This window comes from Sinorhizobium fredii, assembly GCF_002944405.1.
Lineage (GTDB): Bacteria > Pseudomonadota > Alphaproteobacteria > Rhizobiales > Rhizobiaceae > Sinorhizobium > Sinorhizobium fredii_C.
The window spans coordinates 3,372,652-3,427,928 of the sequence record NZ_CP024307.1 but is presented as its reverse complement, the minus strand read 5'-3'; the positions used below and the strand labels follow the sequence as shown (position 1 = coordinate 3,427,928).

Annotated in this window: 55 protein-coding genes, 1 other RNA gene and 1 pseudogene (1 of these 57 running past the window's edge); 30 read left to right on the top strand and 27 right to left on the bottom strand. The window is 62.3% G+C overall.

Annotated elements, in window-relative coordinates; genetic code table 11:
- Both NXT3_RS16850 and NXT3_RS16845 read left to right on the top strand, forming a co-directional pair.
- Window positions 1-254 carry the 3' end of a peptidoglycan -binding protein gene (locus NXT3_RS16850; RefSeq protein WP_037420192.1) on the top strand. The gene continues 778 nt to the left of window position 1, outside the view, so the window shows 254 of its 1,032 coding nt (coding positions 779-1,032); the start codon falls outside the window, past its left edge; it ends in the stop codon at window positions 252-254.
- A gap of 79 nt (window positions 255-333) precedes the next feature.
- Window positions 334-1,983, top strand: coding sequence for an FAD-binding dehydrogenase (locus tag NXT3_RS16845; RefSeq protein ID WP_083854101.1), 1,650 nt, complete (start codon window positions 334-336; stop codon window positions 1,981-1,983).
- A 197-nt stretch (window positions 1,984-2,180) separates the two neighbouring features.
- Here the strand turns inward: NXT3_RS16845 and NXT3_RS16840 are convergent, their stop codons facing one another.
- The gene (locus NXT3_RS16840) at window positions 2,181-3,173 is read right to left on the bottom strand and encodes a Bug family tripartite tricarboxylate transporter substrate binding protein (protein ID WP_104839728.1); all 993 of its coding nucleotides are present in this window, start codon (window positions 3,171-3,173) and stop codon (window positions 2,181-2,183) included.
- Between the two features lie 135 nt (window positions 3,174-3,308).
- Entirely contained in the window at window positions 3,309-5,108 is a 1,800-nt protein-coding gene (locus tag NXT3_RS16835; RefSeq protein ID WP_104839727.1) for an ABC transporter transmembrane domain-containing protein, read from the bottom strand.
- Between the two features lie 198 nt (window positions 5,109-5,306).
- On the opposite strand from NXT3_RS16835, the gene rpmE reads away from it, so the two are divergent.
- Window positions 5,307-5,528 (top strand): 50S ribosomal protein L31, encoded by a 222-nt coding sequence (rpmE, locus tag NXT3_RS16830; RefSeq protein WP_012709319.1) that lies wholly within the window; start codon window positions 5,307-5,309, stop codon window positions 5,526-5,528.
- A 565-nt stretch (window positions 5,529-6,093) separates the two neighbouring features.
- Here the strand turns inward: rpmE and NXT3_RS16825 are convergent.
- The 3 genes from NXT3_RS16825 to NXT3_RS16815 form a co-directional block, all read right to left on the bottom strand.
- Window positions 6,094-6,612, bottom strand: a complete 519-nt coding sequence (locus tag NXT3_RS16825) for a protease adaptor protein RcdA (RefSeq protein ID WP_037420109.1) — start codon at window positions 6,610-6,612, stop codon at window positions 6,094-6,096.
- 349 nt (window positions 6,613-6,961) lie between these two features.
- Complete coding sequence (locus NXT3_RS16820; protein WP_037420106.1) at window positions 6,962-7,150, bottom strand: DUF1192 domain-containing protein; 189 nt, start codon at window positions 7,148-7,150, stop codon at window positions 6,962-6,964.
- Window positions 7,137-8,438, bottom strand: coding sequence for an MFS transporter (locus NXT3_RS16815; protein WP_097526659.1), 1,302 nt, complete (start codon window positions 8,436-8,438; stop codon window positions 7,137-7,139). The genes NXT3_RS16820 and NXT3_RS16815 overlap by 14 nt, the downstream gene beginning before the upstream one ends.
- A 179-nt stretch (window positions 8,439-8,617) precedes the next feature.
- Between NXT3_RS16815 and NXT3_RS16810 the strand changes: the two genes are divergently transcribed.
- Window positions 8,618-8,773 carry a hypothetical protein gene (locus tag NXT3_RS16810; protein WP_083854097.1) on the top strand — a complete coding sequence of 52 codons (156 nt, stop codon included), beginning with the start codon at window positions 8,618-8,620 and terminating at the stop codon, window positions 8,771-8,773.
- 176 nt (window positions 8,774-8,949) lie between these two features.
- Window positions 8,950-10,842 (top strand): adenylate/guanylate cyclase domain-containing protein, encoded by a 1,893-nt coding sequence (locus tag NXT3_RS16805; RefSeq protein ID WP_234819791.1) that lies wholly within the window; start codon window positions 8,950-8,952, stop codon window positions 10,840-10,842.
- A 119-nt stretch (window positions 10,843-10,961) separates the two neighbouring features.
- Here NXT3_RS16805 and NXT3_RS16800 read toward each other — a convergent pair whose 3' ends face one another.
- From NXT3_RS16800 to NXT3_RS16770, 8 genes are all read right to left on the bottom strand, one after another.
- Window positions 10,962-11,879 carry a PhzF family protein gene (locus NXT3_RS16800; protein ID WP_037420100.1) on the bottom strand — a complete coding sequence of 306 codons (918 nt, stop codon included), beginning with the start codon at window positions 11,877-11,879 and terminating at the stop codon, window positions 10,962-10,964.
- Between the two features lie 313 nt (window positions 11,880-12,192).
- Window positions 12,193-12,390, bottom strand: a complete 198-nt coding sequence (locus NXT3_RS16795; protein WP_104839726.1) for a hypothetical protein — start codon at window positions 12,388-12,390, stop codon at window positions 12,193-12,195.
- A 7-nt stretch (window positions 12,391-12,397) separates the two neighbouring features.
- Window positions 12,398-12,745: a hypothetical protein gene (locus NXT3_RS16790; RefSeq protein ID WP_104839725.1), complete on the bottom strand. Its 348-nt coding sequence runs from the start codon at window positions 12,743-12,745 to the stop codon at window positions 12,398-12,400.
- Complete coding sequence (locus tag NXT3_RS31700; protein WP_158665348.1) at window positions 12,745-12,888, bottom strand: hypothetical protein; 144 nt, start codon at window positions 12,886-12,888, stop codon at window positions 12,745-12,747. Before NXT3_RS31700 ends, NXT3_RS16790 begins: the two co-directional genes overlap by 1 nt.
- 13 nt (window positions 12,889-12,901) lie before the next feature.
- Entirely contained in the window at window positions 12,902-13,396 is a 495-nt protein-coding gene (locus tag NXT3_RS16785; RefSeq protein WP_104839724.1) for a hypothetical protein, read from the bottom strand.
- A 5-nt stretch (window positions 13,397-13,401) separates the two neighbouring features.
- The gene (locus tag NXT3_RS16780; protein WP_158665347.1) at window positions 13,402-13,686 is read right to left on the bottom strand and encodes a hypothetical protein; all 285 of its coding nucleotides are present in this window, start codon (window positions 13,684-13,686) and stop codon (window positions 13,402-13,404) included.
- Window positions 13,673-14,569 (bottom strand): helix-turn-helix domain-containing protein, encoded by an 897-nt coding sequence (locus tag NXT3_RS16775; protein WP_104839722.1) that lies wholly within the window; start codon window positions 14,567-14,569, stop codon window positions 13,673-13,675. The genes NXT3_RS16780 and NXT3_RS16775 overlap by 14 nt, the downstream gene beginning before the upstream one ends.
- Window positions 14,566-15,363, bottom strand: coding sequence for a hypothetical protein (locus tag NXT3_RS16770; protein WP_158665346.1), 798 nt, complete (start codon window positions 15,361-15,363; stop codon window positions 14,566-14,568). The genes NXT3_RS16775 and NXT3_RS16770 overlap by 4 nt, the downstream gene beginning before the upstream one ends.
- A gap of 592 nt (window positions 15,364-15,955) precedes the next feature.
- Here NXT3_RS16770 and NXT3_RS31695 point away from each other — a divergent pair.
- From NXT3_RS31695 to NXT3_RS32945, 5 genes are all read left to right on the top strand, one after another.
- Window positions 15,956-16,438, top strand: a complete 483-nt coding sequence (locus NXT3_RS31695; protein ID WP_158665345.1) for a hypothetical protein — start codon at window positions 15,956-15,958, stop codon at window positions 16,436-16,438.
- Entirely contained in the window at window positions 16,435-16,578 is a 144-nt protein-coding gene (locus tag NXT3_RS31690; RefSeq protein ID WP_158665344.1) for a hypothetical protein, read from the top strand. The genes NXT3_RS31695 and NXT3_RS31690 overlap by 4 nt, the downstream gene beginning before the upstream one ends.
- Window positions 16,579-16,608: 30 nt before the next feature.
- The gene (locus NXT3_RS16760; RefSeq protein WP_104839719.1) at window positions 16,609-17,040 is read left to right on the top strand and encodes a hypothetical protein; all 432 of its coding nucleotides are present in this window, start codon (window positions 16,609-16,611) and stop codon (window positions 17,038-17,040) included.
- A gap of 379 nt (window positions 17,041-17,419) precedes the next feature.
- Entirely contained in the window at window positions 17,420-19,447 is a 2,028-nt protein-coding gene (locus tag NXT3_RS16755) for a DEAD/DEAH box helicase family protein (RefSeq protein ID WP_104839718.1), read from the top strand.
- 562 nt (window positions 19,448-20,009) lie between these two features.
- Window positions 20,010-20,135: a hypothetical protein gene (locus tag NXT3_RS32945; RefSeq protein ID WP_272939856.1), complete on the top strand. Its 126-nt coding sequence runs from the start codon at window positions 20,010-20,012 to the stop codon at window positions 20,133-20,135.
- Window positions 20,136-20,687: 552 nt separating this feature from the next.
- Here NXT3_RS32945 and NXT3_RS31685 read toward each other — a convergent pair.
- From NXT3_RS31685 to tkt, 7 genes are all read right to left on the bottom strand, one after another.
- The gene (locus NXT3_RS31685) at window positions 20,688-20,864 is read right to left on the bottom strand and encodes a hypothetical protein (RefSeq protein WP_158665343.1); all 177 of its coding nucleotides are present in this window, start codon (window positions 20,862-20,864) and stop codon (window positions 20,688-20,690) included.
- Between the two features lie 9 nt (window positions 20,865-20,873).
- Window positions 20,874-22,238 carry a site-specific integrase gene (locus tag NXT3_RS16750; RefSeq protein WP_104839717.1) on the bottom strand — a complete coding sequence of 455 codons (1,365 nt, stop codon included), beginning with the start codon at window positions 22,236-22,238 and terminating at the stop codon, window positions 20,874-20,876.
- A 303-nt stretch (window positions 22,239-22,541) separates the two neighbouring features.
- Window positions 22,542-23,567: a class I fructose-bisphosphate aldolase gene (locus tag NXT3_RS16745; protein ID WP_097526658.1), complete on the bottom strand. Its 1,026-nt coding sequence runs from the start codon at window positions 23,565-23,567 to the stop codon at window positions 22,542-22,544.
- Between the two features lie 345 nt (window positions 23,568-23,912).
- Window positions 23,913-25,112 (bottom strand): phosphoglycerate kinase, encoded by a 1,200-nt coding sequence (locus tag NXT3_RS16740; protein ID WP_037420094.1) that lies wholly within the window; start codon window positions 25,110-25,112, stop codon window positions 23,913-23,915.
- A complete protein-coding gene (locus tag NXT3_RS16735) occupies window positions 25,112-25,702 on the bottom strand; it encodes a putative glycolipid-binding domain-containing protein (protein ID WP_037420091.1) in 591 nt (196 codons plus the stop codon). The genes NXT3_RS16740 and NXT3_RS16735 overlap by 1 nt, the downstream gene beginning before the upstream one ends.
- Window positions 25,703-25,706: 4 nt before the next feature.
- The gene (gene gap, locus NXT3_RS16730; protein WP_097526656.1) at window positions 25,707-26,717 is read right to left on the bottom strand and encodes a type I glyceraldehyde-3-phosphate dehydrogenase; all 1,011 of its coding nucleotides are present in this window, start codon (window positions 26,715-26,717) and stop codon (window positions 25,707-25,709) included.
- Between the two features lie 72 nt (window positions 26,718-26,789).
- Complete coding sequence (gene tkt / locus NXT3_RS16725) at window positions 26,790-28,766, bottom strand: transketolase (protein ID WP_104839716.1); 1,977 nt, start codon at window positions 28,764-28,766, stop codon at window positions 26,790-26,792.
- A 415-nt stretch (window positions 28,767-29,181) separates the two neighbouring features.
- Between tkt and NXT3_RS16720 the strand changes: the two genes are divergently transcribed.
- The 3 genes from NXT3_RS16720 (at window position 29,182) to ssrS (ending at window position 30,094) form a co-directional block, all read left to right on the top strand.
- The gene (locus NXT3_RS16720; RefSeq protein ID WP_012709307.1) at window positions 29,182-29,451 is read left to right on the top strand and encodes a DUF4164 domain-containing protein; all 270 of its coding nucleotides are present in this window, start codon (window positions 29,182-29,184) and stop codon (window positions 29,449-29,451) included.
- A 12-nt stretch (window positions 29,452-29,463) separates the two neighbouring features.
- Window positions 29,464-29,841: a cell division protein ZapA gene (locus NXT3_RS16715; protein ID WP_037420080.1), complete on the top strand. Its 378-nt coding sequence runs from the start codon at window positions 29,464-29,466 to the stop codon at window positions 29,839-29,841.
- Between the two features lie 93 nt (window positions 29,842-29,934).
- A non-coding RNA gene (gene ssrS, locus NXT3_RS33260) (6S RNA) lies at window positions 29,935-30,094 on the top strand.
- A gap of 9 nt (window positions 30,095-30,103) precedes the next feature.
- On the opposite strand, the gene NXT3_RS16710 is transcribed toward ssrS, so the two are convergent.
- Window positions 30,104-31,003: a LysR family transcriptional regulator gene (locus NXT3_RS16710; RefSeq protein WP_104839715.1), complete on the bottom strand. Its 900-nt coding sequence runs from the start codon at window positions 31,001-31,003 to the stop codon at window positions 30,104-30,106.
- Here NXT3_RS16710 and NXT3_RS16705 point away from each other — a divergent pair.
- Window positions 30,993-31,301, top strand: a complete 309-nt coding sequence (locus NXT3_RS16705; protein WP_158665342.1) for a hypothetical protein — start codon at window positions 30,993-30,995, stop codon at window positions 31,299-31,301. The two genes, NXT3_RS16710 and NXT3_RS16705, sit on opposite strands and share 11 nt — an antisense overlap.
- Here the strand turns inward: NXT3_RS16705 and NXT3_RS16700 are convergent.
- Complete coding sequence (locus tag NXT3_RS16700; protein ID WP_037420072.1) at window positions 31,296-31,505, bottom strand: helix-turn-helix domain-containing protein; 210 nt, start codon at window positions 31,503-31,505, stop codon at window positions 31,296-31,298. The genes NXT3_RS16705 and NXT3_RS16700 overlap by 6 nt on opposite strands.
- A 269-nt stretch (window positions 31,506-31,774) precedes the next feature.
- Between NXT3_RS16700 and NXT3_RS32045 the strand changes: the two genes are divergently transcribed.
- From NXT3_RS32045 to NXT3_RS16675, 6 genes are all read left to right on the top strand, one after another.
- A complete protein-coding gene (locus NXT3_RS32045) occupies window positions 31,775-32,356 on the top strand; it encodes a 5-formyltetrahydrofolate cyclo-ligase (RefSeq protein ID WP_176536632.1) in 582 nt (193 codons plus the stop codon).
- Between the two features lie 6 nt (window positions 32,357-32,362).
- A complete protein-coding gene (locus tag NXT3_RS32040) occupies window positions 32,363-33,187 on the top strand; it encodes a TIGR00282 family metallophosphoesterase (protein WP_199773305.1) in 825 nt (274 codons plus the stop codon).
- A gap of 341 nt (window positions 33,188-33,528) precedes the next feature.
- Window positions 33,529-34,686: an efflux RND transporter periplasmic adaptor subunit gene (locus NXT3_RS16690; RefSeq protein WP_037388998.1), complete on the top strand. Its 1,158-nt coding sequence runs from the start codon at window positions 33,529-33,531 to the stop codon at window positions 34,684-34,686.
- The gene (locus NXT3_RS16685; protein WP_104839714.1) at window positions 34,683-37,859 is read left to right on the top strand and encodes an efflux RND transporter permease subunit; all 3,177 of its coding nucleotides are present in this window, start codon (window positions 34,683-34,685) and stop codon (window positions 37,857-37,859) included. The genes NXT3_RS16690 and NXT3_RS16685 overlap by 4 nt, the downstream gene beginning before the upstream one ends.
- Window positions 37,860-37,969: 110 nt before the next feature.
- The gene (locus NXT3_RS16680; RefSeq protein WP_104839713.1) at window positions 37,970-38,809 is read left to right on the top strand and encodes an MBL fold metallo-hydrolase; all 840 of its coding nucleotides are present in this window, start codon (window positions 37,970-37,972) and stop codon (window positions 38,807-38,809) included.
- A gap of 126 nt (window positions 38,810-38,935) precedes the next feature.
- The gene (locus NXT3_RS16675) at window positions 38,936-39,682 is read left to right on the top strand and encodes a YebC/PmpR family DNA-binding transcriptional regulator (protein ID WP_037420167.1); all 747 of its coding nucleotides are present in this window, start codon (window positions 38,936-38,938) and stop codon (window positions 39,680-39,682) included.
- 242 nt (window positions 39,683-39,924) lie between these two features.
- Here NXT3_RS16675 and NXT3_RS16670 read toward each other — a convergent pair whose 3' ends face one another.
- A complete protein-coding gene (locus tag NXT3_RS16670) occupies window positions 39,925-40,926 on the bottom strand; it encodes an LLM class flavin-dependent oxidoreductase (RefSeq protein ID WP_104839712.1) in 1,002 nt (333 codons plus the stop codon).
- A 169-nt stretch (window positions 40,927-41,095) separates the two neighbouring features.
- On the opposite strand from NXT3_RS16670, the gene ruvC reads away from it, so the two are divergent.
- From ruvC to NXT3_RS16645, 5 genes are all read left to right on the top strand, one after another.
- Complete coding sequence (gene ruvC / locus NXT3_RS16665) at window positions 41,096-41,608, top strand: crossover junction endodeoxyribonuclease RuvC (protein ID WP_037420052.1); 513 nt, start codon at window positions 41,096-41,098, stop codon at window positions 41,606-41,608.
- A 250-nt stretch (window positions 41,609-41,858) separates the two neighbouring features.
- Entirely contained in the window at window positions 41,859-42,476 is a 618-nt protein-coding gene (gene ruvA, locus NXT3_RS16660; RefSeq protein WP_104839711.1) for a Holliday junction branch migration protein RuvA, read from the top strand.
- Between the two features lie 147 nt (window positions 42,477-42,623).
- Window positions 42,624-43,664 (top strand): Holliday junction branch migration DNA helicase RuvB, encoded by a 1,041-nt coding sequence (ruvB, locus tag NXT3_RS16655; RefSeq protein ID WP_104839710.1) that lies wholly within the window; start codon window positions 42,624-42,626, stop codon window positions 43,662-43,664.
- 1 nt (window position 43,665) lies between these two features.
- Entirely contained in the window at window positions 43,666-44,568 is a 903-nt protein-coding gene (locus NXT3_RS16650) for a metallophosphoesterase (protein ID WP_037420042.1), read from the top strand.
- A gap of 181 nt (window positions 44,569-44,749) precedes the next feature.
- Window positions 44,750-45,649, top strand: coding sequence for a metallophosphoesterase (locus NXT3_RS16645; RefSeq protein WP_037420039.1), 900 nt, complete (start codon window positions 44,750-44,752; stop codon window positions 45,647-45,649).
- A gap of 316 nt (window positions 45,650-45,965) precedes the next feature.
- Here the strand turns inward: NXT3_RS16645 and NXT3_RS16640 are convergent, their stop codons facing one another.
- Genes NXT3_RS16640 through NXT3_RS16630 form a run of 3 tightly spaced genes read right to left on the bottom strand, consistent with a single transcriptional unit; the run spans window position 45,966 to window position 48,948 of the window.
- A complete protein-coding gene (locus NXT3_RS16640; protein WP_097526645.1) occupies window positions 45,966-46,856 on the bottom strand; it encodes an NAD-dependent epimerase/dehydratase family protein in 891 nt (296 codons plus the stop codon).
- Window positions 46,853-47,731, bottom strand: a complete 879-nt coding sequence (locus tag NXT3_RS16635) for a glycosyltransferase (RefSeq protein WP_104839709.1) — start codon at window positions 47,729-47,731, stop codon at window positions 46,853-46,855. The genes NXT3_RS16640 and NXT3_RS16635 overlap by 4 nt, the downstream gene beginning before the upstream one ends.
- Window positions 47,728-48,948 (bottom strand): NAD-dependent epimerase/dehydratase family protein, encoded by a 1,221-nt coding sequence (locus tag NXT3_RS16630; RefSeq protein ID WP_037420031.1) that lies wholly within the window; start codon window positions 48,946-48,948, stop codon window positions 47,728-47,730. The genes NXT3_RS16635 and NXT3_RS16630 overlap by 4 nt, the downstream gene beginning before the upstream one ends.
- A gap of 126 nt (window positions 48,949-49,074) precedes the next feature.
- On the opposite strand from NXT3_RS16630, the gene ybgC reads away from it, so the two are divergent.
- Window positions 49,075-49,539, top strand: coding sequence for a tol-pal system-associated acyl-CoA thioesterase (gene ybgC / locus NXT3_RS16625; RefSeq protein ID WP_037420028.1), 465 nt, complete (start codon window positions 49,075-49,077; stop codon window positions 49,537-49,539).
- Here the strand turns inward: ybgC and ligD are convergent.
- Window positions 49,536-51,279: pseudogene (gene ligD / locus NXT3_RS16620) on the bottom strand (non-homologous end-joining DNA ligase). The gene ybgC and the pseudogene ligD sit on opposite strands and share 4 nt — an antisense overlap.
- A 314-nt stretch (window positions 51,280-51,593) precedes the next feature.
- On the opposite strand from ligD, the gene tolQ reads away from it, so the two are divergent.
- The 4 genes from tolQ to tolB all read left to right on the top strand — a co-directional run bounded on the left by tolQ (window position 51,594) and on the right by tolB (window position 55,261).
- On the top strand, window positions 51,594-52,313 hold the full coding sequence (gene tolQ / locus NXT3_RS16615; protein WP_037420024.1) for a protein TolQ: 720 nt from the start codon (window positions 51,594-51,596) through the stop codon (window positions 52,311-52,313).
- Window positions 52,314-52,340: 27 nt separating this feature from the next.
- Window positions 52,341-52,793 (top strand): protein TolR, encoded by a 453-nt coding sequence (gene tolR, locus NXT3_RS16610; RefSeq protein ID WP_012709285.1) that lies wholly within the window; start codon window positions 52,341-52,343, stop codon window positions 52,791-52,793.
- A 9-nt stretch (window positions 52,794-52,802) separates the two neighbouring features.
- Complete coding sequence (locus tag NXT3_RS16605; RefSeq protein ID WP_097526644.1) at window positions 52,803-53,873, top strand: cell envelope integrity protein TolA; 1,071 nt, start codon at window positions 52,803-52,805, stop codon at window positions 53,871-53,873.
- 80 nt (window positions 53,874-53,953) lie between these two features.
- Window positions 53,954-55,261, top strand: coding sequence for a Tol-Pal system beta propeller repeat protein TolB (tolB, locus tag NXT3_RS16600; RefSeq protein WP_097526643.1), 1,308 nt, complete (start codon window positions 53,954-53,956; stop codon window positions 55,259-55,261).
- Window positions 55,262-55,277: the final 16 nt, after the last annotated feature.

Sequence of the window (55,277 nt, the reverse complement as noted above, 5' to 3'; positions counted from 1 at the left end):
AGATCAACTGGGTGCTGCGCGTCGACGGCCATACGGACAACGTGCAGCTCTCCGGCACCGGCCGCTTTGCCGACAATTGGGAACTGTCTTCGGCGCGCGCCACTTCGGTCGTCAAGTTCCTGATCTCCAAGGGCGTGCCGGCCGACCGCTTAGTGGCGGCCGGATTTGGCGAATACCAGCCGATTGCGGCCGGGGAAAGCCTGGAGGCGCGGGCGCAAAATCGGCGTATCGAGCTCAAGCTGACCGAAAAATAGACGAGCGGCCCCCGCTTGAATTGACCTTGACGTATGCGTAAGAGTTGCTGGTCGAGGGATGTTGGGGGAGAGCGCCTTGATGGATTGCGATGTGCTGGTCATCGGTGCCGGCCTTGCCGGGCTCGTGGCGGCGTCCGAGGCGGCGGCGCTTGGTCGCAAGGTCATCGTTCTCGACCAGGAAGGCGAGCAGAATCTCGGCGGCCAGGCCTTCTGGTCGCTTGGCGGCCTCTTCTTCGTTGACAGTCTAGAGCAGCGGCGCATGGGCATTCGCGACAGTCATGAACTCGCCGCCCAGGACTGGATGGGATCGTCGCAGTTCGACCGGCCCGAGGATCACTGGCCGCGCCTGTGGGCCGAGGCCTATCTCGATTTTGCCGCCGGCGAGAAGCGACGCTGGCTGCATGCGCTCGGGCTGCGCTGGTTTCCGGTGGTCGGATGGGCCGAACGCGGCGGTGGTCTTGCGCATGGCCACGGCAATTCGGTGCCGCGCTTCCACATTACCTGGGGCACCGGCCCGGCGGTGCTCGAACCCTTCATCCGGCTGACGCGGCAGGCGGAGAGCCGGGGCCTTGTCCGTTTCCGCTTCCGCCACCGGGTCGACGAACTCGTAACGACGGACGGTGCCGTGACCGGCGCGCGCGGGGCAATCCTCAAGGCGGATCCGGTCGGCCGCGGCGAGCGCAGCTCGCGCGATGAGATCGGCGATTTCGAGATCTCCGCCGGCGCGGTGGTCGTCAGTTCGGGCGGCATCGGCGGCAATCATGAGCTGGTGCGCCGCAACTGGCCGCGCAAGCGGCTCGGCCAGCCGCCAGCCTCCATGGTCAGCGGCGTGCCGCACCACGTCGACGGCCGGATGCTGGACATCGCGGCTAAGGCGCGCGGCTCCGTCATCAATGCCGACCGCATGTGGCACTATACCGAGGGCCTCAGGAACTTCGACCCGATCTGGCCGGACCACGGCATCCGCGTCCTGCCGGGCCCGTCCTCCTTCTGGTGCGATGCCGATGGCAACCGTTTTTCGGCGCCGGCCATGCCCGGTTTCGATACGCTCGGGACATTGGCCGCGATCCGGCAGAGCGGCCATGACTATAGCTGGTTCATCCTGACGCGCGCGATCATCAAGAAGGAGTTCGCCCTTTCCGGGTCCGAGCAGAACCCGGATCTGACCGGCAAGAGCATAGCGCTTCTGCTGAAGCGGCTCGGCGCAAAGCCGACCGGCCCGGTGCAGGCCTTCATGGACAAGGGCGAGGACTTTGTCGTCAAGGACCGGCTCGAAGATCTTGTCGAGGGGATGAACAGGTTGACGGGCGATAACCGGCTCTCGGCGAGCCACCTCAAGGCGCAGATCGAGGCACGCGACCGGGAGATCGACAATTCGTTTTCCAAGGACGCGCAGGTTACCGCCATCCGCGGCGCGCGTGCCTATCGCGGCGACCGGCTGCTCCGCACCGCCAGGCCGCATCGTCTCCTGGACCCGAAGGCAGGCCCGCTGATCGCCGTGCGATTGCACATCCTGACCCGCAAGACACTCGGCGGTCTGCAGACCAACCTTGCCGGCCAAGTGCTGGAGCTTTCCGGCGATCCGGTGCCGGGCCTTTATGCGGCCGGCGAAGTCGCTGGCTTCGGAGGCGGCGGCATGCATGGCTACAACGCCCTCGAGGGCACTTTCCTGGGTGGCTGCATCTTTTCCGGCCGTGCCGCGGGGCGGGGCGCGGGCGGGGACGTTTGATCAAAGAATCTTATCATCGCTTGTAATGCCCCTCACCCTAACCCTCTCCCCGTTTTGACGGGGAGAGGGGACTTGCGTGCCTACTGCCGGCCGCTTCCTCAGGCGATGGGTTGGAAGGCGCCGCCGCGAGTCTCCTTCGCCCCGTAAGCGGGGAGAAGGTGCCGGCAGGTGGATGAGGGGCAAACACCGGTCTCTCGTCAATCCATCTGGATGTTTGCGTCGCGCACGACCGGTGTCCACTTCGCAAGCTCCGCCTTCACATGGGCGCCGAGTTCCTCGGGCGTCGAGCCGACGATCTTGGCGCTGAATTCCTCCATGCGCTTCTGGACCCCCGGATCGGCAAGCGCCTTCTTGGCCGACTCGTTCAGGCGCGCGATCGCCGGCTGCGGCGTATTGGCCGGGGCGAAGAGCGCATTCCAGGTATAGGTCTCGTAGCCGGGGATGCCGGATTCGGCGATGGTAGGCACGTCCGGGAAGGAGGGGGCGCGTTCCGCCGTAGTCACCGCCAGTGCCCGGAGCGTTCCGGCCTTGATGTGGCTGGACGAGGAGGGCAGGTTGTCGAACATGATCGGCACCTGGTTGCCGATGACATCGTTCAGCGCCGGGCCGGAGCCCTTGTAGGGGATGTGCTGCATCTCGACGCCGGCCATCGACTTGAAGAGCTCGCCGGATAGATGCAGCGGCGTGCCGTTGCCGGAGGACGCGTAGCTGTACTGGTCAGGCGATGCCTTGAGCAGCGCCAGCAATTCCTGCACCGATTTGGCCGGCAGCTCCGGATTGACGACCAGCACGTTCGGAACGACGACCAGCAGCGAGATCGGCGCGAAGTCCTTCTCCGGATCGTAGGGCTTCGTCTTCAGGATCAGCGGGTTCAAGGCGTGGGTTGCGACCGTCGCCATCAGGATCGTGTAGCCGTCCGGATCGGCACGGGCGACATTGGACGCCCCGAGATTGCCGCCGGCGCCGGCGACGTTCTGGACGATCACCTGCTGGCCGAGATCCTCGGACATCTTCTGGGCGATGATCCGGGCCACGACGTCGGTGGAACCGCCGGCGGCGAAGGGGACCACGAGCGTAATCGTCCGGTCCGGAAAACTCTGCGCCTGCACCGGGCCGCCCAAGGTCATGGCGGAAAGCGTGGCGATGCCGAAGGCAAGGGCGGCGCGGCGGGTCATGCTTAGAAATGGCATTACGGATATCCTCCCAATCTCGTCGAAGGCGCTGCCGGCAAAAGCCGGCCCCCTTACAATAGGGCTGCGCTTGCCGCGGGCAATGGCGGATCGAGAAACAATCACATCCGAGGGCCGCGTGGTTAACGCCCGGTCTCAGGCCTGGGATGCGACAAACAATCCTTGCGCCCCGTGATCGAATTGAAGCCGCGCGAGCTTGGCATAGAGCCCGGCCTGGCGGATCAGCGATGCGTGGGTGCCTTCCTCGACGATACGGCCGTGATCCATGACCAGGATTCGGTCCGCCTTCAGCACCGTCGCCAGCCGATGCGCGATGACGAGCGTGGTGCGCTCCCGCATCAGCCCGTCGAGTGCCTTCTGCACCAGCGTCTCGCTCTCAGCGTCGAGGGCCGACGTCGCTTCGTCGAGAAGCAGGATCGGAGCGGCCTTGATGATCGCCCGGGCAATGGCGATACGCTGGCGCTGGCCGCCGGAAAGCGTCACGCCACGCTCGCCGACCAGCGTGTCATAGCCGCGGTCGAGCCTTGCGATGAACTCGTCGGCCTGCGCCGCGACGGCGGCCGCCTGTACCGCCTCGCGGCTCGCCGTAGTGCCGAAGGCGATGTTGTCATGCACCGAGGCGGCGAAGATCGTCACGTCCTGCGGCACGATGGCGATCCGTTCGCGCAGGTCTTTCGGGTCGACGCTGCGGATGTCCATGCCGTCAACCAGCACGGTTCCCTTGATCGGGTCGTAATAGCGCAGCAGCATCGAGAACAGGGTACTCTTGCCGGCGCCGGAGGGGCCGACGATGGCAACGGTCTCGCCCGGCTCCACCGCGAGGCTCAGGCCTTTGAGGCTCTTGTAGTCGGGCCGCGCCGGATAGGCGAAGTGCACGTCGTCGAAGGCGATCGCCCCCTTCGCCGGCACGGGCATTGGGGCGGGGTGCTCGGGCGCGCGGATCTGCGGAACTTCGCTCAGGAGCTCGTTCAGGCGCTCGGCGGCCCCTGCGGCCTGCGAGATCTCGCCCCAGACTTCCGAGAGCGCTCCGAGGCTGCCGGCGGCAAAGACGGAATAGAGTAGAAACTGGCTGAGCGTGCCAGCCGAAAGCGTGCCGTCCAGCACGTCGCGGGCTCCGAACCAGAGCACCGCAACGACGCTGCCGAACACCATGGTGATGGCAAAGGCGGTGAGCGCCGAGCGGGCTCGGATCGCCGCACGGGCGGCGCCATAGGCCTCCTCCACGGCGGCGCCGAAGCGGTTATTGGCGCTCGCCTCGCCATTGAAGGCCTGTAGCGTGCGGGTGGCGGCGATCGCTTCGCCGGCATAGGCGGAGGCAGCGGCGAGCGTGTCCTGCGCCTGACGGGCGCGGCGCCGGACGGAACGGCCGAAGCCGACGAGCGGGAAGACGATGAGCGGAATGGCGGCGATCACCAGGCTCGACAGCTTCGGGCTGGTATAGACCATCATGCCGATCGCGCCCAGACAGAGGATCAAGTTGCGCAGCGCAACGGATGCCGTGGCGCCGACCGCCGACTTGATCTGCGTCGTGTCCGCGGTCAGCCGCGAGACGATCTCGCCGGACTGGTTGACGTCGAAGAAGGAGGCGGAAAGGCCCGTGACCCGGGCGAAGACGTCGCGCCGGAGATCGGCGACGATGCGCTCTCCCAGCGAAATGACGAAGTAGTAGCGGGCGGCGCTCGCCAGCGCCAACACGATCGCCAGCACCATCAACATGGTGAAATAGGTGTTGATGAAGGCGGAATCGGAATTGGAGAAGCCGTGATCGATCATCCGGCGGACCGCCAGCGGCAGCGTCAGCGTCGTCACCGCGGCGATCGTCAGCGAGATGGCGGCGCCGATCGCAAAGTGGCGATAGCGCCTGACATAGGGCAGCACGGCTGCAAGCGGCCGGACGGACTTGCGCTCTCGTACTAGGTTCTCTTGTCTTGGCACGTGACCCCCGATCGCCTGCCACGGAGGGTCGATTAGTCTTCCGCGCGGCACTTGTTATCCCGCAGACCTTCATGTATAGGCACGGCATCGAATTGAAGAAGCCGTGGCCGAGAGCGGTCCGCGGCTCCATTTACGTGTTCGGTCCCAAAGTCGCAATGCCTTGCGACAATTGGACCCTGGAACTCTAGGAAGATTGTTATGAAGGCAGGCATCCATCCCGAATACCACACGATCAAGGTGGTCATGACCGACGGCACCGAATACGAAACCCGCTCGACCTGGGGTTCGGAAGGCGCAACCATGCACCTCGAAATCGACTCGAAGTCGCACCCGGCCTGGACCGGCGGCAACCAGCAGCTCGTCGACCGCGGCGGCCGCGTCTCGAAGTTCAAGAAGCGCTTCGAGGGCCTCGGCCTCTGATCGCTCGCGATATCGCGTTTCTGGAGCCCGGCAATGCCGGGCTTTTTTGTTGGCTGTTGTTGCCTTCTGGACGAAAGAGTCAGATGCAGGCTTTACGCAGGCGATCCTCTCGCTCGGCGGCTTGTGCATGGATTCTCGGCAAGCCCGAGAATGACGAAGAAGAAGGGGGCCGTTTTCGTCGGAGACGAGCGAAGGTTGACAGCACCTGTCGCTTACCCTCGTCTCAACTTAAGACCGAGCGTTGTCAAGGGGGTCCTCCTCGGGCTTGACCCGGGTAAAACCCGAGGATGACGGGAGAGTGAACCGCTGTCGAAAAAGGGGAGCGCACCTGCCGGCATCATACACCGCTTGATTTGCACTGAGCATTACCCAGAAGCGTCATCCTCGGGCTTGCCGCGAGGATTCACACACACGCACTCCTTTGCGTGCTGGCTCGGACAGGCAAGTGCGTGAGAAGAGAATGCAAGGACCATGCAAGACAGACCGCTGGGAAATTCGCGTGCCGCACGCACGAAAAACCCGGCGCGTGGCCGGGCCTCGAACTCTGCCGTGATTACCGTCGACGTCAGTTGCCGCCAAACGCTGTCTGCAAGAGCTTGATCTGTGCCTTGACGCCGTTCTGGTTGTCTGGGACGAAGGTCGTGGCCTCCTGCGGCCGGTAGATCTCGCGGTCGAGCAGGGCGACGCGGTTCTGCAGGCGAAGCGAGCGTTCGATCAGGTCGCGGAAGCTGTCGGGCAGATCGTTCCAGCCGGGCGCGCTGCGGTCGACATTGAAGCTGTCGAGGCGAACTTTGCTTTTTTCCGACAGGACCTGTTCGCGGCTCATCTCGCCATTGTTGACAGCGCGCTGTAGGAGGAGCCAGGAGGCCATCTGCATCAGCCGCGTCGTCAGCCGCATCGACTCGGCGGCGTAAAGCACCGAGGCCATACGCGGCAACACCTTGGAGGCAGCACGGCCAGGACCATCGAGGTAGCTCGCCGTTTCCTCGACGAGGCCCATCCCTTCGGCATAGAGCGCCTTGAACTGCGCCGAGGACGCAGCGTGTCCTGCGAAACTGACGGTATTCAATCCTCTCTCGGACATGGCCTGTTTTTCCCTGGTTCAAAACGCATCACGGTCAGGTAACGAAGTGGCTTTGGGAAAAGTTTCCTTGAGGCCCCTCTATGCTCGAAGAATGATCTGATACCGCATTCCGCGCAAGGGTATTCTTAAGAAAGGGTTAATCTCCACAATTCTTTGAAAACAGCTGTCGCGAAACAAAAAAAGAGCCGCGCGGGGCGGCTCTCAAGGTAAAACAGGGAGAAATCAGACCCATTCGCCAATCGGTGAAAATGTCTGAGTCCGGAAGACCGGATGACGGTAGAATTACAGAAAATGCCTAATATCCCGTTAAGCGGCCGTCCGCCGGCGCTCTCTGAGGCTTGTCTAGCTCTCAGCGGAAGAGGCCTTCGGCGGCCGATCGGCTCGCCGATTTTCGGGTGCGCTCCGCCTCCAGCCGGGCGATTTCCTCCGACAGCAGCGCAATGCGCGCGGTGAGTTCGTCGACGGAGAGCTGCGAAAGGTCGCTGCCGATCTCATGCGCGGTCTTCTTCTTCGGCTGATCGTCGTCAAACAGGCTCATCGGCTCTCTCCTCCGCTTCGGGATCGTCGACGGTGTCTCCCCGCGTCTCCTCGAAGGGTGCCGCGCGCGGAGAGAGCTGCAGGCTTTCCGGCGTCGTCGGTGCACCGGCATTGACCGGCGAGAAGGTCTCGCGCTCGGCGACGGGCACGGGTGCGCGCCGGCGGCTGCGGACGATCGCATAGGCCGTGATCAGCATATGCGCACAGGCGGTGATCATGAAGAGGCCATAGGGGCCCGTCGCAGTCATCACCGGGCCGCCGATCGTCGGGCCGATGATCGTGCCGATGCCGTAGAGCAGAAGCAGGCCGCCGGAGACCTTGACGAAATCCTCCGGTGTGGCGAAGTCGTTGGCGTGCGAGACGGCGATCGGATAGAGCGCGTTTGCCGCGGCCCCGTAGACGGCAATCAGCGTCAGCACGATCCAGACTTGGCCCGGCTCGATCAGGAAGAGCATGAGCCCGGCAAGCGCCCCCACACCGGCCAGAACGGCGAGCACATAGCGGCGGTCGACGCGGTCGGAAATTCGGCCGGCGGGCAACTGCATGACCGCCCCGGAGAAGATCGCGACGCTCATCATCGCCGCGACGGTGCTGTCGGAAAGACCCGCCTGGCGGCCGAAGACGGCGCCGAGCGTGCCGAAGGCCCCGTTGGCGATGCCGATCAAGAGGATGCCGAGGAAGGACACCGGCGAATTGCGGTAAAGGCCGCGAAGGTCGAGCCGCACCTGCTTGAGCGGCGTCGGCGAGGCGGCCTTGGACAAGAGCGTCGGCAACATCGCGACGCAGTAGAGAATGCCGCAGATCATGAAGAAGAATGTGGTCGTCGTCTCGCCGAAGGGGATCATCATCTGCCCGCCGACGACGCCGAAGAGGGTGATGGCGATATAGAGGGAGAAGATTACGCCGCGGCTTTCATTGGTGGCGCGCTCGTTCAGCCAGCTTTCGATGATCATCGACGTGCCGGCGGTCGAGAAGCCGGTCAGCGCGCGCAGGACCAGCCACCAGATGGGGTCGATCATTATGCCGGTCAAAAGGGAAACGATGGCAATCAGCGCCGTGAAGACACTGAAGGCCCGAACGTGCCCAATGCGCTTCACGACATTCGGGGCGAAGAAGCAGCCGAGCACGAAGCCCGAAGCCCAGGACGTGCCGATCAGGCCGAGAATCGTGGTCGGGTATCCTTCCGCCGTGCCGCGCACCGGCAGGAGCAGACCCAGCAGACCGTTTCCTAGAAAGAGGAACAGAGTGCCGAGCAACAGCGCGGCGACGGGGAGCAGGTTGTTTCTCATTGTTCCATCCGAAATCGTTCTGCGACCGGCAATTCGCGGCGGCATGTGGTGCCGTTCAACTGGAATCGCTGCCGCCGGTCATTGCAAATCGGCGGCGAAAACAATAGCCCTCTATGCGTCGAAAAGTGACGGCCGTATGACGTTGCAACCGTGGCCGCGGAATTCTCCGGAATAAATGAATGTCGAAGGCACTGACGCTTCTCCTCTTCGTCGCCATGTGTGTGCACATCATCAAGCCGCTCGGATATCCCGGTCTCAGGCAGCGCCGGGATTTCTGGAAGATCGCCGTCTTCGCCATCGCCGTGATGATGGTCACGGTGTTCGTCCGGCCGTAGCCGCAGTCGCACTCACCTGCCGCGGATAGAACATGCGCAGGGAATGCGCGACCGCACGACGTTCCCTTAGAAACAGCTAACCTTTGAGGACAGGGCTACACTTGCGCGCAAAATGCCCGAAGTCTGCGCACGACATGTAGTCAAGAAAAGGTTAAATTACCGTGCTCGGCCACAAGATGAAAATCGAGGCACTCTTGGAACGCCGCCTGACCGCCATTCTCGCTGCCGATGTCGTGGGCTACAGTCGCCTGATGGGAACCGACGAGGCGGGGACGCTGGCCGCCTTGAAACGGCATCGCCGCGAGTGCCTGGAGCCGAAGATCGCCGAACACAAGGGGCGCATCGTCAAGCTGTCCGGCGACGGCATGCTGATCGAATTTTCGAGCGTCGTGAATGCGGTGGCCTGTGCGGCCGAGATCCAGCGCGGCATGCTCGTTCGCAACGAAGGCCTGCCGAGGAGCCGGCGCATCGAACTCAGGATCGGCATCCACCTCGGCGACGTGATCGTTGAGGAGGGCGACATCTTCGGCGACGGCGTCAACGTTGCGGCGCGGCTCGAGGGGCTCGCCGATCCCTCCGGTATTGCGGTATCCTCGTCGGTGCGCGACCAGGTCGGCTCGCGGTTGGACCTCGGCTTCGTCGACAAGGGCGAATACAGCCTGAAGAACATCGCGCCGAATATCCGCGTCTATACGGTCGCGCTCGGCGAGGCGGCCGCCCGGCAGGAAACGGAGCCGCCCGACGCGACGCTCGAGGCCGGCTACGAATTATCGATCGGCGTCCTGCCCTTCACCAATATGAGCCACGATCCGGAGCAGGAATATTTCTCCGACGGCATCACCGAGGACATCATTACCGATCTTTCGAAGATCTCGCGCCTGCATGTCGTCGCCCGCAACACCGTCTTTACCTACAAGGGCAAGCCGGTGAAGGTGAAGCAGATCGCCCAGGAACTCGGCGTCCGCTTCATTCTGGAAGGCAGCGTCCGCAAGGTCGGCGAACGTGTCCGCATCACCGGCCAGCTCATCGATGCGCATACGGGCGGGCACCTGTGGGCCGATCGCTATGATCGTGATCTCACCGATATCTTTACCATCCAGGACGAGATCACGCATGCGATCGTCGCCCAGTTGAAGATCAAGCTGCTGCCGGAGGAGAAGAAGGCGATCGAGAGCGATCCGACCACTTCCGTGGAAGCCTATACCTATTATCTGCGTGGCCGGCAGTTCTCGCATACTTGGACTCGGTCCTACCTGCTGCTTGCCCGCCGGATGTTCCTGAAGGCTGTCGAACTCGATCCGAACTATGCGCGCGCCTACGCGGGCATCGCCGAATGCGAATGTGCGATCAGGGATTGGCACGAAAAGGAGTTTCCGCTCGAGAGCATCTTCGAGATGAGCTCCAAGGCACTGGCGCTCGACCCAAACCTGGCGGAAGCGCATGCCTCACGCGGGCTGGCATTGACCCACGACGGGCAGACGGAAGAGGCCGGCCGCGAATTCCGCCAGGCTCTGGCGCTGAGTCCGTCGCTCTATGAGGCCAATCTTTATTATGGCCGCTTCCTATTTGCGCAGGGCCGGTTTCAGGAGGCGGTGCAGTTCTTCAAGCGGGCGGCGGAAATCCGCACCGACGACTATTTTTCACCAATTCATTTGATGAACTGCTATCTCTCGCTCGGAATGGAATCCGAGCGCCAGCGCTGGGCGCGGATCGGCATCGAGCGGGCGAAAACCGCGCTGGAGCGGCACCCGGAAAATGCGAGCCCCGCCCATCGCGGGGCCTTGGCGCTCGCGCATCTGGGCGAAGGGGAGCGCGCCAAGGAATGGGCGGCGCGAGCGCTGGCGGTCGATCCGGACGATATCGTCGCGCAATATAACGCGGCCTGCGTCCATTCCTTGTTGGGAGAGAGCGAGCGCGCGCTCGATCTGCTGGAAGCCGTCGTTCCGCAGAGCTCCAGCTACCATCTCCTCTGGTTCAAGCAGGACTCCGATCTGGATCCGATTCGCGATCACCCCCGATTTCGGGCACTTCTCAAGTCGATGAGGGATTGCACGCCCGAGACGCGCTGATCCGGCGGGCCTCCTGCATGTCTCCTTAAATCGACCTCGATCTGAGGACAAAGACATGCAGCAATTCAAAGTGCTACAGCGACCTTACGCGTCTGATAAGACGCGCGGCGCTGTAGTGCTCAGACCTCGATCGACCCGCGCATCACCGCCACGCAATTGCCCGAAACGCTGACCTCGCGGACCGTGCCGTTCTTCTTGTTGACGCGGACCGTTATGACGCTGCGGCGGCCCATTTCCACGCCTTGCTCGATGACAATCTCGATTTCCGCATCCGCCTGCGGCAGAAGCGAAGCGAGATAGGCGCCGAGCGCCGCCGAGGCGCTGCCGGTCGCCGGATCCTCGATGACATTGTCGAGCGGCGCGAACATGCGAGCCCTGATCTGCCAGGGGCGCTCGGGCGTGCGCGCATAGAGAAACAGGCTGAAGCTGTCATCGGCGAGTGGGTAACGCGCATTCGCTTCATGGAAGGCGCTGACATCGGGCCGCGCATTCGACAGGGCGGCGACATCCCTGACTTCGGCGGCGGCAAAGGCGAGGCCGACCGAGACACGCACGGCGGGATGAGTGCGTTCGCTCACGTCCTCCGGCCGGAGTGAGGCGCAGGCGGCGACGGTCGCAGCGTCGATGACCGGTCCGATGCTGAGCGGCCGGGGAGCGACGATGCGCGCGCCGGCAATCGCGTCGCCGTCGCCGAGAAGGGCAACCTCGACCAGCCCGGCCTTCTCTTCGAAACGCAGTTTGTCGCCGGGCCTTCTGCCGAAGATCTCCCCCTGTTGACCGAGCACGAAGGCGGTGCCGACATTAGGATGTCCGGCAAAGGGAATTTCGGCGGTCGGCGTGAAGATGCGCACACGGGCGGTGTTCGCCGGATCATCCGGCGGCAGCACGAAGGTGACTTCGGAATAGCCGAATTCGGTGGCGATCGCCTGCATCTGCTCGTCGCTCAAGCCCCGTGCATCGGGGATGACGGCGAGCTGGTTTCCGGTGAAGCGTTCGGCGGTGAAGACGTCAACGGTGACATAGGAGACGGATTTCATTGCAGTTCCCCGGCAATCGGCAATGGCGCTGATGTAAAAGCGTTATCGGCCCGCCGAAACCGCAAACTTGTCTCCCTGACAAGAAATGTCATTTCCTAATAGTTTGAAATTATTTGGTTTTGCCGGTTACCCTAAAACGGGGTAGGCGCGGGGTAGGCAGAAATCCCCTTTCCGTGGCCGAAACAGCACAGATCAATAGCCAAAATTCCAGTGTTTAAACAAGAAGAAATGGCCCCGATGGGAAGGAAGACGGAACCGCCGGGACCACTCTTAAAGCGGAATGACGTCGAGAGAGGCACGTGCCGTCACTCCGCTAAACTTCGCTCTGGCCATCTTTGATATGGCCGTCCCCACCGTCTTGGATGTAGCTCTTAATGGCGGCCCCGATCTGCTCAGCGGCACGGCCTGCCTCGGCCTCTTCGCGGCTGTCGAAAGGCCCTTCACGGTCCTGTGTGCCCGGAGGCCGTCGCCACCAATAGCCGCCGCTCTCCCAAACGTAGCCGTGATCCATGGCGGTTTCACCTTTCCCTCGACCCTACGACCCGAACGGCAAGGTTCGTCGAACCGTCACCGGCCGTCACAGCAGGCCGGATGAGCAGAGGGTTCTCCAAGACTTTCTCGATACCCAATGCCGTAAACACCAAATCGTTGTTGTCGGGCATATGGAGAGTGGCCCACGTCGAGCCGTCGCAGGTGCCTTCCAATCGCACAGAGCCGCCAGCGCCCAAGGTGCCTGTAACCTGCACCGTCTTGATAGGCCAGTCGGCCGCAGCGAACGGCGCTCCAGTGTCGCCATTGAGCAAGCCGGTCCACGTCGTCAGGATGTTGCTGCCCGGATACGTAATATTTGCAGTCCTAACGGCCATCAGTCGTTCTCCTCATCACCGCTCATCAGGCGCTTGGCCACTTCGTCCAGAAGGTCCCGCGCATCGTCTTCAAGTTCGTTGTCGATGAAATCCCAAAGGCTCTCGCCCAAGACCTCGGGGTCTCCGCTGGCCCGTTCAATCATGCGATCAAGCTGTTTACTCGCTGACATCGTCTTGGCCCTCCGCTACCGGATCAACAGGCGACAGTTTGTCGAGCAGTTTGAACGCCTCTTCCCGAGTGAGCGGGTTCGGTGTGATCCACTGGCCGTCTAAGTCGGTCACTGCGCATCTGCCGTGGGCAAGGGTCATCACCGAGAAGCCACCGCGTGACACCAACAGGTCACCGCCCTGCTTCGTCACTCGGGCCATCTCGGCCTCAAGCTCCTTATCGAACTCTTTGCGCTTCTGTCTGAGGTAACGAATGCGCGCGTTTGCCTCAACGTCGTGACCGGCCAAACGAGCAACCTGCTCGGAGACCTCTGTTCCGTGCTCATTGAAATAGACGCCCGGATCGTCCTTGTATGCGTACACAATACCAATCTCAGGATGCATCCACGACTTCTTGCCTGTGACCCCACGATCCAGATCGATCGGTGGCTTAGCAAACTCGACTTCCTCAAATCCTTTTACCGGACCTTGATAGATTGCCATCTCATTCACTCCTGTTTAGCGGCCAGTTCGGCCCTGTCATAAATCGGCTGGCCGTCGCGGAAGGCGATCGGCCGCTTGTAGTTGCTTCGCTCAAGTTCACTCGGGACAACCTGCGAGCCGTGATCTTGCCGCTTCGCCTTCGGCTGCCCATTGTCGTGGGCCTCCAGTTCCGCCCGGTTGTCGAATTCCACACCATTTCTGATGGCAGCGGACTGCTTGTAATTCGACGGCTTTAGCTGGCTCTCCGCGACTTGCGATCGTCCGTGAAATTCGCCTTTAAATGTGTGCATTGTCGTTGCCCTTCTGTGCTGGCTTGATCACTCTGTTGAGCACCTCTTGCTCCGTCGCCGTGACGGGCTGGCCTGACTGCTTGGCAATCTCACGATCTAGCTTCGCTGCCACCTTCCGGCGTCCGACTTCGGCCCGGATGGCGATTTCGTACAGGTCCATTTTTTCGGGCTTGGCCTTCCCGGTCTCGATTTCGCTCACATCCTGTTTAGAGAACGCCCTGTCAGACCCTACGGCGAGGACTAGCGGGCCTGCCTCAGCCGCACTGAGTGAAAGGCTTTCTCGCAGCTGGCGAAGTCGCTTGCCCCGAATGTCGTCTACGGGCTGTTTCGGCTTGTCGTCGCCAAGCAAGTCCGAGAGATCGATGCCACGCCTGTACAACGTATCGATGATCTGGCGTTGGCACTCCCGCGCATAGGTCGCCCGCTCTTCGCTCCGGCTCGCGTAGAGGCTATCAAGCTCAGTGCTTAGCTTTTCGGCTTTCTGCTCCAACGGAACGAAGGCCATTGCCGTTTGCCGGATGGTCCCGATGTCCACATGTGGCAGGTCCGCGATGATCAGCTTGCAGCCCGTCGCGATAACTCGTGAGAGACGCCCTATGAGGGCTGTTGGGGTATCTGCCAGAACACCAAGCGACGCGATCACGAACGTGTCCATTGGCGTCAGCGTCTCCACAATACTGCGAAACGTTTTGTCGCTCGCAGCGATCGGCTCGACCATCGGCACTGAGTTCAACAGCTTCGGCTCACCCTGTGCGTCGCGGCGCGTCGGACAGCCAGAAAGTATGGCCGCAGCCGTCGCGGCTTGCAGTTGCGTGTTCCGCAAATGCTCCGCGTTGCCCGCCGTCCCTGCACTCCGCGTGTAGATGATTGTTCGATTAGTCATACTTTTAACCCTGCCTTCCGCTGGAACTCGTTCACGTAGTCACTCACAGGCGTCGGTCTGTCGTCGCTCTTAGCAGCCCGTGCGCCACCGCCAGAGTTGCCACCTGCCCCTGACGAACCACCGCCAAAGAAGCCACCCGTCCGCATGTCGTCGTCATCGTCATCGTAGCCACCGCCGCTCTGGCGGTCGTAGGCGATCTTTTCTGCCACCGAATGGATTTGGGCGAATGCCGCATATCTCGCCGTGGGGTCCTCAGCGATGGCGTTCAAATCAGACAGGCTAAACCCCGCATGGCTAGTCAGAGCACCAACGGCCGCAGCGACCGTATCCGGGTCGTCATCAGGAAAAACAGTGCGGTATAGCGGATAGAGGCGCTCCGCGTGTCTGGTGTATTCCTTGTCCTCTTTCTCGGCTTTGGCCCAATCGTGCCTGTCTTTGATGTTCGGCCTCGCTGGGATCATCGTCCCAAGCGGCCCGGGCATCCATGGAACTCCCGACAGGTCCCATACGGTGCCTTCGGGATATTCGTCTCGGCTGATCGCCTGCATGCCAGCGTCAAAAAGTGCCTTGCGGTTGCCGATACTCAGACCTTGGCGCTCCGGTTTCGCAATCACGCCGTTGGCCACCTGCCACTCCTCGATCTGATCGGACAACGATGCATTGTTGTACTCAGCAGGAAGTGCCTCTTTCGGCAAGCTGTTGATCATTTGAAGCAACGCCTGCCGCTGTGCTTCGTGATGGTCGTGATAGCGCTTGCGCAACTCTTCGTCGCGCTCTTGTCGTCTGCTGCCCACTGTTTTTGAACTCCGGAATTACTCTTAACACCAGTTCGGTGATCTAGGCCTCATTATAAGCTCGGCCTAGTATCGGCGGCAAGTACCAGTTACAGTATCTAGTAGGTTCAATGGTCACAATTGACCATATGTTGTGTCATGAGCGAGTTTTTGATGATCGAGGATTGTTTCACAGCAACGGAGTTCGCGAGAATAGCTGGCCTCAGCTGTACGCGACTATACCAGCTATGGAAAGTCGAAAAGGGACCTCCGTATGTAACGCGCAAGATCGCGGGCCACACCGAACGGCTAATCGGCTTCGCACCCGGCATGGAGTGGCTACGGCTGCACAAACCGGCAAGAGCGGCCGAGTACGAGCGCATGCTGGGCCTCTTTCACGACATCGGCCTAGACACCACACCGCTGCCCGAACCCGCCAAGCCATGGTCCAAACCGCTCACTGCCAAACGCCCATGTGCCTACTGTGGCGGTCCTATCCTCCGTGGCAGAACACAGTACTGCTCCGCCAAGTGCGTCTATAAGGCCCAAGTGGACCTTCACGAAGAGAAGCGGCGGCAAGGCGCTCGACATCACACAGGGTGAGGGCCAGCCGATGACCAACTTGTATACGGCTAAGCCAGTCGCTCATCGTGGCAAGATGGTCCTCAACCCCGGCGACCGCTTCCGCACATACCAGCCCGAAAATCACGAATGGCGTGACCAGCTTTGCGACAAGGATCAGCACGGTCGCCTGATCGGCAAGAACCCAATGGACATTCCGTTGGACGTTTTAACGGCCGCTGGCCATCCGCAGGCCTCTGTCAGAGACGTAAAACAGCGATTGCGCATAATGCACGGTGTGGACCAAGGCGAAGCACGTCACGACGCTTTCTGTGCTTCTAACCCAGACCGTTTGACGGATATCCGCGACAAAATCTGCCTGCCGTGCAGTTCGGACAGTCCCGCCGAAGTCCGCCGCTGCGCAATCTATGACTGCCCCGCATGGCAGTATCGGATGGGCCGCAATCCGCACAATCCGCGACGGGGCAAAAATCCCTTCACATCCCGCACCAAACGACAGGAGTGCAAATCATGACCGACACACCCACACCCCAACCGAACGAGCGGAAGCAGCTTGCACGCCGCATCGCCGAACTTGAAGCGGCCATCGCCATGGAGCAACGGCGAATGCTCGAACTCATGAGCAAGGCCCCGACCGGGCCTATGCCACACTAAACGATCAACAACTAGAGTGAGAAAATGACAATGACAAACACACCCAAACCACTTGCATGGCGTGACGGCCAACCAGTCTACGATCAGGACTGGCTCGACGCTCACGACAAAGCGCTAGCCGAGAACCAAGCCATCCTCGACGCACAGGCTGCGGAGCGCCAGCGCCTCGCCGACGCAGAAGACACCCTTGCGGCCGTGGAGGAACTGCGCGCGAAGGACGTATCGGGCCTGAATGACAAGCAGAAGGCCAACCACGCGAAGGCAATCGATGACCTGGAGTGGAAGGCCTTCCGCCAGTTCCTCACGCCAGAGGCCCGCGATGCCTTCACGCAAGGTGCTCGGATTGCGTTTGAGAAGGGTTCTGAAGCCGCCAGCAAGCACTGGGACAGCCTGCCCGAAGGCATCCGGCACCGGGTCCGCGAAGCAGGTGCCAAGGTGTGGCCAAAGGAGGACGGTAAATGAGCGATCTGGAACGGCAGGCGGAGTTGAAATGCCGACTAGTGAACTTGCGCCTCGCTCTGGCAGTGGAGCGACAACGCCACAAGTACGAACGGAAGCAGATACGGGCATCGATGGAGCGGATACAAGCAGAGCGTCGGGACCTGAAAAAGCGTAGTAAACGCCAAGCAATATAAGATACGGCGCTTCGCGCCAAAGCGTTTAAACGCACAGTAACGTCAAGACGATCGGCCGATGTGTAAACGATGAAAAGACGCTCTCAAATTCCTACATAGAACAGGCAAAAGAAAACGGCCCCGGAGAAGGGCCGTTTTGGAGACTTACAGAGCTAACCACCTCTCGGCTGCACAACCGAGAAAATCTCAACAACTAAGGAACGTCAATGAGATACACCAAATATAGCGTTTCGACGCTGAAACTTCAAGACGATCTGCTCTTCTTTTCGCTCTCCAAGGCTAGGCCTACGTCGTTTGATCATCTTTTGAACATCACGTGGGAAGAAATCGACGTTGATCCCACTGAGTTCGAAGGTTTCAATCAGCGGGTTGAACGAGCTTTGCGCAAGCGCTTTGCCGAACGTGATCATTTTCCGTCCGAAGAGAATTGGGATGGCCTTCGGGCGATCATCCAGACCATCAAGGCGATGGCCGCAGAGACCGCACAGACGAGCTACTTTGTCTCGCCACTGCCCACAGGTATGGGGAAAACGACAGCCATCGCTGTAGCGGTCGGAGAATTGATCCGCCTAGGCGAAAAAACCGGGATTATGATTTTGGTCGATAGGCTAGAGCAAATCGACGCGCTGATAGCGGAGATCGGCCTTAAACCACATCAATACGCGGTTCGCACTGCCGACAAAAACAAAGACCTTAACAGCAAGGGAGTTGGCGAAGACACAGGAGACGACAATTACAGAAACGACCGTGCCCAAGTTCTATTCACGACACAACAGCGGCTGTATGCGCTGGCTAGCAAGGGCCTTGGCCTCAAGAACATGAGGCAATTTGACTATCGCGGCAAACCCCGCCAAGTAAAAATATGGGATGAAGCTATCCTTCCGGCTCTGCCCCGTACTGTTTCCGCTGACGATATCAAGCACTTGCTGCGACCTCTTCGAACACACGGCTTCATCAGTCAGCGTGACGCACTGAACGCCTTGGCAACTCGTATGGAGGAGAGCGTTGGCAACTGTATTCCCACAATGCCTGACATAGACTTTTCGGCTGTAAAACCCTTTCTGAGCGCTGATCAGGTCGTCATTGTCGAAGGACTTGAACGAATGGCAGAGGGCAAAGCCTTGATCCGCCACGACCCATTCGACCATACGGTTGCACTCTATTACGACGAGTTGCTGCCGCCAGATTTCGCACCACTCCTGATCCTTGACGCAAGCGGCAGGCTTCGTAAGTCGTATGAACTATGGTCGCACGGTCGCGGCAATCTGGAGTTTTTGTCAGGAGGGAGAAAGGCTTATCACAATCTCACCATTCGGCATTGGAACCGTGGTGCGGGCAAGATCACGCAACGCCGCTTGAAAGACCGCCTTGAGATCGCCCAAGGTGTTGCGGAAGTCGCGGCAACCACAACAGAGCCGGAAGTCTTGATCATTCATCAGCCGACACAAACGAATGCCCCGGCCACAGACATGGAACATGTGATAGGCGAGACTGTAAAACGTCGTATGGAGGTCGAAGGCAGAGTGCCGCCAAAGCTGCATTTCTTGGCTTGGGGCTGGCACACAGGCATCAACAAATTCCGCGATGTAAAACACGTGATCGTGGTGGGCTTGAACCAATACAGCAAGCCACAGCAAGAGGCAGCTTTTCGGGCTGCGCACGGCAAATCGCTTGCCACCGTGTACAGCGACGCTGACATTGACGCCTTTCACGCTGGCGAAGTCGCACACCATCTTTTTCAGGCTGTCGGTCGTGGCGCACTCCGCAAGGTGCATGGCGACGACTGCCCTAAAGGCTGTCAGCTGGACGTCATCTTTGCGGAGTGCAAACCCATTGATCGGGATTTGCTCCGCGCGACGTTTCCAGACGCAAAAATTGATCCGTGGTGGCCTCTTGGCGAAACGTTGATACCAACCGAGCAACGGCTTGTTGACGAGCTAGAACGGATTGCACCGGATCGGGTCGGCGGCTTGCCGGGTTGGGTCAAACAGCGGCAGTTGGCCGAAGCCGTGGGGATCGATGCTCGGAATATCATTGAGGCTCTAAACCGGCCGCGTGTTGTTCAGGAACTAGCTCGCCGAGGGATCAAGCTAGTGCGTAAGCGGGGAGATCGCCGTGGCATCGCCGCAATCCGGTTTGCTGAGCCACTTAGGGGCGATGATCCGTTGATTGCTGTAGATGACCCGATCTTGCGCCGGGTGAGGCGCAATCGGCGTCGGAACCATGGCGGCTGAACGTGCGACGGCAGCCTCAAAACACGCTAAGTCTCTGGAGTTGTTCACCTTTTCCGCCCACATACGACAGTTTGCTTATTATCCCTTATACACAGCATGACACAGGTGTCGGGATTGGTGAACGATTACAATAGGATAGGCACTTTTCACCCCACATCACACGTGTTGTGACCCTTCGATACGGCTCCACACCAGCCGCAAGTGGCCACGTGACGTCATGCGATAGCGAGGCTGTGGTGTGCCCGACCGGCCGCCATCGATCACACGAAACCAACGTCGCCTTGCCTCTGGCCGAAGAACTTTCCACACTTTCGCATGCAGAGGCGTCCAATCCATGCCCATGCCCTTGTCCCGATCCCTGCGTGCCATGGCGGTCACCTCCCACACCAACACATCAACTATGAAGATGGTGCGCTCTGACGCTGGGTGTGAACAGCGAATAATTCGCGACGTCTGACAGCAAGTGTTTGAAATCGCTCACAATGTTTAAACGCAGGGACGGTCGCCAGCCGGTGTGCTATCTTATCCCTTGACGCAGGGGCCGACGCGAAGCGGAGGCATTATGAGCGATATTCTCATAGCAAATCCGGGGCTGGCGCAGGCCGCCTTGCATGTCGCTGTGGTCGTTTATCTGCTCTTCTGGCCGTCTGTTTTGGCACTGGGTGTGTGGATCGTCTTGAGAGGGTGACGTGTAACCACAAAAAACTCAATCCGACCAAGCACTTGGAGGGCATTTTTATATTTTGGAAGGTCTGCCCAACACCACCTTAGATGGGACCCTAAAGGGGGAATACATCGCTAAGTTGATTTTCTCCACACCCTGCACGGTCCACGCCGGGTCCCCTGTTTGCGCAGAACGCGAGGGAGCCTCAAGGGGGGAACGCCCCTACCTACCTTTGAAATTGAGGCCCCGGGTGCCCCTCCGCCGGAAATCAGCCGTCTGATGCGAGGCTTTTACCCCAAAGTGTTACCCCAAGGCCTGTAGATCGTCGCTAAGCGCTTGATATTGTTCATGTGCCTGATAGTCAGAGCGTCATTTGTGCGCTTCGCCGGGGCCTCTCCGCACACCGGGAAATCGGGGGCGAACGCACATTAAGAGCGGATTTTTGGTGGATTTTCTTTTGGTCGGGGGTGCGCCAGACGCATGCGCGGGTCTTAAGTACCCACTCAAAAGCATGACTTTTCCGACGACATAAAGCCTCCGGCCACATTAAATAAGTCATACTTATCTCCCCGCGTGTCACCCGGCCAGCCTCACCAAAGTCCTGATCACCAAGAAAGCCAGCCAGACCAGCCCCGCCACGAACACGAGCCACAGCACAAGGCCGATCGCCATCATGATCAACCGGCCGATACCCTCCAAGACCTGTCCTATGACCTCAGAAACCTTCCCCACGAACGCGAAGACTTTGCGCACCGGACCCTCCTAGCTTGTGATCTTCGCCAGCTGTTTGCCCCACTTCTCCAAGGCCTCGTGCTTCTCTTCGTCATACTCATAGCCCCGGTAAGCCTGATCGGTCCTCGTGCCCTGCGAATGCTGTTGAACGGCCTTCGTCACATGCGGCGGCACACGCAGCGGCGGTCGTTCCATATGCGTGATCGCCGTCTTTTGGAGATGCTTATACGTCCAGTGCTCTAGCGACGGTCTGCCAGCTTCGCGGGCTACCTTGTCGGCCCCATCTCGCAACCGATCCTTGGGGCGTGTGTGCTTGTTCAGCGGTCGCTTTCCGCTACCTTTCGGCTGGAACAGATAGCCGCTCGTTGTCGGCAGTTGAGCGATGATCCATAGGGCCATTTCGGACAGCGGGACCCTGTGCGGTCTGTCTACTTTGCTGTGCTCGGCCGGAATGCGCCATTCACGTTCGGCGAAGTCCATATGTTCATAGCGGGCCTCAAAGGTCATTTCCGGCCGCTGCGCCGTCGTCAGGATGAGCAAGGCACCCAGTCCGTAGGCGTCCGGTTCCGCCATGACGGCTTTCCAAAGAGCGGCGATCTCCCAATCCTCCAAGACACGAACGCCTTGTTCGCCTCCCGGCTTCTCCCGATCCTGTCGCTTACGCTTCATCCCCGCAAACGGGTCTATCGCCACATAAGGTCTGCCGTTCTGGCCGAACTCCGAAGCCCAGCCGCTAAACACCTTCAAAGCTGAACGGGTCCGGTTGCGGCTGACTTTCGTTAGTGAGGACATCGCCTCGTTAGCGTCCACAGCGGTCATGACCGGCGTGCCATCATAGCGGGAGAAGACACGGCCTTTCCACTTGCCTAGGATGCCGTTGCCTGTGTGCTCCCAGCCGCCTCTGCCGTCCGGTTTCAGGCCTAGCCAATAGGCGGTCTGTCGCTTCGTGGTTTCGCGATTGGGCTGATACCAATCTATGAACTTCATAAGCAGTGCTTCGAAGGTCCAGCCATCCGTTGCAGCCGATAGGATGATTTCCTCTCCGCCCGCCTTCATCTGCTTGACGGTCTCACCCGGATCGATCTTCCGGCGCAGCATCTTTTGGCATTCTTGCACTAATCCCCAAGCAGCGTCCACGTCGAGCGGATCGCCAAAGGTCGGCTCTTCCGGTCCAGCGTAGCCTTCATCTCCGGGGGCATAGGTGCTGAGGGGTCCGAGCGTCAGCTTTGCCTGTCGGCCGTCAGTCGGTCGCCTGTAGCGATAGGCCCACGATTGCGCACCTGTCGGCTGGCTGACTATATAAAGACCGGAATGCTTGGGGATTGGCTTCTCAATGCGCTTTCCTGCGGCCAATGCGAGCTTGCGCGCCTCCACGGCGGTTTTGCTTACGCTCATTGCCCTGCCCTCCAGTTGGGGTGTCGATGGGGTAAACAGGATAGCAGGTTTAGAGGCTAGAAACGCTGGAAATCCGGGATTTGTAACGAAATTTTACTGTCTCCCTGACAATTGGCCCCGAATACTACAGCGCCGTGCGTCTTAGCAGACGCACAAAGGACGCCATAGCACTTTGAATTGCTGCATGTTTTTGTCCCCAAATCGGCTACGATTTGAGGAAACATGCAGTAAGGCCCGGCGACATCGCTGCCGCCGGGCCTTCTCCTCGCTCCCTTTAACTCTTTGTCCGCTCAGGCTTACCCATCAGGCGGCCTGTTCGAGGTCCTTCTTCCAGCTGCCCTTGGCGGCGAGGCTGCACATCTTGGCGCGATGCGAGAAGGCGCGCTGGCCGGCGGCGACGTTCTCCGGCTTGCCGTTCCAGGCGTTGAGCGCTTCCTGCTGCAGGGCGCGGCCATACGAGAAAGTCAGCTTCCAGGGCAGGTCGTGCGCCGTGTTCATGGCCGAGAGATGCGCGGTTGCCTCTTCCGTCGACTGGCCGCCGGACAGGAAGGCGATTCCGGGGACAGCGGCCGGCACGGTGCGCTTTAGTACCTTGACGGTGCGCTCGGCAACGTCTTCGACCGAAGCCTTGCGGGCCTTCTTGCCGTCGATCACCATGCTCGGCTTCAGGATCATGCCTTCGAGCTTCACACGCAGGTCGCCCAGTTCCTCGAAGACGGTGCGAAGTACCCATTCGGTTACTTCTTCCGAACGCTCGATCGAGTGGTCGCCGGGGGCGCCGTCCATGAGCACTTCCGGCTCGACGATGGGGACGATCCCGGCCTCCTGGCAGAGCGTCGCATAGCGGGCAAGCGCATGGGCATTGGCCTTGATGGCGCCGAAGCTCGGCAGGGTTCCGGAGATTGCGATGACGCCACGCCATTTGGCGAAGCGGGCGCCCGCTTCATAATACTTGGCGAGGCGGGCGGCGAGGCCGTCGAGGCCCTCGGTGACGGTCTCATTAGGGAAATGCGGCAGGGGCTTTGCGCCGGTGTCGACCTTGATGCCGGGGATCGAGCCGGCGTTCTTGATGACGTCGACGAGCGCGGTGCCGTCGGCGGCCTTCTGGAACAGGGTTTCCTCATAGAGAATGACGCCGGAGATATAGTTGCGCATCGCCTCATCCGAGCGCAGCAGCATCTCGCGATAGTCGCGGCGCGAGGTCTCGGTGGACTCGAGGCCAATGCTATCGAAGCGCTTCTTGATCGTTGCGGTCGACTCGTCGGCAGCGAGCAGGCCCCGTCCGTTGGCGACCATGGCAACCGCAATATCTTCCAGTCTTTCGCTCATCTTTTTCTCCTACACAGAGCGCCGAACGCAGCGGAGCGGCGCAAGAAACCGTTTCGGTCTGAGGGCGCAAGAAACATCCTCGCGTCCGACTGCATGCCTCCGTAAGCCGTCGCCGATTTACGCAAGGAAACATGCAGCAATTCAAAGTGCTACAGCGGCCTTTGGACGTCCTAAAGACGCGCGGCGCTGTAGGTACGCAGCGCGCGATAACAGAAGATACTGTGCGGGAAAATGGCAGTAAAATCGACTAAAACGATTTAAAAAAATTTAATCGTTTGAAATGTCACAATTTTTTTGAGGCACCGACCCGGGCTTATCCATTTGCCCGGGTCGGCGCGCGTGCGGCTACTTCTGCTGGTGGAGGATATCGACACCGGGCAGCGGCTTGCCTTCCATCCATTCGAGGAAGGCGCCGCCGGCGGTGGAAACATAGGAGAAATCGTCGGCGACCTCGGCGTGGTTTAGGGCAGCGACCGTATCGCCGCCGCCGGCGACCGAGACGAGCGAGCCCTGACGGGTGCGGCTGGCCGCATGCTTGGCGGCGGCCACCGTCGCTTTGTCGAAGGGGGCGATTTCGAAGGCTCCGAGCGGACCGTTCCAGACGAGGGTTTCAGCGCGCGAGATCCAGTCGCTGATGGCAGTGACGGATTTCGGCCCGACATCGAGCACCATTGCGTCGGCCGGGATCGCCTTGATGTCGACGACCTCGTGGTCGGCGCCTGCCTTGAATTCGCGGGCGACGACGCCGTCTTCCGGCAGCACGATGGCACATCCGGCGGCTTCCGCCGCGGCGATAATCGACTTTGCCGTTTCGGCAAGATCGTGCTCGCAGAGCGACTTGCCGACATCGATGCCTTGGGCGGCGAGGAAGGTGTTGGCCATGCCGCCGCCGATGACGAGCGCGTCGACCTTCTTCACGAGGTTCTGCAGCAGGTCGATCTTGGTCGACACCTTTGCGCCGCCGACGATAGCGACGACCGGACGCTTCGGATTGCCGAGACCCTTTTCGAGTGCCTCGAGTTCGGCCTGCATGGTGCGGCCGGCATAGGCGGGCAGGTGCTGTGCCAGGCCCTCGGTCGAGGCATGGGCGCGGTGCGCTGCGGAAAAGGCGTCGTTGACATAGATGTCGCCATTGGCGGCCAATGCCGTGACGAAGGCCGGATCGTTCTTTTCCTCGCCCTTGTGGAAGCGGGTGTTTTCGAGCAGCAGCACGTCGCCGTCATTCATGTCGGCTATCGCATTGGCGGCCTTGTCACCGATGCAGTCGGCGGCGAAGTGGACGCGCTGGTCGAGGATTTCCTCGACGGCAGGGGCGATCGCCTTCAGCGACATGTCGGCGACCGGTTCGCCCTTCGGGCGGCCGAAATGGGCAAGCAGGATGACCTTCGCCCCTTTTTCGGAGAGTTCGCGGATCGTCGGCGCCACGCGCTCGATGCGGGTGGTGTCGGTCACCTGACCGTCCTTGACCGGCACATTGAGATCGACGCGCACCAGCACGCGTTTGCCGGCGATATCGGTCAGATCGTCAAGGGTCTTGAAAGCCATCAGTTCGTCTCCAGTGATAGTCTCTGAAAAAGGGTGGGATAGTCGGTGACGAGGCCGTCCTCGTCCAGCGGCAGGTCGGCGGTGAAGCTGCGGTCTTCCGCCTGGTAGCGATAGAGTTTGCCCTCCTCGATGCAGGTATAGTGCTGGCCATCGACCGTGGGCTCGAAGCTGTCGAATGGCACGTAAAGCATCTTGAGTTTTACGGTGCCCGACGCCCGCGTGAGGTCCAGACGGCGGATCGGCAGGGTGTTGGTGAAGGGCGTGCCGGCAAGATCGATGTCGATGCAGCCGTCGAAGCGGGGAAGGGCGACGCCTTCCGCCGTGCGCCAATGGCCGCCGCCGTCGGAGAGCAGGTGCAGCCGGCGTCCGTCCGCCGTCCCGATGAAGAAGGAAGTGACACGCCAGCCGGCGTCGCAGTCAATGCGGTAGCGAACGCCATAGGCGGCTCCGCCGCGCGCGCCGATCAGCACGCTTTCGGCGCGGATTGCCGCGCCCACCGATGCGTCGAGAGGCCGGATCGTCAGATGTTCGAGCCCTTCCCCCTCGAGCGGACGCCAGCGCACCGTCGTTGAGGAAAGGGCCCGGAACATGGTCTTAGATGAGCTTGCTCAGGGCGACCGCCGTGTCCGACATGCGGTTGGAGAAGCCCCATTCGTTGTCGTACCAGGTGAGGATCGACACGAACTTGCCTTCCATCACCTTGGTCTGGTCCATGTGGAAAACGGAGGAATGCGGGTCATGGTTGAAGTCGATCGAGACGTTCGGGGCAAGCGTGTAGCCGAGAATGCCCTTGAGGGGGCCGTCGGCGGCTGCCTTGATCGCCGCGTTGATCTCCTCCTTGGTCGTGTCGCGCTTGGCGACGAACTTCAGGTCGACGACCGAGACGTTCGGGGTCGGCACGCGCATTGCGAAACCGTCGAGCTTGCCCTTGAGTTCCGGCAGGACGAGGCCGACGGCCTTGGCCGCACCGGTCGAGGTCGGGATCATCGACAGCGCCGCGGCACGGGCGCGGTAGAGGTCCTTGTGCATCTGGTCGAGCGACGGCTGGTCGTTCGTGTAGGAGTGGATCGTCGTCATCATGCCGTGATCGATGCCGATGGCGTCGTTCAGCACCTTGGCGACCGGTGCGAGGCAGTTGGTCGTGCAGGATGCGTTGGAGATGACCAGGTGATCTTTGGTCAGCTTGTCGTGGTTGACGCCGTAGACGACGGTGAGATCGGCGCCGTCGGCCGGTGCCGAGACGATGACGCGCTTGGCGCCGGCTTCGAGATGGGCGGCTGCCTTGTCGCGCGCGGTGAAGATGCCGGTGCATTCCATCGCGACGTCGACGCTGAGGTCCTTGTGCGGCAGTTCGGCCGGGTTGCGGATAGCCGTCACCTTGATCGGCTTGCCGCTGTTGATGACGATCGCGTCGCCGTCGACCTTCACGTCGGCCGGGAAGCGGCCGTGAATGGAGTCGAAGCGCAGCAGGTGGGCGTTGGTCTCGACGGGGCCGAGGTCGTTGATCGCGACGACTTCGATATCCGTGCGGCCGGATTCAACGATGGCGCGAAGCACGTTGCGGCCGATGCGGCCGAAACCATTGATGGCGACTTTGACTGTCATGTCGGGTCTCTCCCTATCAGTTTGGCGTGGGTAAACGAATGGAGGGCGCCACAAGGGCGCCCTCCGGCTTGATCAGGACAGCTTGGCTTCGGCGGCCGCGACAACCGCTTCCGGCGTGATGCCGAAGTGCTTGTAGAGTTCCTTGTAGGGACCGGAAGCGCCGAAGCTCGACATGCCGACGAAGGTGCCGTCGCTGCCGATGATATGATCCCAGCCCTGGCGGACGCCGGCTTCGATGGCGATCTTGACCGGCGAATTGCCGACGATCGCCTTCTGATAGTCGTCGCTCTGCTCCGCGAAAAGCTCGACGCAGGGCACGGAAACGACGCGGGCGGAAATGCCCTTCTCCTGCAGCGCCTGGCTGGCCTTGACGGCGATCTCCACTTCCGAGCCGGTGGCGAAGAGCGTCACCTTCGCATCCTTCGCGGGGACCAGCTCATAGGCGCCGCGGGCGCAGAGGTTTTCTTCCTTGAATTCGGTACGCACCGCCATCAGGTTCTGGCGCGTCAGCGCGATGGCGGACGGGCGATTGCGGCTTTCGAGTGCGAGCTGCCAGCACTCCGCCGTTTCCGTCGCGTCGGCCGGGCGAAACACCAGGAGGTTGGGGATGGCGCGCAGCGAGGCCAGGTGCTCGACAGGCTGGTGCGTCGGGCCGTCCTCGCCGAGACCGATCGAATCGTGGGTCAGGACGTGGATGACGCGAATGCCCATTAGTGCGGCAAGCCGGATCGACGGACGGCAATAGTCCGAGAAGATCAGGAAGCCGCCCGAATAGGGGATTAGTCCGCCATGCAGCGCCATGCCGTTCATGGCGGCGGCCATGCCGTGCTCGCGTACGCCGTAGTGGACGTAACGGCCGGAGAAATTGTCCGGCGTGATCGAATGCGTCTGGCTCGTCTTGGTGTTGTTGGAGCCGGTCAGGTCGGCCGAGCCGCCGATCGTCTCGTTGAGCACGCCGTTGATGACTTCCAGCGCATCCTCGGAAGCCTTGCGGGTGGCCGGCGACGGCTTGGTCTCGGCGAGCTTCTGCTTGTAGGCGCTGATCGCCGGGGCGAGGCCCGCTTCGAGTTCGCCGGAGAAGCGGCGCACGAATTCGGCCCTCTTCTCAGCGGCCTCGAGCTTTGCCTCCCATGCCCTGCGCGTCTCGGCCGAGCGCTCGCCGGCGCTGCGCCAGGCGTCGAGCACGTCGGCGGGAACGGTGAAGGCTTCGGCTTCCCAACCGAGCGCCTTGCGGGTCGCGGCGATCTCCTCGGCGCCGAGCGGCGAGCCGTGCACCTTGTGGGTGCCGGCCTTGTTCGGCGCACCGAAGCCGATGACGGTCTTGCAGGCGATCATCGTCGGCTTGTCGGACTTCTGCGCCTCCTCGATCGCCGCGGCGATCGCTTCCGGATCATGGCCGTCGACGGCGATCGTATGCCACTTGGACGCACGGAAGCGGGCGTGCTGATCGGTCGAGTCGGCGATCGAGATCGGCCCGTCAATCGAGATGTTGTTGTCGTCCCAGAAGACGATGAGCTTGTTGAGCTTCAGATGGCCGGCAAGCGCGATCGCCTCCTGGCTGATGCCTTCCATCAGGCAGCCGTCGCCGGCGATCACATAGGTGAAGTGCTCGATGAGGTCGCTGCCGAATTCGTCGCGCAGCTTGCGCTCGGCGAGCGCCATGCCGACGGCATTGGCAATGCCCTGGCCGAGCGGCCCCGTGGTCGTTTCGATGCCGGCGGCATGGCCGTATTCCGGATGGCCGGCGGTCCGCGAGCCGAGCTGGCGGAAATTCCTGATCTCGTCGATGGTGATGTCTTCGTAGCCGGTGAGATAGAGCAGCGAATAGAGCAGCATCGAGCCGTGGCCGGCCGACAGCACGAAGCGGTCGCGGTTCGCCCAGGCGGGGTTTTTCGGGTCGAAGCTCAGGTAGCGGGTGAAGAGGACCGTTGCTATGTCGGCCGCCCCCATCGGTAGACCCGGGTGGCCGGAATTTGCCTTCTCGACGGCGTCCATGGAGAGGAAACGGATTGCATTCGCCATCCGGTCGTGTTTTTCGCGAGAGATCATGACTGTTCCGTTGCGTTCGGTGGTCAGGGGACGGCCTCTATCCTCCAAAGACCGTATGAGAAGCGGCCGAACACATAGCAGGTGCGCCGCCCGAGTCAACAAATACAGGCCTTCCGGCGCCGGTGGCGGCGCGCTTTTTGCGACCTTGCCTGGGCCGAAGGATCGCGCCGCAAGCATAGCATCGGCGGATAAAATCGGCGATCCACAGCTTGCAGCGTGCAATTGGCGACGCCGCCATTGTTGAGCCTTACGGAATGGGTTTAAAAAGGTTGATCCGAACGGCCGGAACGCTGGACGATTCGGAGCGCGGAGCGAGAGAGGTTCAGGCGATAGGCGCGGGATCGGCTCCGCCCCTTGTTTCGGGCAATGAGAAAGCGTTCGGCCTTGCTCATCCCCTCTGGAGGTTTCGAAAGAGATGCCTGCAAAGACGGTCAATGCGGCGATCGAGGAATTGCGAAACGCGGTTCAGTCCCTTGAAATCGCAATCGACGGCCGCTTTGACAAGGAAAAGGACGTGAGCGAGTTCGAGGGCGAGGTGCGCCGGGTCAATACGGACCGGTCGCGGCTGGCGCAGGAGCTCGATCAGTCGCAGTTCCGGGCCAATCGTTTGGAAGAAGTCAATCGCGAAGTGTCCCGCCGTCTGGTGACGGCGATGGAGACCATTCGGGCAGTGCTGGATCGCTGAGGTTCTTGAAGCATGGCACAGGTGACGGTGACGATCGACGGCAAGGCCTACCGCATGGCCTGCGAGGAAGGGCAGGAGGATCACCTGAGCGACCTCGCCGCCCGGTTCGATCAATATGTCGGCCACCTGAAGGGGCAGTTCGGCGAAATCGGCGACCTCAGGCTGACGGTGATGGCGGGCATCATGGTCATGGACGAACTGAGCGAGGTCAATCGGCGGCTGAAGAACCTCGAGGCCGAGGTCGGAAACCTGAAGAACAGCCGCGACGCGAACCTTTCCGACCAGGCGAGAAGCGAGGAGGCGCTCGCCTCGGCATTGGCGGACGTGACGGCGCAGATCCAGGACATCACCGCCAAGCTCAACGGCCGCCCGGCCGCTCCGGCGAACTAGGCCGCCCCGGCTCGAGACCCCCAATTGTCGGTGCGGGTGCGATTTCCGCCGGACCGCTCTGGCGAAAACGGTGAAGACGTTCTATATCTGCGGGGCGGTCTGCGCTTCCCGACAGGAACCACAATCCCCGGGGCCATACACGATCTCAAGGGAGCTGTCCCTGTCCGGACCCGTGGGTCTGGACCACACGGCGCCCACCTACTTAGTAGGCACCCGGGATCGTAAACTCTCCACCGGTCGTCGTGGATCGCACTCCTTCCTTTCAATCGGCACCCCGAAAGGCGCGACGGATGGCGTCGGCCATTGCGTCCACCGTCGGGGAGCGATGGTCCGGTCTCGTGCGCAAGACGACGTTCGACATGTCGATGATGCCGAAGCCGTCGTCTTCGGTCAGTTCGCGGCAGCCATGGGGTATGGCGCTGCGCGACAGCGCGGCGATGGCGAGACCTGAAACGACCGCGGCGATCAGGCCGCTGCTCGTGCGGCTGACATAGGCGACGCGACTGTCTATGCCCCGTTTCTTCAGACTGCGCAGGGCCAGATCATCACACCACCCGCCTTCATAATAAGTATAAGTGGCAATTGGCACAGGTCGCCGCTCATGCGTGCCGTGCTGGTCCGAGACGGCCCAGACGGTCGGATCCACCATGAGGACTTCGTTCCTCGTTCGACCGCCCGGCTCGAACACGACGGCGATGTCGATCTCGCCGGCATCGAGCGATTTCAGATTGGCCATCGAGTGCCCCTGCTGCACCGTCACCTCGACATTCGGGTGACTGGCGGCGAAGGCGCCGAGCGCTCTCGGCAGCGTTGAGTTGATGTATTCCTCCGATATGCCGATGCGGACCGAGCCGTCGAGGGCGGGCTGGCGCAGGGCTGCCGCCGTGTCGTCGAGCAGGGCGACAATCCGCCGCGCATTGTCGACGAGGCGCCGGCCCTCACCCGTCAGCACGACGCCGCGGGAATGCCGCTCGAAAAGCGGGAAGCCGAGCAGGTCCTCGAGCTTCTTGATCTGCATGCTGACGGCCGATTGCGTGCGTCGAACCGCATCGGCGGCCCGTGTCAGGTTGCCGGTATCGGCGACCGCGAGAAACGTTCTGAGCAAGTCGCTGTCGAGCGGAAGGGACATGGCGGCGCCATAAGAAATTCTGATGCCAGCCATGTTCGCAATTCGTTTGTCTCATGTCAACGAAAGCCGGAAAATCGGATTGTTCCTTCTTTCGCGAGGCCCTGTCATGCCTGTATTGGTTGCGCCCGCTTCTCCGACTTCCCGGCAATCGTCGCTGTTCGGCGCCGCGGTCGAGCGTTTGCGGCTGCGGTGGGCCATCGAGGCCCATTGGAGGCTGGTGATGGATCGCGGCGACCCGCATCTCATCAGCGACGGCGGCCTCGTCGGGATCGAGTCTTCGCCGGACGGATGGTGGCCGGATCCGGTCCGGCATTCACACTGGATGCTATGAGATAAGGTCGAGCCTTGCGGCGCGGATGACGGCTTCGGCGAGATTGTTCGCGTTGAGCTTGCGCATCGCCTCTTCGAGGGCCCGATCGATCCGTTCCACCGGAATATCGGTTTCGCGCATCATCTCCAACCGAGTCCGGCCGCGGGCTGCCAGCGAGAGGCAGCGCAGTTCCAAAACGCCGAGCTGGTCGATCCTGTCCGTCATGGACACGGGCCTGTTCTCCGAGAGCTACCGGCACGCCGGATCGCAGCTCGTCCAATCATTTGAAATCATGAAGGTAATTGCACGAGCAAAGCGTCGCGCGAAGCCGAACCGCGGCAAAAGGTGAAGATCCGGTTAATGCTGTTTCGTTTTGGGAGGGGTGGAGGACTGTCGCGAAATGTTGCAAAAGCGACGGAGACACGGGTTCAGTTCGCCTGTGAACTGCACTACCTCGTTGCAGGTTCGCACCGTTTGATGGAAAGGGATGCTTGATGTCGCCGAGGGACTTGAAAGCCGCACTGCGGACGGAGCGTCTGGCGATGCGCGACGCCATGCCGGCCGAGGCCCGCATCGAGGCGAGCCTCGCCATGGCGGATCATGCCAGCGACATCATCGCGCTTGATCCCGGGCACGTGGTTTCCGGCTTCTGGCCGATCCGTTCGGAGGCGGACATCCGGCCGCTGATGGTGCGGCTCAAGGACCGCGGGGCGCGCCTCTGCCTGCCGGTGATCCTCGACAAGAAGACCATTGTGTTTCGCGAGCTCGCCGACGGCGTGGCGGTCGTAGAGACCGGCTTCGGCACGACGGGCCCGGGGCCGGACGCGCCCGAGCTCGATCCGGACATTATGCTTGTGCCGCTTTCGGCCTTCGATGCGGTCGGCCACCGGATCGGCTACGGCGCCGGTTATTATGACCGGGCGATCGACCGCTTGCGCAGCAAAGGCCACATGCCGCGCCTGATCGGGATTGCATTCGACTGCCAGGAAGTGGCATCAGTGCCGGCGGAACCGCACGACGTGGCGCTCGACGCCGTGTTGACGGAGAGCGGTTTCCGACATTTCGAGCGGGATTGAACGGGTATGCGACTTCTGTTTCTGGGAGATATGGTTGGCAGGACGGGCCGCACGGCGGTCTGGGAGCGCCTCCCGGGGCTGGTGAGCGATCTCAAGCTCGATTTCGTCGTCGTCAATGGCGAGAACGCCGCCGGCGGCTTCGGCATCACCGAGGACATCTTCCTGGAGACGATCAGCGCCGGTGCCGATGTGGTGACGACCGGCAACCACGTCTGGGACCAAAAGGAGGCCGTCGTCTTCTGCGAGCGGCATGACCAGTTCCTCCGCCCGGCCAATTATCCGGCCGGCACGCCCGGTCGCGGCTCCAATCTGTTCTTTTCCCGCAACGGCGCCCGCGTGCTGGTCGCCAACGTCATGGGCCGGGTCTTCATGCATCCGGAACTCGACGACCCGTTCAAATGCGCCGAGGCAATCCTCGAAGCCTGCCCGCTCGGGGAACAGGCCGATGTCGTCGTCTTCGACTTCCACGCCGAGGCGACGAGCGAGAAGCAGTGCTTTGGCCATTTCGTCGATGGCCGCGCCAGCCTTGTAGTCGGTACGCATACCCATGTACCGACGGCCGATCACCAGATCTTGAACGGCGGCACCGGCTATATCAGCGACGCCGGCATGTGCGGCGACTACGATTCCTCGCTCGGCATGGACAAGGAAGAGCCGCTCAACCGTTTCATCTCCAAGATGCCCAAGGGCCGCTTCGAAGCGGCCTCCGGTCCCGCAACGATTTGCGGCGTCGGCGTCGAAATTTCCGACCGCACGGGACTTGCCGAAAAGATCGCGCCGCTCCGGCTCGGCCCGCGGCTTGGCGAAACGATGCCGGAATTCTGGTCCTGAGAATCGGCCGGCTTCGGCCGATTTCTCGGCGGACATCCGACTAGCCTGCAATCCGACGACCGCCTGCAACGCCGTGGGAGACGCTTTTTTTCAAGTGACAGGCTTTGAAAATGGTGGCAGGTTAGCGCGCAAATCAGAGCCGTTTTGAGCGGCCGCTATCGCAAGTTCCCATGTCGATCTAGAAGCCAGAGCAAAATGCGTGCGGGAAGACCGCAGGCACTCTTCCTTTTCCCGCTCTGGCACCACTCGGTGGCAATGCCCCGGGCTCGAGACTGTCGCCACGGCAACTGGACGCAAGCCGCGCCGGGCGATCTTGATATTCAAGTGCCTGGAGAACGTGCATGTTGCGAAAGTGGCGTCTGCCGGCGATCGCCGGCGTTTCCATCTCCCTTCTCATGTCGACACCAGCAGCGGCGCAGGACCCGCAACTGCCGGCGGTGACCGTCGCCAAGCCGGTGGTACGGGACGTCATCGACGCCGATGAGTTCATCGGCCGCTTTCAGGCGGTGGACGAGGTCTCGGTCCGTTCGCGTGTTGGCGGCTATCTGGACCAGGTGTTCTTTACGGACGGCGCGCTGGTGAAGAAGGGCGACAAGCTCTTCGTCATCGACCAACGGCCTTTCCGCCTGGCTCTCTCCCAGGCGGAGGCGTCGCTTGCCTCGGCGCAGTCGACGCTCTCCTTCGCCGAGGCGCAGTTCAAGCGAACCGAGTCCCTGACCGGAACCGGCACGCTTTCGATTTCCAAGCTCGACGACGACCGCCGCGCGCTGCTTGCCGCACAGGCGAATATTCGGGGCGCCGAGGCGGCCGTCGATCGGGCCAAGCTCGATCTCGAATACACGACGATCACCGCGCCGCTCAGCGGCCGCGTCGACCGGCGCTGGATATCGCCCGGCAACCTTGTCCAGGCGGACGAGACCGTGTTGACGACGATCGTCTCCCTCGATCCGATCGATTTCTATTTCGACGTCGACGAGCGGCGGCTGCTTTCCTATGCGCGCACCGCCCGCGACCGCGGCAGCGCGCTGCAGGAGGGCGCGGGCGCGCTCTCCGTGCACGTGACAATCGCCGATGCCACGGAACCGCCGTTCGAGGGAAAGCTCGATTTCTCCGAGAACAGGGTCGACACCCAAACAGGTACGATGCGCCTGCGCGCACGCTTCGAGAACCCCAACTTCATTCTGCAGCCGGGCCTTTTCGGGCGTGTCGAGGTCGAAGGCTCCAACACCTACCAGGCGATCCTCATTCCCGATGAGGCGATCGCCGCCGACCAGAACGAGCGCGTCGTCTATGTGGTCGGCGAGGATGGCAGCGTTGCGACCAAACCGGTGCGCCTCGGGCCGCGGTTGCATGGCTACCGGGTGATCCGCAGCGGCCTGACCGGCGATCAGACGATCATCGTCAACGGGATCATGCGCGCGCGACCGGGCGTCAAGGTGAAGCCTGAGCTTGTCGTGCTGCCGCAGGAAGCGGCGCAGGCGGCGGAGAACGCCCAATGAGATTTGCGCATTTCTTCGTCGACCGGCCGATCTTCGCTTCGGTGCTGTCGATCGTGCTGCTGATCATCGGCGGCATCGCCTATTTCCAGCTGCCGGTGGCGCAATATCCGGAGATCGCGCCGCCCACCATCGTCGTCAGGGCTTCCTATCCGGGCGCGGATGCGGAGACCGTCGCCAATACGGTCGCCACGCCGCTCGAGCAGGAAATCAACGGCGTCGAGAACATGCTCTACATGTCCTCCTATTCGACCGCCGACGGCTCCATGTCGCTGACCATTACCTTCAAGCTCGGCACCGATCTCGACGAGGCGCAGGTGCTGGTGCAGAACCGGGTCTCGATCGCCGAGCCGCGCCTGCCCGAGGACGTGCGGCGCATTGGGGTCACCACTACCAAGAGCTCGCCGGACCTGATGATGGTCGTTCACCTGCTCTCGCCGAACGACCGCTACGACCAGCTCTACGTCTCCAACTATGCTCGCTCGCGTATCCGCGACCTTCTCGTCCGGCTCGACGGCGTCGGCGACGTCATCCTGTTCGGCGAGCGCGAATATGCGCTGCGTGTGTGGCTCGACCCGCAGAAGCTCTCCGCTTACGGCATGACATCCGGCGACGTCGTCGAAGCGCTGCGCCAGCAGAACGTCCAGGTCTCCGGCGGCTCGATCGGCGGTCCGCCAATGTCGGGCGACAGTGCCTTTCAATATACCGTCACCACCGACGGCCGCTTCAGCGACGCGCGACAGTTTCGCTATGTGATCGTCAAGGCGACCGAGGATGGCAGGCTCGTGCAGCTGCAGGACGTCGCCCGCGTCGAGCTCGGAGCGCGCGAATATGTCACGAACAGCTACCTGAACGGCAGCCCGGCCGTGGCGCTCGGCATCTTTTCGCGTCCCGGCACCAACGCGCTCGCGGCGGCGGACGCGATCCAGGCGACGATGACCGACCTTTCCAGGGACTTTCCCGATGGGCTCGAACACCGCATCATCTACAATCCGACCGAGTTCATTTCGGAATCGATCGACGAAGTCTATTTGACGATCGGCGAGGCGGTGATCCTCGTGGCGCTGGTGGTGATCGTCTTCCTCCAGTCCTGGCGCACCGCGATCATCCCGATCGTCGCCATTCCGGTATCGCTGATCGGCACCTTCGCGCTGCTCTTCGCCTTCGGCTTCTCCCTCAACATGCTGACGCTGTTCGGATTGGTGCTGGCGATCGGCATCGTTGTCGACGATGCGATCGTTGTCGTCGAGAATGTCGAGCGCAATCTGGCGCAAGGAATGACGCCGAGAGAAGCTGCGCATGTGACCATGGACGAGGTCGGCGCGGCGGTGATCGCCATCTCGCTGGTCTTGACTGCCGTCTTCGTGCCGACGGCCTTCATTCCGGGAATTGCAGGGCAGTTCTACCTGCAGTTCGCCGTGACGATCGCGGTGGCGACGGTGATCTCCGCGATCAACTCCCTGACCCTGTCGCCGGCGCTTGCGGCCATCCTGCTGCGCCCGCATGACGATCACGAACATGAAAGCCGCAACCCGGTGACCCGTTTCGGCCGAGCGCTGGCCAACGGCTTCAACAACGGCTTCGACCGGATGGCGGACGGCTATGGCTGGGTTGTGCGCCGTCTCGTGCAGACGCGGATTGCGCTGGCCGCCGCGTTGCTTGTCTTTGTCGCGCTGCTCGGGGCCACCTGGTACATAGCGCAGGTCGTGCCGCGCGGCTTTATCCCGACGATGGACCAGGGTTACGCGATCGTCGTCATCCAGCTCCCCGACGGTGCCTCGCTCGAACGGACCGATGCCGTCGTCCAGCGTGCGTCGGCGATGATCCGGGAAGTCCCGGGGGTGAGGGACGCCGTCGCCTTTGCCGGCTTCAACGGCGCGACCTTCACCAATGCCTCGAACTCCGGCGTGATCTTCACGCCCTTCGACAGCTTCGACGAGCGGCTCGAACAGGGCCAGAGTGCCAACCAGATCATCGGTCAGATCTTCGGCGCGATGCAGGGCATCCAGGAAGCGTTCATCATCGCCGTGCCACCGCCGTCGGTGCGCGGCATCGGCAATTCGGGCGGTTTCAAGATGCAGATCATGGACCGCCAGAGCGCTGACATGCGCCGCGCCCTGGGTCTTGCCTTTCAGATGATGGGAGCGGCGAACCAGACCGAGGGGCTGACGGGGGTGTTCACCACGTTCTCGGCCTCGAGCCCGCAATTCTTCCTGGCGATCGACCGCGACAAGGCGCGGGCGCTGAACGTGCCGATCCCCAACATCTTCGAGACCCTGTCGATCAATCTCGGCACGTCCTACGTCAATGATTTCAATGCATTCGGCCGGGTCTATCAGGTCCGCGCCCAGGCCGACCAGCAGTATCGCGTGGAGCGCGACGACATCCTCGCGCTCAAGGTCAGATCGGCTTCCGGCGCGCTGGTGCCGCTCGGCACGCTCGTCGAGATTCGCGATACGAGCGGCCCCGCGCTGGTGCAGCGCTACAACATGTATGTCTCCGTTCCTGTCCAGGGCAATGCGGCTCCGGGTGTCTCGACCGGCACGGCGCTCGACAAGATGGAGGCGCTAGCCGGCCAGATCCTGCCACAGGGGACGACCTTCGAGTGGACCGAACTTGCCTTGCAGGAGCGCCAGACCGGCAACACTGCTGCATTCATCTTCGCGCTGTCGGTAATCTTCGTGTTCCTGGCGCTGGCCGCGCAATATGAGAGCTGGGTGCTGCCGCTGGCGATCATCCTGATCGTGCCGCTTGCCGTTCTCGCCGCCCTCATCGGCGTTTCGCTCAGGGGAATGGACAACAATGTCCTGACGCAGATCGGCCTTATCGTGCTGATCGGCCTTTCCGCCAAGAACGCGATCCTGATCGTCGAATTCGCGCGCCAGGGCGAGGAGGAGGGCAGATCGCCGATCGAGGCAGCGATCGACGCAAGCCGGCTCCGGCTGCGGCCGATCCTGATGACCGCCTTTGCCTTCATCCTCGGCGTCGTTCCGCTGGTGATAGCGACCGGTCCCGGCGCCGAAATGCGCCAGTCGCTCGGCACGGCGGTTTTTTCCGGCATGCTCGGCGTCACCTTCCTCGGTCTGTTCCTGACCCCGGTCTTCTATGTGACGCTGCGTTCGTTCCGCCGCAAGCGGGCGCCGGCCCCGGAGGCGGCGGGCGCTCCGGCGGAGTGACGCAAGGCCCCGCAATGACGCGATTGTGAGCGGAGGGCGACCTTTGTAAGTGGACGGCGCCGCGGGCTTGAATGATCCTGCGCGGCGCTTGATTGCGTGAGAGGTTGAGGATGCTGCTGCGATACCTTGCCTACGCCCTGGTCGCCATCTGGTTCATCCATGCGCTCTGGCCGGAGCCGGCCCATGCTCAGGACGTGTCCGCACCGTTCAGCCAGTGCCAGGCGATCGCCGCAGCCACGCCGGCGGCGACCTTCGTCAGCTTCGCAGCACCCGAGGTCGCGCCTGTCGCGGCGGCGGCCGACGGCGAAGTCACCATCACCTATGTCGGCCACTCGACCTTCCTAATCGAAACGCCGGGCGGGATTTCGATCGCCACCGATTACAACGGCTGGTTCCGGACCGCGACGCCGCCCGACGTCGTGACCATGAACAAGGCCCATTCGAGCCACTATACGCTGACGCCGGACCCGGCGATCCGTCACGTGCTGCATGGTTGGGGCGAGGATGGCGAGCCGGCCGACCACGATCTCGTCGTCGGCGATACCTATATCCGCAACGTGACGACCGACATCCGCTCCGGCTTCGAGGGCATGGAGCCGGACGGCAATTCGATCTTTATATTCGAGGTGGCAGGACTCTGCATCGGTCATCTCGGCCACCTCCACCACGAGCTCGACGACAGCCACTACCGGCAGATCGGCCGGCTCGACGTTTTGATGGTGCCCGTCGACGGCGGCCTGACGATGGGGGCGGAAAGCATGAGCCGCGTCACGTCGCGGCTGCGCGCCGCGCTCATCCTGCCGATGCACCGGCGCGGACCGCCGATCGGCGATTTCCTGGCGATGTTCGGCGACGACTATGACAAGAGCTTCGCCACCGGTCCGAGCATCACGGTTTCGCTGCGCACTCTGCCGAGCAAGCCGCTGATCCATGTGCTCCAGGGGGTTTGACGGGCGGAACTGCATTTGCGCGTGAGTCGAATTACGCGTGCCGGAACGGTGGCCCTGCTGGACGAAAAGCGGCAATGAAACTATAAGGCGCCCGATCCCAACAAATTCATGCATGCAGAGGGCGTCATGGCTGGCCATTCACAGTTCAAGAACATCATGCACCGCAAGGGCCGTCAGGATGCGGTGCGCTCGAAAATGTTTTCCAAGCTCGCGCGCGAAATCACCGTTGCCGCGAAGACCGGCCTGCCCGACCCGGGCATGAACCCGCGCCTCCGGCTCGCCATCCAGAACGCCAAGGCGCAGTCGATGCCGAAGGACAATATCGAGCGCGCCATCAAGAAGGCTGCCGGCGGCGACGCGGAGAACTACGAAGAAGTCCGCTACGAGGGCTATGGCCCGGGCGGCGTCGCCGTCATCGTCGAGGCATTGACCGACAACCGCAACCGCACCGCCTCCAATGTCCGCTCGATCTTCACCAAGGCCGGCGGCGCACTCGGTGAAACGGGTTCGGTGTCCTTCTCCTTCGACCGCGTCGGCGAAATCACCTACCCGCTTTCGGCCGGCGACGCCGACAAGGTGATGGAAGCGGCGATCGAATCGGGCGCCGACGACGTGGCGACGGACGAGGAAGGCCACACGATCATCTGCGGTTTCGAAGATATCGGCGACGTTTCGAAGGCGCTCGAAGGCGTGCTCGGCGAAGCCGAGACCGTCAAGGCGATCTGGAAGGCGCAGAACACAGTGCCGGTCGACGAGGAAAAGGCACAGTCGCTGATGAAGCTCATCGACAACCTCGAGGACGATGACGACGTCCAGAACGTCTATTCGAACTTCGAGGTGTCCGAGGAAGTGCTGGCGAAGCTTTCCGCCTGAGGTCTGTTCGGCGCTGGGCAAGCGGGCGTAATACCCCCCTCTGCCCTGCCGGGCATCTCCCCCGCAAGGGGAGAGATCGGCAAGCGGCGATGTTCCGCTCAATCAATTGCTCGTCACGCGAACCGTGAAAACTGGTCTCTTTGACATTCGCAAACTCAGTGCCAGGCAGCGCTTTGCTTCTGGCCGATCTCCCCCCTTGGGGGAGATGCCCGGCAGGGTAGAGGGGGTGGCACCCTTTGCGGTCAAGCAGCCCGCGCCAAATCCGCTTGCGCCTGTGCGAATAGCTTCAGCGAGTGCAGCCGCTTCTCCATGTCGAAGATCGGCATGGAGACGATCAGCTCGTCGGCCCTGGTGAGATCGACGAAGGACGCGATCTTGCGGCGGATGGTTTCGGGACCGCCGACGACCGCATAGCTCATCGCATGGTCGACGAAGATTTTTTCGTCCGGAGTCCACAGCCCCTCCATCGACCGGACGGGCGGCGGGAAGCGACCACGCGCATTGCGGCGAAGCGCCAAGAAGGATTGCTGCATCGAGGTGAAAAGATAGTTGGCCTCCTCGTCCGTGTCGGCCGCAACGCCCATGACGCCGACCATCACCTGCGGCTTGTCGAGCTGCGGCGACGGCGTGAAGCGCTCGCGATAGATCTCGAGCGCGGAGAGCAGCATATCCGGCGCGAAGTGCGATGCGAAGGCGAAGGGAAGGCCGAGCATGCCGGCGAGATGGGCGCTGAAGTGGCTCGAGCCGAGCAGCCAGATCGGCACGTTCGAATCGGCCCCCGGCACGGCGATGATTTTCTGATCTTCGCTGACGGGCCCGAGCAGCGCCTGAAGCTCCACGACATCATTCGGGAAATTGTTCGAGCTTGCTTCCATATTGCGCCGGAGCGCCTGGGCCGTCCGCATGTCGGTGCCGGGCGCACGGCCGAGGCCGAGATCGATACGGCCGGGATAAAGGGCGGCAAGCGTGCCGAATTGCTCGGCAATGACGAGCGGCGAATGGTTGGGGAGCATGATGCCGCCGGAGCCGACGCGGATGCTCTGCGTCGCCGAAGCCACATGCGAGATGACGATCGAAGTGGCGGCGCTGGCAATTCCCTTCATGCCGTGATGCTCGGCCAGCCAGAAGCGCCTGTAGCCATTCTCCTCCGCTGCGATCGCCAGCCGGCGCGAGTTTTCCAGCGACTGGGCGACGCTGCCCCCTTCGGTAATCGGCGACAGGTCGAGAACGGAAAAGGGCAGCATGGCAAACGCTTTCAATTAAGAGAAATTGATCGATCGCAATGTAGGTTCAAGTTTCTTTGCGCCAAGGCCCCGCCTGCGTTTTTCCTTCGGCGGATGTCGTTTCTGTGTAATGTTTTTGTTTTGTTCACTTTTTGCTGGCAGCGTCCCGTTGACCGACATAGGGTGAGCCATGCAGACGACGATTCGCATCATCGGCATCGATCCGGGCCTGAGACGCACAGGCTGGGGCATTATCGAGACGCTCGGCAATTCGCTGCGTTTCGTCGCTTCCGGCACGGTGACCTCCGACGGCGAGATGGACCTTGCCTCGCGCCTCTGCCAGTTGCACGACGGGCTTGCCGAGGTGGTGCATGGCTACCAGCCGCACGAGGCGGCGGTGGAACAGACCTTCGTCAACAAGGACGCGACGGCGACGCTGAAGCTCGGCCAGGCGCGCGGCATCGCCATGCTGGTTCCGGCGCGCGCCGGCCTCCGGGTCGCCGAATATGCGCCGAATGCGGTGAAGAAGGCGGTAATCGGCGTCGGCCATGGGGAGAAGCAGCAGATCCATATGATGTTGAAGGTGCTGATGCCCAAGGCCGAGTTCAAGGGCAACGACGCCGCCGACGCGCTTGCCATCGCCATCTGCCATGCGCACAACAGGCAGGCGATCACCAACCGCCTTGCGGCGCTTGCGGGGTAGGGCAGGCAATGGCGGCTAAGCCCATCCCCCTCTGGCCTGCCGGCCATCTCCCCCACAAGGGGGGAGAATATGTGCCGCTGGCCACTGGTTCCTACCGAAAGGTTTCAGCAAGTGGAACGCTGCCGTGGAGGCACGGATCGTGCCACTCCTTTTCTCCCCCCTTGTGGGGAAGATGGCCGGCAGGCCAGAGGGGGTGCGCGGAACGCAAGCCTCAAAGGGACGTACAGGGACCCAGAAAGACGGAAGCCAGATGATCGGCAAACTCAAGGGCACCATCGACGAGATCGGCGAGGACTATGTCGTCCTCGACGTTCACGGGGTCGGATATGTGGCCTATTGTTCGGCCCGCACGCTCGCCAAGCTCGGCTCGACCGGCGAAGCTGCGGTGCTCTTTATCGAGACCTATGTGCGCGAAGACCAGTTGAAGCTTTTTGGCTTTCTCTCGGTCCTCGAGCGCGAATGGTTCCGCCTGCTGCAGACCGTCCAGGGAGTGGGCTCGAAGGTGGCGCTGGCGCTGCTTTCGACGCTGACACCCGGCGAACTCGCCAACGCCATCGCGCTGCAGGACAAAACGTCGGTGGCGCGCGCGCCAGGCGTCGGACCGAAGGTGGCGGTGCGCATCGTCACCGAGCTGAAGAACAAGGCTCCGGCCTTTGCCGGCGACATGGCCCCGACGATCGGCCTCAAGCAGGAACTGAGCGAGGGAGTTGCCTCTGCTCCCGTCGCCGATGCGGTGTCGGCGCTCACCAATCTCGGCTATTCACGCGACCAGGCGGCGAACGCGGTCGCCGCGGCCTTGAAGAATGGCGGCGAGGGGGGTGACAGCGCCAAGCTGATCCGCCTGGGATTGAAGGAGCTGGCGCGCTGAGGCGGGAAGCCTTTCTGCAGCCACAATGGAATAGGAGTGAGGGTGTGCGCGATCGCACTGGATTGACTGCCGCCCGCGCACTAAGGTTGGGACACGCGGGGGCGAAATCGAGCGGCCGCGCGATCCATCCCGCAACGGAAGTTTGAGATGACTGAAGCCGCACGCCTGATTGCGCCGGAAAAGCGGGGCGAGGACCTCGATGCGACGCTGCGCCCGCAGTCGCTCGACGAGTTTACCGGCCAGGCGGAAGCGCGCGCCAATCTGAAGATCTTCATCGAGGCGGCCCGCAACCGCGGCGAGGCGCTCGATCACGTTCTCTTCGTCGGCCCGCCCGGTCTCGGCAAGACGACGCTCGCGCAGATCATGGCGAAGGAGCTCGGTGTCAATTTTCGCTCGACGTCAGGACCGGTCATAGCTAAGGCCGGCGATCTCGCGGCGCTGCTCACCAATCTCGAAGAGCGCGACGTGCTGTTCATCGACGAAATCCACCGGTTGAACCCGGCGGTCGAGGAAATCCTCTATCCGGCCATGGAGGATTTCCAGCTCGACCTGATCATCGGCGAAGGGCCGGCGGCGCGCTCGGTGAAGATCGATCTTGCCAAGTTCACGCTGGTGGCGGCGACGACGCGCCTCGGTCTCTTGACAACGCCGTTGCGCGACCGCTTCGGCATCCCGGTGCGGCTCAATTTCTACACGGTCGAGGAACTGGAACTGATCGTCCGTCGCGGCGCGCGGCTGATGGGCCTCGGCATGACCGATGAGGGCGCGCGCGAAATCGCCCGCCGGGCGCGCGGCACGCCGCGCATCGCCGGCCGGCTGCTGCGCCGGGTGCGCGACTTCGCCGAGGTGGCGCGGGTCGAGGCCGTGACGCGGGAGCTTGCCGACGAGGCGCTGACGCGGTTGCTGGTCGACAATATGGGACTTGATCAGCTCGATCGCCGTTACCTGACGATGATCGCCCATAATTTCGGCGGCGGCCCCGTCGGCATCGATACGATCGCGGCCGGCCTATCGGAGCCGCGTGATGCGATCGAGGATATCATCGAACCCTATCTGATCCAGCAGGGTTTCATCCAGCGTACGCCGCGCGGCCGCGTGCTGACGGCGAACGCCTGGAAGCATTTGGGGCTCAATCCGCCGAAGGATGTCCAGGCGGCCCAATTTCGTCTGACACTCGAGGAGGATTGAGATGATCACCCGCCGCGACTTCATGAAAGTTCTCGGCGGCGGTTTCGCCAGCGCCATGGCAATCGGCGGCTATGCCTTTGCCTTCGAGCCGCTGGCGCGGCTGAACGTGACCCGCTACGAGCTGACGCCGCCCGGCTGGACGCCGGGCTTGAAGCTGCGTGTCATCGCGCTCGCCGACATCCATGCCTGCGAGCCCTGGATGTCGGCGCGGCGGATTGCTTCCATATGCGAGCGCGCCAATGCGCTTGGCGGCGATATCATCGTTCTTCTTGGAGACTATGCGTCCGGCATGAATCTCGTCACCCGCTATGTCCATTCGAGCGAGTGGTCGAAAGCGTTGTCGACGCTTCAAGCTACGCTCGGCGTCCACGCGATCATGGGCAATCATGATTGGTGGGAGGACAGGAACGCCCAGAGGAACGGCGGCGGCGAAACCTTCGGACATCGCGCCCTGGCCGAGGTCGGCATCCCGGTCTACAGCAACCGCGCCCTCCGGCTGGAGAAAGATGGTTTCGGCTTCTGGATCGCCGGGCTCGAGGACCAGCTTGCGCTTCTGCCGGGCAAGAAATGGAAGCGCAGCACAATGGGCGGGCTCGACGATCTCGGCGGGACGCTGGCGCAGGTGACTGACGAGGCGCCAGTCATCCTGCTTGCGCATGAGCCCGACATCTTCCCGACGGTACCGCCGCGGGTTTCTTTGACCCTTTCGGGACATACCCATGGCGGGCAGGTGCGGTTCATCGGCCACTCCCCGGTCGTGCCTTCCCGCTTCGGCGATCGCTACGCCTATGGCCATATCGTCGAGGAGGAGCGCAATCTGATCGTTTCGGGCGGACTTGGTTGCTCGATCGCGCCTGTTCGTTTCGGCGTACCGCCGGAGATCGTCGTCGCCGACCTGGGCTGAGGGGGCCCGACCGCATGGCTTAGGCGCGCGGCCGAATGGTGTATTTCGGTGGCGCCGCGTGCTCGCTATGATTCAGCAAGGATAGAGCCGGCCGGCGACGATGGGCGAACTTTCCTTTGCCTGGGCCGCCTCCATGAAGGCGGCCGGACGTTTGAAGTCCATCTGGAGGAGGGAAAAGTGCATGCTTGCGCGGCGTGGATTCCTCAAGCTCCTGGGCGGACTGGTGATGGCGGGATTTGGGACGACCGCCTATGCCATCGGCATCGAACCGTTGCAGCGGCCGCTTGTCACGTCCTATGCCGTGAAGCCTGCCAACTGGCCGACAGGGCTAAAGCTCAGGATCGTCGTTCTGGCGGACATCCATGCCTGCGAACCGTGGATGCCGGTACGCCGGATTGCCAGCATCTGCGATCAAGCCAGTGCGCTTGGTGGCGATATCATCCTCCTACTCGGCGATTACATGAGCAGTCTGCGTCTGACCGGTTTCGTCGAACCAGCCCGTTGGGCCGAGGCATTGGCGCGACTGAAGGCGCCGCTCGGGGTCCACGCGATCATAGGCAATCACGACTGGCTCAACGATCCGGTGGCCAGCCTAGCCGGGCACGGTCCGACCCTGGCGCACACGGCGCTCGCCGGCGTCGGTATCCCCGTCTACGACAATCGCGCGCTACGCCTCGAAAAGGACGGGCATCCCTTCTGGCTTGCCGGTCTGTCGGATCAGCTCGAGCCCTCCTATCCGGCGTCGGACGGTGCCGGTATGATCGACGGGCTCGATGACCTGCCCGGCACTCTGGCGGGCATTGACGGTGGCGATCCGATCATTCTGATGGCGCACGAACCCGATATCTTCGTCGACGTGCCCCGGTGCGTATCGCTGACGCTCGCCGGCCATACCCATGGCGGGCAGGTGAGGTTTTTGGGTTATGCGCCGCTCGTTCCGTCGCGATACGGCAACCGCTACGCTTATGGGCATATCATCGAGGACGATCGCCATATGATCGTCTCAGGCGGATTAGGTCTTTCGAATTTGCCGGTGCGGATCGGATCGCCGCCGGAGGTCGTTGCCATCGACATAGGCTAGGGCATCGGCCCGAAAACCGGACTAGATTTTCGGAAAGCTCGTAGATTCAAAGGGTTACAGCGACCTTTGCGCGTCTGAAAAGACGCGCGGCGCTGTAGCGCCATCAGGAAGGTGTCGGGCTGCCATCCCCGGCCCGGTTACGGTTGCGAGTGAGCGCAGCGTCTCCAGTATCGTGGGAAGCGGCTGTTTCCGCTGCGCCTCTTCGGTGCCGGTATTGACGAGGGACTGATAGATGAGGACGATGCCGGGGGTGAACGACCGCTTGCAGATGCCGCGCGTCAGGCATCGTGTGGCTCCTACCCTGGCGTTTCCAGCGTCAGGCGAGCAGACTTCTGACCGTTGCCTGCAATCGCTCCCGTCCGCCCGGCTGCCAGCCAAGGGCCCGGATCTTCTCGGTATTCATGCTATTGAATGCCGCCAGCGCGGCCGGGTCCGGAAGGGGGTGAGGACACCCGATGATATTCTGAACCATTGCCAGGATGCCACGATTGTCGATGAGGACATCGGAGACGTTCAACACGCCGCCCTGCAGGCGATCCAGTGGTGTTTGGAGGGCAAGGCGCACGGCAGCGGCCACATCCTCACCATGCACTTCCGTGCCGGCACGTGGCGCGATGACGCGGCCCGAGAGATAGTCATCGAAAAGCGGCTGCCATTTGTGAGCAGCGCCTTCGTCGGGTACGCCGTAGACGCCGGTCACACGCAGGCTCACAGTCTTGAATGCGGCTGTGCCCAGTGCGTCGAGTTCGTTTTCGGCTTCCAGCTTGAGCGCGCCATAGAGGCTATCGGAATTGCAGGGCGTATCTTCAAAGAGGTCTGCTCCCGGCGGCTGCTCGCCATAGACGGCCCGGCTCGACAGGAAGACGCAACGCTTCACCCCCTCATTGCGAGCCGTCTGAAACAGTCGGACGGAGCCATCGAGATTGCTGCGGCGAAAACCCTCGGGATCATTGCCTTCACCGCCACGATAGCGACCGGCGACATGCTGGAAGGCGGCATGGACGAAATGGTCGATGTGGCGGAAGGCGCCGCCCTGGTCGATATCCGGGGCGAGCGCGAGCGGGACGAAGGCGACAGGCTTCGAAAACAGGGCGCTTGCGGGTGGCGTGCGGCCGCCGACGACCACTTCATATCCGCTCGCTATCAGGTGCTCGACGATGAAGCGGCCGACGAAGCCGGTGCCGCCGGAGACGAGGACGCGGGTCATGGCAGCGTGGAGCCGGTTTGCGGCGGGCTCGGCAGAGTGGCTAGGTGAGGAACATTCTCGCCCGTCAGGTAGGCATGCCAGAGGTCGATCAGCGGCCGCAGCACGTCCGCACGCGGATGGTCCTTCTCCCAAGGCTTCTCGTACTGGTAGTGCAGTACGCCGATCGATCGCCAGTCCCACAGTTCCGGCAGGTTGAACCAGACATATTGCAGCATGTTCATCGTCACCGGCAGGCCGTGCCAGTCGGGAAAGAAGCTCTGCAGGAAGGTCTGGTCGGTGCGCGGCCAGAAGGCACCCGGCGCGTCGAGTGCCGCCAGCATGTTTTCGAAGGTCTCGAGCGACGGCTTTGCGACGAAAACGCCTGAATTCAACCGGTGAAAATCGGCAAGGCTCTCATAGACGTTCGGCGCGGCGGAAAACTCCGGATAGAGGAAGAGCTTGTCGATATTGCGCAGCACGAGCGCGTCGGCATCGATGAAGACGCAGCGCTGATATTCGACCAGCTGCCAGAGGCGAAGCTTGCAGAAATTGTCGAGCGGCGAGTGGAAGTCGGGCTTGCGTCCCTTGGTGAAGGGCGCAAGCTCGTGGACGTTGCGGCGCTGATGCCGGGCGTTGAATTCGTCCGAGAGCGGCAGCAGCTCCGTTTCGATCAGGCGACAGTCGAATTCCGTCAACGGTTCGAGGGCGACGGGCTCCACGCCGCCCGTGTAGAGCACGACGATATCCGCCGGCGTCCGCGTCAGGCGGATCGACCGCAACAGGGCCCGCGCGCCGAGCGCATAATCGGCATTGGTGACCAGCGTCACGAAAGCATCCTGGGCGGCGGCCGGGGAACAGGGGAGGCCTCCCTCCGGATGGGGCGTCGCAGGGTTCATGAGACGGATTTCAGCCGTTTGCCTTCGGGATCATGGTTGATCAAGGGGGCGATGTCCTTCGTCCAGGCGGAGACGGCCGGCACGCGCGAACGGTCGACGCGGTAGGCGAATTTCTTCGCCACGTCGACGATCTCGGAAAGCAGCCCGTCCTGGAGGCGGATCGGATCGAGCCCGAGCGCCAGGAACTTCTCGTTGTGCACGACGAGATCATTTTCGGCCGCTTCCTTGCGCGGATTGGGCAGCCAGGCGATCTCCGAGCCGGTCATCCTGGCGATCATCTCGGCGAGATCGCGGACGCGGTGCGTTTCGGTCATCTGGTTGAAGATTTCCACCCGGCTGCCGCGCGCGGGCGGGCTGTTGAGCGCAAGCTCGATGCAGCGCACCGAGTCCTGAATGTGGATGAAGGCACGGGTCTGGCCCCCGGTGCCGTGAACCGTCAGCGGGTAGCCGATCGCCGCCTGGATCAGGAAGCGATTGAGCACCGTCCCGTAGTCGCCGTCATAATCGAAGCGGTTGATGAGCTGCGGATGACGGCGCGTCTGCTCGGTATGGGTGCCCCAGACGATGCCCTGGTGCAGGTCGGTGATCCTGAGGCCGTCATTCTTCGCATAGAACTGGAAGAGCAACTGATCGAGGCACTTGGTCATGTGGTAGATCGATCCCGGATTGGACGGGTAGAGGATCTCCTGGCTGACCGTCTCGCCGCCCATGGTCTCGATCCCGACCGGCAGGTAACCTTCGGGGATCGCCGCGCCGATCGTCGAATAGCCGTAGACGCCCATGGTGCCGAGATGGACGAGATGGGCGTCGAGGTCGAGTTCGACCAGCGCGTTCAGGAGGTTATGGGTTGCGTTGACGTTGTTGTTGACGGTGTAGTTCTTGTGGCGGTCGCTCTTCATCGAATAGGGCGCGGCGCGCTGCTCGGCGAAATGCACGATCGCGTCGGGGCGATGTTCGGAAAGCCAGTTCTTCAGGAGCTCGTAGTCGCGGGCGAGGTCGATCAGGTTGAAATGGATGCGACGGCCGGTCTCCGCGTGCCAGATGCGGGTGCGCTCCTGGATGGAATCCATCGGGGTCAGGGATTGCACCCCGAGCTCCGTGTCGATCCAGCGGCGGGAGAGGTTGTCGAGAATGTGGATGTCGTGGCCCGCATCGGACAAATGCAATGCGGTGGGCCAGCCGACAAAACCGTCGCCGCCGAGGATTGCCATCTTCATGCACGATTCTCCTGATCGGGAAGGGACACGGTGACCTGATAGGATAGGATTGTGACAAAGCTGCAATGCTTGCAAATGTCTTTTTGTTCCTGCACAGGAAAAGCGAAAATCCTCCCGGAGAATGCCATGTCACTGATTTCGCTTGCCGGCGAGCTGACCGAGACCGGCCACAGTTTGATCCAGCGGGTCTATTACGAGGACACCGATTTCTCCGGCGTCGTCTACCACGCCCGCTACCTGCATTTCATGGAGCGGGCGCGAACGGATTATCTGCGGTTGCTGGGCGTGGAACAGGCCTCACTCGCCATCGAGGGGGATGCGGAAGGCCTCGTTTTCGTCGTTCACCGCATGGAAATCGACTTCAAATCGCCGGCCCGGATGGACGACATCCTGACGATCGAGACCACCACCGAGAAAGCCGGCGGCGCCAAGATGGTGCTGCAGCAGGAGATCCGTCGCGCCGGCGTGCTGCTGATCGCCGCCAAGGTGATCATCGCCGTTATCAATGGACAGGGCAAACCGCGGCGCCTGCCGGAGGCGCTGGCGACGAAGTTCCTGGCGGCGCAGAGAGCGCCCGCGCAACCGGGCTAACCGATTGCCGAGCCCAGCATCTTCTTCGTCAGCGACTGCTTGATCTCGCCGACTTCCCGCCACGGATCGGTGCCCGTCTCGATGCGCTCCAAGATGTCGGCGATGTGGAAGCTGTTGGCGGCCCCAAGCCGCTCGAGCTCGTCCCAGCCGACCGGCGTGGCGACGGGCCCGCCGGCGCGGGCGCGGGTGGAATAGGGGGCGATCGCGGTCGAGCCGCGGTCATTCCTCAGCCAGTCGATGAAGATCCGTCCCTTGCGCTTCGCCTTCGACATGGTGGCGACGAAATGCTCCGGGTCGCGCTCGGCGAAAGATTGCGCAACCCGCTTGGCGAAGGCTTTTGCCTCTTCCCATTCTGCTTGCGGTCGAAGCGGCACGATGACATGGACGCCCTTGCCGCCGGTCACCATGGCGACGGTCTGGAGGCCGATACCGGCAAGTTCGTCGCGCAGCGTGGCGGCGGCCGCCTTTACCGTGGCGAAGTCGACGCTCGGATCGGGGTCGAGGTCGAAGACCAGGCGATCGGGTTTTTCCAGGCGGCCGATCGTCGCCCCCCAGATGTGAAACTCGAGCGTGCCCATCTGCACGGCCGCGACAAGGCCCTTGGCGTCGTGGACATACATGTAGTTCTCGGTGTCGCCGGACGATTCTTCGATCGGCACCTCGCGGATCGCCTCCGGGAAACCGTCGCTGGCGTGCTTCTGGTAGAAGCAGTGCCGCTCACCGCCCTGCGGGCAGCGCACCAGCGAAAGGGGATGATCGGCTGCGAAGGGCAGCATCCGCTCCGCGACCACGGCATAGTAGCGGGCAAGGTCGATCTTGGTGATGCCCTGGCCTTCGAAGAGGATGCGCTCGGGGTGCGAGATCCGGACGCCGAGGACGTCGGCGTCGCCATTGCTGGACGACGCCTTGCTCTTCGTGGCAGCGGGTTTGCCCTTCCCCGTTTTCGGCGCGGCGTCTGTCGGTTTCACTGCTTCCAGTTTCATGGCCTCGACCTCCGTGTCCCTCGCAGAATCCATCGAACAAATGCGGCGAATCCACCTCCGCCACCAGCCGGCTTCAGTGCTTGAGAGCTTCGTCCTTATCGGCAATCGCGCCTGCCTTTAGGTTGGCGGCGGTGCTCCTGTTGGAATGCCAGACGCGCGCCCGTTTCTCGCCCTTGCCTCGAGCGATCTCGTCCATTGTGCGGCCGGTGACCACGCTAGTAAGATTCTCCTGGATCAGGCTCTCGCCGTCCTCAGAGGCGATCTCGTCGGTTTCCTTGACGAGCAGCCAGTTTTCCCGCTTGTCGCCGTCGCGCTTCCGCATGCGCACGAGCGCCCAGCCACCTTTCATCCGGCTGCCGTGCAATTTGAAGGAAAGCTTGCCCCTCCTCAGAGCCTTCGTCGGGTCGTCTTCCGGCTCCCACCAGCCTGTGTCCCAGAGCATCACCGTGCCGCCGCCATATTCTCCTTCCGGTATCGTGCCCTCGAAGTCTCCATAGGCGAGGGGGTGATCCTCGGTGCGCACGGCAAGGCGCTTGTCTCCCGGGTTGAGACTGGGGCCGCGCGTGACCGCCCAGCTCTTCAGCACGCCCTCCCATTCGAGGCGAAAGTCGTAGTGCAGGCGTGTGGCGTCGTGCTTCTGGACCAGGAAGCGCTTCCGGTCACCGCTGGTCCGCGCGACCTTGCCCTTGGGCTCGCGTGTCTTGGTGAAGTCGCGGCGCCGGTTGTATTCGGAGAGCGGTTCGTTTCGAGCGGCCATGGGTGATCCCAAACCGATTCCGGTTCGGCTCCGAAACGTGCAAGAGCCGGCGAAGTTCCTTGCCGTGCCGCCGGCAAGCATCGCTTCGGTAACACTCCCTTAACGATAATAGTGTCTTTATCTGTGTATCAGGATTTGTGCAGTGCACGTCATCCTTTGACCAAAATTGACGGCAAGAAGGCAAGCTGAAGCGAGTATATCGCAATCGCCGCGAATGGCAGCGATGCCGGGGCATTTTGCAGCAGGACGTTTGGGCGACCCGGTCATGAGCATGCGTTGCTCTGCCGGGTGTTTGGATTCGGGGACTGAGATCGATGGAACAGGTTGGATTGGCCGCGACGAGCGATGTGACCCTCTGGTCGCTGTTCATGCAAGCAGGCTTGGTGGTCAAGCTGGTCATGCTGGGGCTGATTGCAGCTTCGGTCTGGACCTGGGCGATCGTCGTCGACAAGTCGCTGAACTACGGGCGCGTTCGCCGCCAGCTGGACAATTTCGAGCAGGTCTTCTGGTCCGGCCAGTCGCTCGAGGAGCTCTATCGTACGCTCTCCGATCGTCAGACGACCGGCATGGGCGCGATCTTCGTCTCGGCGATGCGCGAGTGGAAGAAGAGCTTCGAACGCGGCGCCCGCTCGCCGATCGGCCTGCAGATGCGCATCGACCGCGCCATGGATGTGACGCTCGCCCGCGAATCCGAAACGCTCGAGGCGCGGCTCGGTTCGCTCGCGACGATCGGTTCGGCGGCTCCGTTCATCGGCCTCTTCGGCACCGTCGTCGGTATCATGACCTCGTTCCAGGCGATCGCCGGCTCGAAGTCGACCAACCTCGCCGTCGTTGCGCCGGGTATCGCCGAGGCGCTGCTGGCGACAGCCATCGGCCTGCTCGCCGCTATTCCCGCCGTCATCGCCTATAACAAGTTCACTGCCGACGCCGGCAAGCTGACCGCCCGCATGGAGGCCTTCGCCGACGAGTTCTCCGCCATCCTGTCGCGGCAGATCGACGAGAAGCTGCAACCTTCGCGCCAGGCCGCGCAATAACGACCTTCGGGCACGGAGACGACGCTGATGGGTATGGCAGTAGGCGGAGCCAAGGGCTCGGGCGGCGGACGCCGTCGGCGCAGAGGCAAGGGCGGCACGATCAGCGAAATCAACGTGACGCCGCTCGTCGACGTCATGCTCGTGCTGTTGATCATCTTCATGGTGGCGGCACCGATGATGACGGTGGGCGTGCCGATCGACCTGCCGGAAACGCAGGCGAAGGCGATGAATGCCGACACCCAGCCGATCACCGTCTCGGTCAATCCGGCCGGCGAGATCTTCCTGCAGGAGACGCCGATCGGCATCGACGAAGTCGTTCCGAAGCTCGAGGCGATCGCCACGACCGGCTACAACGAGCGCATCTATGTGCGCGGCGACACCAATGCCGACTACGGCACGGTGATGAAGGTCATGGCGCGCATCTCGGCGGCCGGCTTCAAGAATCTCGGGCTCGTAACGCTTCAAGAACAGGAAAAGTGATCCCCGGAGATGAAGGGCGGTCTTGCTACATCTGCTGTCCTCCACGCTCTGGTTCTGACCTGGGCGCTGGTGTCGCTTGGCAGCCCGGCCGAATTCGAGGTCGCGGATGTCGAGGCGCTGCCGGTCGACATCGTGCCGATCACCGACATGACCCAGATCCAGCAGGGCGACAAGAAGGCACCGGCCAAGGAAAAGGCTTCGCCCGTCCCAACCAAGAAGCCGACACCGGTCGAGAACGCCGAGAATATCGGCGACAACGACGTCGACCTGAAGACGCCGCCGAAACCTGAAAGCAAGCCCGTCGAGAACGAATCTGCCGCCGCCCCCGAAAAGACCGAGAAGGCGCCGCCGACACCCGATCCGGTGAAGGAGGAAATCCAGAAGGTCGAGGAGCCCAAGCCGGCTTCGGAGCCGGCGACCGAAGTTGCCGCACTCCCGGAACCGAAACAGGAAGTGAAGCCGGAGACCAAACCGGAGCCGGCGCCCGCCGAGGAACAGCCGGCCGAAAATCCGGAGGCCGAGGCGTTGCCTGACAAGGTCCCCACCCCGCAAGTCAAGCCGAAGGTCGAAAAGCCGGCCCAGACGGCAAAGACCCCGGAGCGCAAGAAGGAAGAGACCAAGAAGGAGCAGAAGAAGGCATCCTCCCAGAAGGAGAGCGACTTCAACGCCGACGAGATTGCGGCGCTGCTCAACAAGCAGGAGTCTTCCGGCGGCGGCGCCAAGCGCTCGACGGAGGAAGCGGCGCTCGGCGGCAAGAAGACGACGAGCGGCAACACGCTTTCGCAGAGTGAAATGGACGCACTGCGCGGCCAGATCCAGAACAATTGGTCGATCATTCCCGGCATGGCCGATGCGGCGGACGTGCGCATCAAGGTGACCTTCCAGCTCGATCAGAACGGTGAGTTGATCGGCGAGCCGGAAGTCGAAGCGACCGGCGGCTCGGAAGCGGCACGCCGGGCGCTTGCCAGCGGTGCGCGACGTGCCGTTCTTAAATCAGCTCCTTTCACGGGGCTGCCCCCAGACAAGTACGATTCGTGGAGCGAGGTGGTCGTCAACTTCGACCCAAGCTCAATGCTCTAGACAGGTTGGGCGTGATGTGAGCGGAAGGCCGCGCACAGTTTTCCTCGCCCGCCCAGAAGGATGAAAGGCTGAAAGGCTTTATGGAAATGCTGAGACGCAATCTTCTCCGTCTTTTCACGTTGATGTTCGCAGGCGCGCTTTTTGCTGCGCCGGCAAACGCGGTCGTGGAGATCGACATCAACAAGGGCAATGTCGAGCCGTTGCCGATCGCGGTGACCGACTTCCTCCAGGGCGAGCTCGCCCAGAAGATTTCCGACGTGGTCGCCGCCGATCTCAAGCGCTCCGGGCTTTTCGCACCGATCGACAAGGGTGCCTTCATTGAGAAAATCGCCAACCCCGATGCCGCTCCGCGCTTCGAGGACTGGAAGGTCATCAATGCGCAGGCGCTGGTCATCGGCCGGGTAACCCAAGAAGGTGACGGCAGGCTGAAGGCGGAATTCCGTCTTTGGGACACATTCGCCGGTCAGCAGATGCTCGGCCAGCAATTCTATACCCAGCCGGAAAACTGGCGTCGCGTCGCCCATATCATCGCTGACGCGATCTATGAGCGGATCACCGGCGAAAAGGGCTATTTCGACACGCGCATCGTCTATGTCGCCGAAAGCGGACCGAAGAATGCCCGCAAGCGGCAGCTCGCGATCATGGACCAGGACGGCTTCAACGCCCGCGCGCTCACCAATTCGAACGACATCGTGCTGACGCCGCGCTTCTCGCCGAACCGTCAGGAAATCACCTACATGTCCTTCGAGAACCAGCAGCCGCGCGTCTATCTGCTGCAGCTCGAAACCGGGCAGCGCGAAGTGGTCGGAAATTTCCCGGGCATGACCTTTGCGCCGCGCTTCTCGCCGGACGGGCAGCGGGTGATCATGAGCCTGCAGCAGGAAGGCAACGCCAACATCTATACGATGGACCTGCGTTCGCGCACGACGACGCGGCTGACCAACACTGCTGCGATCGACACCTCGCCTTCCTACTCGCCCGATGGTGCCCGGGTCGTTTTCGAAAGTGACCGTGGCGGCAAGCAGCAGCTCTATGTCATGGGTGCGGACGGCTCCGGCCAGACCCGCATTTCCTTCGGCGACGGTTCCTATTCGACGCCGGTCTGGTCGCCGCGCGGCGATCTGATCGCCTTCACCAAGCAGTCGGGCGGCAAGTTCTCGATCGGCGTGATGAAGCCGGACGGCTCCGGCGAGCGTATTCTCACGACCGGCTTCCACAACGAGGGCCCGACCTGGGCGCCGAACGGCCGCGTGCTGATGTTCTTCCGCCAGAATGCCGGTGCCGGCGGGCCACAGCTCTATTCGATCGACCTGACCGGCTATAACGAGCAGCTCATCCAGACCCAGGGCTTCGCCTCCGACCCAGCCTGGTCGCCGCTGATGGAATAGATTGGCCGAAAAGGGA

Bases quoted from the DNA above. Each gene is read 5' to 3' on its own strand.
- NXT3_RS16845 (WP_083854101.1), top strand. From the start codon at position 334: ATGGATTGCGATGTGCTGGTCATCGGTGCCGGCCTTGCCGGGCTCGTG.
- NXT3_RS16840 (WP_104839728.1), bottom strand. From the start codon at position 3,173: ATGCCATTTCTAAGCATGACCCGCCGCGCCGCCCTTGCCTTCGGCATC.
- rpmE (WP_012709319.1), top strand. From the start codon at position 5,307: ATGAAGGCAGGCATCCATCCCGAATACCACACGATCAAGGTGGTCATG.
- NXT3_RS16825 (WP_037420109.1), bottom strand. From the start codon at position 6,612: ATGTCCGAGAGAGGATTGAATACCGTCAGTTTCGCAGGACACGCTGCG.
- NXT3_RS16820 (WP_037420106.1), bottom strand. From the start codon at position 7,150: ATGAGCCTGTTTGACGACGATCAGCCGAAGAAGAAGACCGCGCATGAG.
- NXT3_RS16815 (WP_097526659.1), bottom strand. From the start codon at position 8,438: ATGAGAAACAACCTGCTCCCCGTCGCCGCGCTGTTGCTCGGCACTCTG.
- NXT3_RS16810 (WP_083854097.1), top strand. From the start codon at position 8,618: ATGTCGAAGGCACTGACGCTTCTCCTCTTCGTCGCCATGTGTGTGCAC.
- NXT3_RS16805 (WP_234819791.1), top strand. From the start codon at position 8,950: ATGAAAATCGAGGCACTCTTGGAACGCCGCCTGACCGCCATTCTCGCT.
- NXT3_RS16800 (WP_037420100.1), bottom strand. From the start codon at position 11,879: ATGAAATCCGTCTCCTATGTCACCGTTGACGTCTTCACCGCCGAACGC.
- NXT3_RS16795 (WP_104839726.1), bottom strand. From the start codon at position 12,390: ATGGATCACGGCTACGTTTGGGAGAGCGGCGGCTATTGGTGGCGACGG.
- NXT3_RS16790 (WP_104839725.1), bottom strand. From the start codon at position 12,745: ATGGCCGTTAGGACTGCAAATATTACGTATCCGGGCAGCAACATCCTG.
- NXT3_RS31700 (WP_158665348.1), bottom strand. From the start codon at position 12,888: ATGATTGAACGGGCCAGCGGAGACCCCGAGGTCTTGGGCGAGAGCCTT.
- NXT3_RS16785 (WP_104839724.1), bottom strand. From the start codon at position 13,396: ATGGCAATCTATCAAGGTCCGGTAAAAGGATTTGAGGAAGTCGAGTTT.
- NXT3_RS16780 (WP_158665347.1), bottom strand. From the start codon at position 13,686: ATGCACACATTTAAAGGCGAATTTCACGGACGATCGCAAGTCGCGGAG.
- NXT3_RS16775 (WP_104839722.1), bottom strand. From the start codon at position 14,569: ATGACTAATCGAACAATCATCTACACGCGGAGTGCAGGGACGGCGGGC.
- NXT3_RS31695 (WP_158665345.1), top strand. From the start codon at position 15,956: ATGACCAACTTGTATACGGCTAAGCCAGTCGCTCATCGTGGCAAGATG.
- NXT3_RS31690 (WP_158665344.1), top strand. From the start codon at position 16,435: ATGACCGACACACCCACACCCCAACCGAACGAGCGGAAGCAGCTTGCA.
- NXT3_RS16760 (WP_104839719.1), top strand. From the start codon at position 16,609: ATGACAAACACACCCAAACCACTTGCATGGCGTGACGGCCAACCAGTC.
- NXT3_RS16755 (WP_104839718.1), top strand. From the start codon at position 17,420: ATGAGATACACCAAATATAGCGTTTCGACGCTGAAACTTCAAGACGAT.
- NXT3_RS32945 (WP_272939856.1), top strand. From the start codon at position 20,010: ATGAGCGATATTCTCATAGCAAATCCGGGGCTGGCGCAGGCCGCCTTG.
- NXT3_RS16750 (WP_104839717.1), bottom strand. From the start codon at position 22,238: ATGAGCGTAAGCAAAACCGCCGTGGAGGCGCGCAAGCTCGCATTGGCC.
- NXT3_RS16745 (WP_097526658.1), bottom strand. From the start codon at position 23,567: ATGAGCGAAAGACTGGAAGATATTGCGGTTGCCATGGTCGCCAACGGA.
- NXT3_RS16740 (WP_037420094.1), bottom strand. From the start codon at position 25,112: ATGGCTTTCAAGACCCTTGACGATCTGACCGATATCGCCGGCAAACGC.
- NXT3_RS16735 (WP_037420091.1), bottom strand. From the start codon at position 25,702: ATGTTCCGGGCCCTTTCCTCAACGACGGTGCGCTGGCGTCCGCTCGAG.
- gap (WP_097526656.1), bottom strand. From the start codon at position 26,717: ATGACAGTCAAAGTCGCCATCAATGGTTTCGGCCGCATCGGCCGCAAC.
- tkt (WP_104839716.1), bottom strand. From the start codon at position 28,766: ATGATCTCTCGCGAAAAACACGACCGGATGGCGAATGCAATCCGTTTC.
- NXT3_RS16720 (WP_012709307.1), top strand. From the start codon at position 29,182: ATGCCTGCAAAGACGGTCAATGCGGCGATCGAGGAATTGCGAAACGCG.
- NXT3_RS16715 (WP_037420080.1), top strand. From the start codon at position 29,464: ATGGCACAGGTGACGGTGACGATCGACGGCAAGGCCTACCGCATGGCC.
- NXT3_RS16705 (WP_158665342.1), top strand. From the start codon at position 30,993: ATGCCAGCCATGTTCGCAATTCGTTTGTCTCATGTCAACGAAAGCCGG.
- NXT3_RS16710 (WP_104839715.1), bottom strand. From the start codon at position 31,003: ATGGCTGGCATCAGAATTTCTTATGGCGCCGCCATGTCCCTTCCGCTC.
- NXT3_RS16700 (WP_037420072.1), bottom strand. From the start codon at position 31,505: ATGACGGACAGGATCGACCAGCTCGGCGTTTTGGAACTGCGCTGCCTC.
- NXT3_RS32045 (WP_176536632.1), top strand. From the start codon at position 31,775: ATGTCGCCGAGGGACTTGAAAGCCGCACTGCGGACGGAGCGTCTGGCG.
- NXT3_RS32040 (WP_199773305.1), top strand. From the start codon at position 32,363: ATGCGACTTCTGTTTCTGGGAGATATGGTTGGCAGGACGGGCCGCACG.
- NXT3_RS16690 (WP_037388998.1), top strand. From the start codon at position 33,529: ATGTTGCGAAAGTGGCGTCTGCCGGCGATCGCCGGCGTTTCCATCTCC.
- NXT3_RS16685 (WP_104839714.1), top strand. From the start codon at position 34,683: ATGAGATTTGCGCATTTCTTCGTCGACCGGCCGATCTTCGCTTCGGTG.
- NXT3_RS16680 (WP_104839713.1), top strand. From the start codon at position 37,970: ATGCTGCTGCGATACCTTGCCTACGCCCTGGTCGCCATCTGGTTCATC.
- NXT3_RS16675 (WP_037420167.1), top strand. From the start codon at position 38,936: ATGGCTGGCCATTCACAGTTCAAGAACATCATGCACCGCAAGGGCCGT.
- NXT3_RS16670 (WP_104839712.1), bottom strand. From the start codon at position 40,926: ATGCTGCCCTTTTCCGTTCTCGACCTGTCGCCGATTACCGAAGGGGGC.
- ruvC (WP_037420052.1), top strand. From the start codon at position 41,096: ATGCAGACGACGATTCGCATCATCGGCATCGATCCGGGCCTGAGACGC.
- ruvA (WP_104839711.1), top strand. From the start codon at position 41,859: ATGATCGGCAAACTCAAGGGCACCATCGACGAGATCGGCGAGGACTAT.
- ruvB (WP_104839710.1), top strand. From the start codon at position 42,624: ATGACTGAAGCCGCACGCCTGATTGCGCCGGAAAAGCGGGGCGAGGAC.
- NXT3_RS16650 (WP_037420042.1), top strand. From the start codon at position 43,666: ATGATCACCCGCCGCGACTTCATGAAAGTTCTCGGCGGCGGTTTCGCC.
- NXT3_RS16645 (WP_037420039.1), top strand. From the start codon at position 44,750: ATGCTTGCGCGGCGTGGATTCCTCAAGCTCCTGGGCGGACTGGTGATG.
- NXT3_RS16640 (WP_097526645.1), bottom strand. From the start codon at position 46,856: ATGACCCGCGTCCTCGTCTCCGGCGGCACCGGCTTCGTCGGCCGCTTC.
- NXT3_RS16635 (WP_104839709.1), bottom strand. From the start codon at position 47,731: ATGAACCCTGCGACGCCCCATCCGGAGGGAGGCCTCCCCTGTTCCCCG.
- NXT3_RS16630 (WP_037420031.1), bottom strand. From the start codon at position 48,948: ATGAAGATGGCAATCCTCGGCGGCGACGGTTTTGTCGGCTGGCCCACC.
- ybgC (WP_037420028.1), top strand. From the start codon at position 49,075: ATGTCACTGATTTCGCTTGCCGGCGAGCTGACCGAGACCGGCCACAGT.
- tolQ (WP_037420024.1), top strand. From the start codon at position 51,594: ATGGAACAGGTTGGATTGGCCGCGACGAGCGATGTGACCCTCTGGTCG.
- tolR (WP_012709285.1), top strand. From the start codon at position 52,341: ATGGGTATGGCAGTAGGCGGAGCCAAGGGCTCGGGCGGCGGACGCCGT.
- NXT3_RS16605 (WP_097526644.1), top strand. From the start codon at position 52,803: ATGAAGGGCGGTCTTGCTACATCTGCTGTCCTCCACGCTCTGGTTCTG.
- tolB (WP_097526643.1), top strand. From the start codon at position 53,954: ATGGAAATGCTGAGACGCAATCTTCTCCGTCTTTTCACGTTGATGTTC.